52 protein-coding genes (2 of these 52 only partly in view) are annotated in these 56710 nt (G+C 65.3%); 19 read left to right on the forward strand and 33 right to left on the reverse strand.

Translation table 11 applies throughout. From position 1 onward, the window contains the following. Positions 1-1527 carry the 3' portion of a phosphocholine-specific phospholipase C gene (locus tag CAL22_RS10220; RefSeq protein WP_094812783.1) on the forward strand. Its footprint begins 645 nt before the window's first position, so 1527 of the gene's 2172 nt are visible here — the last part of the coding sequence; the start codon falls outside the window, past its left edge; it ends in the stop codon at positions 1525-1527. 49 nt (positions 1528-1576) lie between these two features. Here the strand turns inward: CAL22_RS10220 and CAL22_RS10225 are convergent, their stop codons facing one another. After that, entirely contained in the window at positions 1577-2953 is a 1377-nt protein-coding gene (locus tag CAL22_RS10225; protein WP_094812785.1) for a DHA2 family efflux MFS transporter permease subunit, read from the reverse strand. Between the two features lie 157 nt (positions 2954-3110). Between CAL22_RS10225 and CAL22_RS10230 the strand changes: the two genes are divergently transcribed. Further along, positions 3111-3971 carry a LysR family transcriptional regulator gene (locus tag CAL22_RS10230; protein WP_094812787.1) on the forward strand — a complete coding sequence of 287 codons (861 nt, stop codon included), beginning with the start codon at positions 3111-3113 and terminating at the stop codon, positions 3969-3971. On the opposite strand, the gene CAL22_RS10235 is transcribed toward CAL22_RS10230, so the two are convergent. After that, positions 3968-5191 (reverse strand): MFS transporter, encoded by a 1224-nt coding sequence (locus CAL22_RS10235; RefSeq protein WP_094812789.1) that lies wholly within the window; start codon positions 5189-5191, stop codon positions 3968-3970. The genes CAL22_RS10230 and CAL22_RS10235 overlap by 4 nt on opposite strands. A gap of 353 nt (positions 5192-5544) precedes the next feature. On the opposite strand from CAL22_RS10235, the gene CAL22_RS10240 reads away from it, so the two are divergent. After that, the gene (locus CAL22_RS10240) at positions 5545-6036 is read left to right on the forward strand and encodes a BON domain-containing protein (protein WP_094812791.1); all 492 of its coding nucleotides are present in this window, start codon (positions 5545-5547) and stop codon (positions 6034-6036) included. Positions 6037-6072: 36 nt separating this feature from the next. Here the strand turns inward: CAL22_RS10240 and CAL22_RS10245 are convergent, their stop codons facing one another. Both CAL22_RS10245 and CAL22_RS10250 read right to left on the reverse strand, forming a co-directional pair. Further along, complete coding sequence (locus CAL22_RS10245) at positions 6073-6855, reverse strand: deaminated glutathione amidase (protein ID WP_094812793.1); 783 nt, start codon at positions 6853-6855, stop codon at positions 6073-6075. Between the two features lie 26 nt (positions 6856-6881). Beyond that, positions 6882-7100 carry a SlyX family protein gene (locus tag CAL22_RS10250; protein ID WP_094812795.1) on the reverse strand — a complete coding sequence of 73 codons (219 nt, stop codon included), beginning with the start codon at positions 7098-7100 and terminating at the stop codon, positions 6882-6884. A 74-nt stretch (positions 7101-7174) separates the two neighbouring features. Between CAL22_RS10250 and CAL22_RS10255 the strand changes: the two genes are divergently transcribed. Next, positions 7175-7444, forward strand: coding sequence for a YunC family protein (locus CAL22_RS10255; protein ID WP_094812797.1), 270 nt, complete (start codon positions 7175-7177; stop codon positions 7442-7444). Between the two features lie 218 nt (positions 7445-7662). Next, positions 7663-8127 carry a GNAT family N-acetyltransferase gene (locus CAL22_RS10260; RefSeq protein ID WP_094812798.1) on the forward strand — a complete coding sequence of 155 codons (465 nt, stop codon included), beginning with the start codon at positions 7663-7665 and terminating at the stop codon, positions 8125-8127. Positions 8128-8205: 78 nt separating this feature from the next. On the opposite strand, the gene CAL22_RS10265 is transcribed toward CAL22_RS10260, so the two are convergent. Both CAL22_RS10265 and CAL22_RS10270 read right to left on the reverse strand, forming a co-directional pair. Next, a complete protein-coding gene (locus tag CAL22_RS10265; RefSeq protein WP_094812800.1) occupies positions 8206-8487 on the reverse strand; it encodes a peptidylprolyl isomerase in 282 nt (93 codons plus the stop codon). A 113-nt stretch (positions 8488-8600) separates the two neighbouring features. Then, positions 8601-9584 carry a site-specific integrase gene (locus tag CAL22_RS10270; protein WP_094813591.1) on the reverse strand — a complete coding sequence of 328 codons (984 nt, stop codon included), beginning with the start codon at positions 9582-9584 and terminating at the stop codon, positions 8601-8603. 246 nt (positions 9585-9830) lie between these two features. On the opposite strand from CAL22_RS10270, the gene CAL22_RS10275 reads away from it, so the two are divergent. From CAL22_RS10275 to CAL22_RS10290, 4 genes are all read left to right on the forward strand, one after another. Beyond that, positions 9831-10829: a DNA-binding protein gene (locus tag CAL22_RS10275; RefSeq protein WP_094812802.1), complete on the forward strand. Its 999-nt coding sequence runs from the start codon at positions 9831-9833 to the stop codon at positions 10827-10829. A 60-nt stretch (positions 10830-10889) separates the two neighbouring features. Beyond that, entirely contained in the window at positions 10890-11315 is a 426-nt protein-coding gene (locus CAL22_RS10280; RefSeq protein ID WP_094812804.1) for an energy transducer TonB, read from the forward strand. Between the two features lie 59 nt (positions 11316-11374). Beyond that, positions 11375-12286, forward strand: coding sequence for an NAD(P)-dependent oxidoreductase (locus tag CAL22_RS10285; RefSeq protein WP_094812806.1), 912 nt, complete (start codon positions 11375-11377; stop codon positions 12284-12286). A 132-nt stretch (positions 12287-12418) separates the two neighbouring features. Next, positions 12419-14473, forward strand: coding sequence for a putative bifunctional diguanylate cyclase/phosphodiesterase (locus CAL22_RS10290; RefSeq protein ID WP_094812808.1), 2055 nt, complete (start codon positions 12419-12421; stop codon positions 14471-14473). Positions 14474-14496: 23 nt separating this feature from the next. Here CAL22_RS10290 and CAL22_RS10295 read toward each other — a convergent pair whose 3' ends face one another. The 6 genes from CAL22_RS10295 to CAL22_RS10320 all read right to left on the reverse strand — a co-directional run bounded on the left by CAL22_RS10295 (position 14497) and on the right by CAL22_RS10320 (position 19251). Continuing rightward, on the reverse strand, positions 14497-15201 hold the full coding sequence (locus tag CAL22_RS10295) for a fumarylacetoacetate hydrolase family protein (RefSeq protein WP_094812810.1): 705 nt from the start codon (positions 15199-15201) through the stop codon (positions 14497-14499). A gap of 94 nt (positions 15202-15295) precedes the next feature. Then, positions 15296-16180: a helix-turn-helix transcriptional regulator gene (locus CAL22_RS10300; protein WP_094812812.1), complete on the reverse strand. Its 885-nt coding sequence runs from the start codon at positions 16178-16180 to the stop codon at positions 15296-15298. Between the two features lie 64 nt (positions 16181-16244). Beyond that, complete coding sequence (locus CAL22_RS10305; RefSeq protein ID WP_094812814.1) at positions 16245-16643, reverse strand: DUF2809 domain-containing protein; 399 nt, start codon at positions 16641-16643, stop codon at positions 16245-16247. An 86-nt stretch (positions 16644-16729) separates the two neighbouring features. After that, the gene (gene ykgO / locus CAL22_RS10310) at positions 16730-16876 is read right to left on the reverse strand and encodes a type B 50S ribosomal protein L36 (RefSeq protein ID WP_094812816.1); all 147 of its coding nucleotides are present in this window, start codon (positions 16874-16876) and stop codon (positions 16730-16732) included. Positions 16877-17003: 127 nt separating this feature from the next. Then, complete coding sequence (locus tag CAL22_RS10315; protein ID WP_094812818.1) at positions 17004-18305, reverse strand: MFS transporter; 1302 nt, start codon at positions 18303-18305, stop codon at positions 17004-17006. A 244-nt stretch (positions 18306-18549) separates the two neighbouring features. Continuing rightward, complete coding sequence (locus CAL22_RS10320; protein ID WP_094812820.1) at positions 18550-19251, reverse strand: TetR/AcrR family transcriptional regulator; 702 nt, start codon at positions 19249-19251, stop codon at positions 18550-18552. Between the two features lie 189 nt (positions 19252-19440). Between CAL22_RS10320 and CAL22_RS10325 the strand changes: the two genes are divergently transcribed. Genes CAL22_RS10325 through CAL22_RS10335 form a run of 3 tightly spaced genes read left to right on the forward strand, consistent with a single transcriptional unit; the run spans position 19441 to position 23787 of the window. Further along, positions 19441-21582 (forward strand): TonB-dependent siderophore receptor, encoded by a 2142-nt coding sequence (locus CAL22_RS10325; RefSeq protein ID WP_094812822.1) that lies wholly within the window; start codon positions 19441-19443, stop codon positions 21580-21582. 5 nt (positions 21583-21587) lie between these two features. Next, the gene (locus CAL22_RS10330; protein ID WP_094812824.1) at positions 21588-22685 is read left to right on the forward strand and encodes an ABC transporter substrate-binding protein; all 1098 of its coding nucleotides are present in this window, start codon (positions 21588-21590) and stop codon (positions 22683-22685) included. A gap of 4 nt (positions 22686-22689) precedes the next feature. After that, on the forward strand, positions 22690-23787 hold the full coding sequence (locus tag CAL22_RS10335; RefSeq protein WP_094812826.1) for a siderophore-interacting protein: 1098 nt from the start codon (positions 22690-22692) through the stop codon (positions 23785-23787). Positions 23788-23816: 29 nt separating this feature from the next. Here CAL22_RS10335 and CAL22_RS10340 read toward each other — a convergent pair whose 3' ends face one another. Further along, positions 23817-24854, reverse strand: coding sequence for a LacI family DNA-binding transcriptional regulator (locus tag CAL22_RS10340; RefSeq protein WP_094812828.1), 1038 nt, complete (start codon positions 24852-24854; stop codon positions 23817-23819). Between the two features lie 177 nt (positions 24855-25031). Here CAL22_RS10340 and CAL22_RS10345 point away from each other — a divergent pair, with 177 nt between their 5' ends. Continuing rightward, on the forward strand, positions 25032-26204 hold the full coding sequence (locus CAL22_RS10345; RefSeq protein ID WP_094812830.1) for an enolase C-terminal domain-like protein: 1173 nt from the start codon (positions 25032-25034) through the stop codon (positions 26202-26204). A 126-nt stretch (positions 26205-26330) separates the two neighbouring features. Here the strand turns inward: CAL22_RS10345 and CAL22_RS10350 are convergent, their stop codons facing one another. Genes CAL22_RS10350 through prpB form a run of 3 tightly spaced genes read right to left on the reverse strand, consistent with a single transcriptional unit; the run spans position 26331 to position 30915 of the window. Then, a complete protein-coding gene (locus CAL22_RS10350) occupies positions 26331-27308 on the reverse strand; it encodes a tripartite tricarboxylate transporter substrate binding protein (protein ID WP_167383589.1) in 978 nt (325 codons plus the stop codon). Between the two features lie 37 nt (positions 27309-27345). Further along, positions 27346-30009: an aconitate hydratase AcnA gene (gene acnA / locus CAL22_RS10355; RefSeq protein WP_094812833.1), complete on the reverse strand. Its 2664-nt coding sequence runs from the start codon at positions 30007-30009 to the stop codon at positions 27346-27348. A 27-nt stretch (positions 30010-30036) separates the two neighbouring features. Further along, positions 30037-30915, reverse strand: coding sequence for a methylisocitrate lyase (gene prpB, locus CAL22_RS10360; protein WP_094812835.1), 879 nt, complete (start codon positions 30913-30915; stop codon positions 30037-30039). Positions 30916-30998: 83 nt separating this feature from the next. Here prpB and CAL22_RS10365 point away from each other — a divergent pair, with 83 nt between their 5' ends. The 3 genes from CAL22_RS10365 to CAL22_RS10375 all read left to right on the forward strand — a co-directional run bounded on the left by CAL22_RS10365 (position 30999) and on the right by CAL22_RS10375 (position 37788). Next, positions 30999-36359 carry a YadA-like family protein gene (locus tag CAL22_RS10365; protein ID WP_094812837.1) on the forward strand — a complete coding sequence of 1787 codons (5361 nt, stop codon included), beginning with the start codon at positions 30999-31001 and terminating at the stop codon, positions 36357-36359. Positions 36360-36388: 29 nt separating this feature from the next. Then, complete coding sequence (locus tag CAL22_RS10370) at positions 36389-37168, forward strand: OmpA family protein (protein ID WP_244193830.1); 780 nt, start codon at positions 36389-36391, stop codon at positions 37166-37168. 65 nt (positions 37169-37233) lie between these two features. After that, positions 37234-37788, forward strand: a complete 555-nt coding sequence (locus tag CAL22_RS10375) for a SecDF P1 head subdomain-containing protein (protein ID WP_094812841.1) — start codon at positions 37234-37236, stop codon at positions 37786-37788. A 14-nt stretch (positions 37789-37802) separates the two neighbouring features. On the opposite strand, the gene CAL22_RS10380 is transcribed toward CAL22_RS10375, so the two are convergent. The 7 genes from CAL22_RS10380 to hutG form a co-directional block, all read right to left on the reverse strand. After that, positions 37803-38660, reverse strand: coding sequence for a nickel/cobalt efflux transporter (locus CAL22_RS10380; protein WP_094812842.1), 858 nt, complete (start codon positions 38658-38660; stop codon positions 37803-37805). Between the two features lie 12 nt (positions 38661-38672). Next, positions 38673-38951, reverse strand: coding sequence for a metal-sensing transcriptional repressor (locus tag CAL22_RS10385; RefSeq protein WP_094812844.1), 279 nt, complete (start codon positions 38949-38951; stop codon positions 38673-38675). A gap of 389 nt (positions 38952-39340) precedes the next feature. After that, complete coding sequence (locus tag CAL22_RS10390) at positions 39341-40138, reverse strand: ABC transporter ATP-binding protein (protein WP_094812846.1); 798 nt, start codon at positions 40136-40138, stop codon at positions 39341-39343. Next, positions 40126-40896, reverse strand: coding sequence for an ABC transporter permease (locus CAL22_RS10395; protein ID WP_094812847.1), 771 nt, complete (start codon positions 40894-40896; stop codon positions 40126-40128). The genes CAL22_RS10390 and CAL22_RS10395 overlap by 13 nt, the downstream gene beginning before the upstream one ends. A 15-nt stretch (positions 40897-40911) precedes the next feature. Further along, positions 40912-41889 carry an aliphatic sulfonate ABC transporter substrate-binding protein gene (locus CAL22_RS10400; protein WP_094813593.1) on the reverse strand — a complete coding sequence of 326 codons (978 nt, stop codon included), beginning with the start codon at positions 41887-41889 and terminating at the stop codon, positions 40912-40914. Positions 41890-42061: 172 nt separating this feature from the next. Continuing rightward, a complete protein-coding gene (locus tag CAL22_RS10405; protein WP_094812849.1) occupies positions 42062-43066 on the reverse strand; it encodes a LysR family transcriptional regulator in 1005 nt (334 codons plus the stop codon). A 2-nt stretch (positions 43067-43068) separates the two neighbouring features. Continuing rightward, on the reverse strand, positions 43069-43860 hold the full coding sequence (gene hutG, locus CAL22_RS10410) for an N-formylglutamate deformylase (protein ID WP_094812851.1): 792 nt from the start codon (positions 43858-43860) through the stop codon (positions 43069-43071). 208 nt (positions 43861-44068) lie between these two features. On the opposite strand from hutG, the gene CAL22_RS10415 reads away from it, so the two are divergent. Further along, positions 44069-45067, forward strand: coding sequence for a LysR family transcriptional regulator (locus CAL22_RS10415; protein WP_094812853.1), 999 nt, complete (start codon positions 44069-44071; stop codon positions 45065-45067). Between the two features lie 38 nt (positions 45068-45105). Here the strand turns inward: CAL22_RS10415 and CAL22_RS10420 are convergent, their stop codons facing one another. From CAL22_RS10420 to CAL22_RS10435, 4 genes are read right to left on the reverse strand one after another with little or no spacing between them, the layout of a single operon-like run. Then, positions 45106-46035 (reverse strand): electron transfer flavoprotein subunit alpha/FixB family protein, encoded by a 930-nt coding sequence (locus CAL22_RS10420; RefSeq protein ID WP_094812855.1) that lies wholly within the window; start codon positions 46033-46035, stop codon positions 45106-45108. Further along, a complete protein-coding gene (locus tag CAL22_RS10425; protein ID WP_094812857.1) occupies positions 46036-46785 on the reverse strand; it encodes an electron transfer flavoprotein subunit beta/FixA family protein in 750 nt (249 codons plus the stop codon). A 10-nt stretch (positions 46786-46795) separates the two neighbouring features. Next, entirely contained in the window at positions 46796-47353 is a 558-nt protein-coding gene (locus CAL22_RS10430; protein WP_094812859.1) for a HutD/Ves family protein, read from the reverse strand. 1 nt (position 47354) lies between these two features. After that, positions 47355-48542: an NAD(P)/FAD-dependent oxidoreductase gene (locus CAL22_RS10435; RefSeq protein ID WP_094812861.1), complete on the reverse strand. Its 1188-nt coding sequence runs from the start codon at positions 48540-48542 to the stop codon at positions 47355-47357. Between the two features lie 256 nt (positions 48543-48798). On the opposite strand from CAL22_RS10435, the gene CAL22_RS10440 reads away from it, so the two are divergent. After that, positions 48799-50472 (forward strand): electron transfer flavoprotein-ubiquinone oxidoreductase, encoded by a 1674-nt coding sequence (locus CAL22_RS10440; RefSeq protein ID WP_094812863.1) that lies wholly within the window; start codon positions 48799-48801, stop codon positions 50470-50472. Between the two features lie 50 nt (positions 50473-50522). Here CAL22_RS10440 and CAL22_RS10445 read toward each other — a convergent pair whose 3' ends face one another. Genes CAL22_RS10445 through CAL22_RS10465 form a run of 5 tightly spaced genes read right to left on the reverse strand, consistent with a single transcriptional unit; the run spans position 50523 to position 55134 of the window. Continuing rightward, a complete protein-coding gene (locus tag CAL22_RS10445; protein ID WP_094812865.1) occupies positions 50523-51263 on the reverse strand; it encodes an ABC transporter substrate-binding protein in 741 nt (246 codons plus the stop codon). 18 nt (positions 51264-51281) lie between these two features. Continuing rightward, positions 51282-52052, reverse strand: a complete 771-nt coding sequence (locus CAL22_RS10450; RefSeq protein WP_094812867.1) for an MBL fold metallo-hydrolase — start codon at positions 52050-52052, stop codon at positions 51282-51284. Positions 52053-52054: 2 nt separating this feature from the next. Beyond that, positions 52055-53038, reverse strand: a complete 984-nt coding sequence (locus CAL22_RS10455) for a Bug family tripartite tricarboxylate transporter substrate binding protein (protein WP_094812869.1) — start codon at positions 53036-53038, stop codon at positions 52055-52057. A gap of 19 nt (positions 53039-53057) precedes the next feature. Continuing rightward, positions 53058-54095, reverse strand: a complete 1038-nt coding sequence (locus tag CAL22_RS10460; RefSeq protein ID WP_094812871.1) for an Ldh family oxidoreductase — start codon at positions 54093-54095, stop codon at positions 53058-53060. Positions 54096-54126: 31 nt separating this feature from the next. Beyond that, complete coding sequence (locus CAL22_RS10465; RefSeq protein ID WP_244193831.1) at positions 54127-55134, reverse strand: Bug family tripartite tricarboxylate transporter substrate binding protein; 1008 nt, start codon at positions 55132-55134, stop codon at positions 54127-54129. 95 nt (positions 55135-55229) lie between these two features. Here CAL22_RS10465 and CAL22_RS10470 point away from each other — a divergent pair, with 95 nt between their 5' ends. Beyond that, positions 55230-56129 (forward strand): LysR family transcriptional regulator, encoded by a 900-nt coding sequence (locus CAL22_RS10470; protein ID WP_094812874.1) that lies wholly within the window; start codon positions 55230-55232, stop codon positions 56127-56129. Between the two features lie 27 nt (positions 56130-56156). Here the strand turns inward: CAL22_RS10470 and CAL22_RS10475 are convergent, their stop codons facing one another. Continuing rightward, positions 56157-56710, reverse strand: the 3' portion of a protein-coding gene (locus tag CAL22_RS10475) for a LysR substrate-binding domain-containing protein (protein WP_094812876.1). Its footprint extends 388 nt past the window's final position; only the last 554 of its 942 coding nucleotides appear in the window; its start codon lies beyond the right edge, outside the window; the stop codon is at positions 56157-56159.

The following is a 56710-nucleotide window of genomic DNA, read 5'->3' on the forward strand; positions in this document are numbered from 1 at the left end:
TCGACCGGCTGGACGTGGAAGACCTACCCCGAGCGGCTGCAAAGCGCTGGCGTGTCCTGGAAGGTCTATCAGAATCTGCCCGATAACTACACCGACAACCCGCTGGCCGGCTTCCAGCAGTTCCGCCGTGCCAATGAGCTGGCGGGCAATGCCAGCAGCGGCTCGCCGTACACGCCGTGGACCTCCAGCATGGATGCCGGAAATCCGTTGTATCGGGGCGTGGCCAACACCATGCCCGACGGCGGTTTCCTGCAGGCCCTGCGCGACGATGTCCAGAACGGCACCTTGCCGCAAGTGTCCTGGATCGTGGCACCAGCCAACTATTCGGAGCACCCGGGTCCGTCCAGCCCGGTGCAGGGCGCCTGGTACATCCAGGAGGCGCTCGACGCCTTGACCTCCAATCCGGACGTCTGGAGCAAGACCGTCTTTCTCATCAACTTCGACGAGAACGATGGCTACTTCGACCATGTGCCGTCGCCGGCCGCGCCGTCCTTGAACACGGATGGCTCGATGGCGGGCGCATCGACCGTCAATACCGATATGGAGCGCCACACGCACGCGTCGGCGCAGGATGCCGCCGACAACCGCGTCTACGGACCCGGCCCGCGCGTACCCATGTACGTGGTGTCGCCCTGGAGCCGTGGCGGCTGGATCAATTCGCAGGCCTTTGACCACACTTCCGTGCTGCGTTTCCTGGAAGCGCGCTTCGGCGTGGCCGAAGAAAACATCAGCCCGTGGCGGCGCGCCGTGCTGGGCGATATGACCTCGGCCTTCAATTTCGCTACGCCCAACGATGAGGTGCTGCCCGATCTCAATCTGCTGACCCGCGCGGGTTCGGATCAGGAGCGCAGCGCGCAGCAGGCTTTGCCCGCCGTGCCCTTGCCCGACGCCACCAGCCAGGCGCGGCCAGTGCAGGAGCCGGGTGTTCGCCCTTCGCGAGCCTTGCCTTATGAACTGCACACCAGCGGCCGCAGTCAGCCAGGCAACGGCCTGATGTGGCTCGTGTTCGCCAACACGGGCAAGGCGGCGGCCGTGTTCCATGTCTACGACCGGCTGCATCTGGATCGTGTGCCGCGCCGCTATACCGTCGAAGCGGGCAAGCAGCTCGAAGGCAGTTGGGACGTGGCGGGCGACGGCGGCAAGTACGATCTGTGGGTGCTGGGCCCCAATGGCTATCACCGCCATTTTGCCGGCGATCTGGCGCTGGCCAGAACGTCGCAGCTCGATGCCGAGATCCGCGTCTGCTATGACGTCGCCAACGGAGATGTGTACGCGAGCTTCATCAATAGCGGTAAGGTCGCCTGCAATTTCTCGGTCACGCCCAATGCGTACTACGCCAGCGAGGCGAGCCGGACCTTCAGTGTCGCACCCGGGGCGCAGGCCGAAGCGCATTGGCCGCTGGCCGACAGTGGCAGTTGGTACGACTTCACGGTGCGTCTGGCCGAGGATCCCGCCTATGAGCGCCGGTTCGCCGGGCGGGTGGAAACCGGCAAAGCCTCGGTGACCGATCCGGCCATGGGGCAGTAGGTCAAGGCGCCGGCCTGCCCAGCGTGTGCTGCGCAGGCCGGCGGCGCCCTCAGGCCGCTTGCGGCCGCAGGGCGACGGGCGCGTCTATGCGGCGAAAAACGAGCGCCGAGGCCAGGGTCACCAGGCCAGTGACCGCGAAGGCAATGCGAAACGCACTGGCCGCATCGCCGGTGCTGCCGGCAAAGAGCGAAACCAGACCGCCGCCAATGGTCACGCCCAGGCCTATGGCCAGCATCTGTACCATGGAGAACAGGCTGTTGCCGCTGCCGGCCTCGCGCGCAGGCAGGCCTTTGAGCGTCACGCCATTCATGGCCGCGAATTGCATGGAGTTGCTCGCGCCAAAGACGCACAGCACGGCGATCTCCAGCCACAGCGGCGTGCCGCGCGCAAAGGTCGCGAAAGCGGCAATGGACGCGCCCACGATGACGGTGTTCCAGATGAGGAACTGGGTATAGCCGAAGCGCTTGAGCAGCGGCGCGATCCAGCTTTTGGCGATCGCGCCGGCGACCGCGGCCGGCAGCAGCATCAGCCCGGAATGCAGCGGGCTATAGCCCAACTGCAGTTGCAACAGCAGCGGCAGCAAAAAGGGCACCGCGCTGGAGCCGATGCGGCAGACGAGATTGCCGGCCAGGCCCACGCTGAAGTTCGGCGCTTTGAACAGGCCGAGCCGGAACAGCGGGTTGGCGTGGCGCCGCGCATGCCAGATGTAGGCAGCGACAGACAACACGCTCACGCACAGCAGCAGGCTGGAGATCAGCATGCGGTGGGTGTGGGCCGGGCCTTCGAGCGCCAGCGAGAAGCTGACCATGCACAGCGACAGCAAGGCGCCGCCGAGCCAGTCGAAACGCGGTGCGTCGGGCAGGCTGTCATCGGGCAAAAATTTCCAGACCGCCACCAGCCCTACGGCGCCCACCGGAACGTTGATGAGAAAGATGGTGTGCCAGCTCATGGATTGCACGAACCAGCCGCCCAAGGTGGGGCCGACGATGGGGCCGACCTGGCCGGCGATCGAAATCATGGCCAGCGCCGCCACATAGGCCTCGCCGCGGATCGCGCGCAACACGGCCAGCCGGCCGACAGGCAGCAGCATCGCGCCGCCCACGCCCTGCACCACGCGCGCGGCGGTCAGTTGCGGCAAGGACTGCGACAGGGCACAGAACACCGAGCCTAGTACGAAAAGCAGGATGGAAACGAAATACACCCGGCGTGAACCAAACCGGTCGGACAGCCAGCCCGAGGCCGGGGTGAGCAGGGCCATGGTCAAGGTGTAGGCGACCACCACCGGTTGCATTTGCAGCGCCGAAACGCCGAGGCTGTCGGCCATGGACGGCAAGGCGGTATTGATGATGGTGGTATCGAGCGCCTGCATGAAAAAACCGCCTGCTACGGTCCATAGCATGGCGGTATGAGCGGAAGACTTGGGCATGAACGGCGGGGGTCCTGAAAGCGGGCCCGAAGCGCGTAGGCTTCAGGCCGGGGGGCAATGCAGTCATTCTAGTGATCGTGACCCTATCGATATATCCGTTAGGTACACTAACTGCTATCGAAATTGTCGATGAGTAGTATTTGATCAGGCGCAGCCCATGCTCAATCCTGTCTGGTTACGCACCTTCGCCACGGTGGCGACCTCGCACAGTTTCTCGGCGGCCGGCCGTGAGCTGGGCCTGACGCAGTCCACGGTCAGCGAACACATCCGCCGCCTGGAAAGCGCCGTGGGCCGGCGGCTGCTGACTCGCGACACCCATACGGTCGCGCTTACGCCGGACGGTGAAGCCATGCTGGTGCACGCCCGGGTGATTCTCGAGGCCATGGCGCATGCACAATCGCAGTTTCTCTCGCCGCGCCTGCGGGGCCGGGTGCGGCTGGGCTGCTCCGACGATATTGCGCTGGGCCCGCTGCCCAGCATTCTGGCGGCCTTTCGTAATGCGCACCCCGATGTGGAGCTGCAACTGACGATTGCCATGACCGGCAAGCTCTATGAATTGCTCGATGCCGGCGCGATCGATCTGCTGGTGGGCAAGCGCCGGCCGGGAGATTCGCGTGGCGCCCGCCTGTTTACCAGCCATATGCTGTGGATCGCGCGCAGCGGGACCGAGGTGGATCTCACGCAACCGCTGCCGCTGGTGCTGGCGGCCGAACCCAGTGTGTCACGCACCGTCGTGCTGGATACCCTGGCGCAGGCCGGCGCGAGCTGGCGCATCGTATGCACGAGCAGTTCGCTGGCGGGCAGCAGTGCAGCCGCCCGGGGCGGCCTGGGCTTGACCGTGCGCCCGGAATTCATGAGCGGCAGAGGGCTTGCCCCGCCGGTCAACGCCGCCAGGCTGCCGCCCTTGCCGGACGCGGAGTTCGTCACGCTGGGGGCCGCCCATCTGAGCCGGCCGGCGGAAACCTTGCTGCAGATCCTGCACGACAGCGAGTTGCGCGGCACCTGGACGACGGTTTAGGCCGCGGGCGAGGGCAAAGGGCGGCGCGGGCCGGCCAGGTATGCGACCATCATCTGCACAATGCCTGCCGTGATGCCCAGCCCCGCGCCGATCTGCCAGGCCAGGGTATAGCTGTGGAGCAGGTCGTAAGCCAGCCCGCCGCCGATGGCGCCCGTGAAGCTGCCCAACTGGTGGCCGCAAAAAGCGACCCCCGTGAGCATGGCCTGCCAGCGCAGGCCGAAGGTCTGGGCGATCCAGCCAGTGACCAGCGGCGCCACGCCCAGCCAGAGAAACCCGATCACCGCCGCGAAGATCAAGGTGCTCTCGGGCGTCGGCAAGGTATGGAAGTATCCAATGAACGTCACCGAGCGCAGGATATAGATCAGGCCCAGCAGCATCTGTTTGTTCCAGCGGCCGCCCGCCCAGCCGAAAAAGAGACTGCCCAGGGCGTTAAAGCCGCCGATGGTGGCCAGCGCCTTGGCTGACAGCATGGGGTCCAGGCCGCAGAGCGCAAGATAGGCCGGCAGGTGCGTGGTCAGAAACACCAACTGCATGCCGCAGACGAAGTAGGCCGTGGCCATCACCACGAAGGGCAGATTTTTCATCGCCATCGACAAGGCCTGGCGCGCATTTTGTTCGCCGGCGGCGGCGGGCGCCAGGCGGGGCAACGCGTCGACCTTGCCGGCATACCAGGCGGCCGGCAGCATGAAGACGGCCAACACCACGAATGACAGGCCGCCCATGCGCCAATCCCAATGCTGCGCGACGGCCTGACCCAGCGGCGCGGCCAGCATGGCGCCCAGCGATCCGGCGGCGGACACGATGCCCAGCACCAGGCTGCGCAGTGCGGGCGATACCGGCCGCACGGAAGCCGCCATGGCCACCGCACTGCCGGTCGCGGCCAAGGCCGCGCCCACGGCAAAGCCCGCGCCCAGCAATACGCCCAGCATGCCATGCGCGGTGGTCAGCAGCACCATGCCCAGGATATAGAGCAATGCGCCGCCCACCATCAGGGGCCGAAAACCCCAGCGCACCACGAGCGCGCCGGCAAAGGGCTGTAAAACGCCCCAGACGAGATTCTGTACCGAAATGGCGATGGTGAAATCGCTGACCGATATCCCCAGATCCTGGGTCAGCGGCGGCAGAAAAATGCCCAGGCTTTGCCGCAACCCCATCGCCAGACTGAGCATGATCGAGGCACCGATCAGAATGGGCAATGCAGGGCGCAGAGAGGCGGACATTGTTGCGATCAGCTTGTCAGGGGTTGCACGGCCGGGCGGCCGCGCCTGGGGCAGTGTATCCCTTTGTGTGCGTGCCAAGCATAAAGATAGATGTTTTTCGTATAAGCCTTGTCCCGCCTGCGTGGCGGCCCGCCTGACCCCGGCGCAAGCGGGCCGCCGCGTCCCGCGGGGCCGGGTTTTCGTCAGGAGGGGTTACGGAGCAGGCGTGCGCCGGGCGGCGGCGGATTCAGCGTGCCGTAATCTTGCGCACCTGGTTTCCTTCGCTTACATCGGTGCGGGGCGCAGTTCCTACCATGGGGTCGTGGGCTTCAAAGACGGCGCCGCCAGGCGCCGCGACATCAAAGGAGGCAAGCATGCATAAGCATTCCGCAGCGCAGCGTGACCCCGGAATTGGTGAGCAGGCGCGAGATCAGGGCAAGGCCAAGAGCGGCCGCGTCGGCGCGCAGGAGCCGGGCTACGGAAAACCGTCGGGTCAGAAACCCGCGGGCAAGGGCCAGCAAAAGCCCAACCCCAACGGCCCGCAATACGAAGAGGGCGGCCAGTATCCTGGCCCGCGCCCGGGGAGCAGCCGCCAGGCCAGCGCGCAGCCTGAACGACGTGAGGTCATCAGCGGCGACCTGCGGGTGGGCGAAATTGTGCGCGAGCAACTGCGCCACAGTGGTTACGACGTCAGCGCCGTGACCGTCGATGTGCACCAGGGCTGTGTCCGGCTTGATGGCATGGTGCCCGACGGGCGCACCCGCCATGGTGTGCAGAGCTGCGCCGATAGTTGCGTGGGCGTGCGGGGCGTGGAGAACCACACCCGCGTCAGCGAGGCGTCCCGCACCGGCGCCGCGCGCCACTGATTCGCCCGCGAGCCGGCCCCGGGGCGGCGCTGCACTTCAGGCCAATTCTGGACGGCCGAAGCGGCGATTCTGCAGCACCGGCAAGGCCTGCCGGGCTTGCGCAATCCGCGCCGTATCGATGTCCGCGAAGACCAGCGCATCGGTTTCCGCGGCGCGGGCGACGATGACGCCCAGCGGGTCGATGGTCATGCTCGCGCCAATGTTGCGCGGCCCGCATTCGCCGACGGCAACCACATAGCAGGTGTTCTCCAGGGCGCGGGCTTGCGAGAGCACCTGCCAGTGCATTTCTTTCATGGGGCCCTTCACCCAGGCCGATGGCGCGACCAGCACATCGGCGCCATCGAGCGCCAGGCGCCGCGGCAACTCGGGAAAGCGCAGGTCATAACATGTGAGCATGCCGATCTTCAGGCCGCCCACCTCGACCAGGGGCGGGATGTCCGCGCCCGCCAGCACATTGACCGACTCCTGCATATTGAACGCATCGTACAGATGCAGCTTGCGGTATTGCGCAATGACCTGGCCATCGCGCAGCGCGACTTGCGTGTTCCAGACCTTGCCGTTGTCGGCCGGCACGTGCACACAGAAAAACACGGTCAGGCCCTGCGTGGCCGGCAGCAGCGCGGAGAGAAAAGGGCCGTCCAGCGGCTGGGCCGAGCGCTTGACGATATCGGGGTCGGTAATGTCGCGGGCCAGCACCCCTTCGGGCAGGACCAGGGCCTGGGCGCCGCCGGCGCGGGCGCGCTCCATCAGCTCGCGGCAGATGGCGGCGTTTTCTTCCCAGACGGGGCGGACGGCGAATTGCCCCATGGCAATCTTCATGGTGTTCTCCAGACAGGATGCGAGATTCAATAGTGCGGCGGACGTTCGTCCAGCAAGCTGCGCCAGGGGCCATTGGCGCCGTCGGATTGCTGATGGCGCAACTGGCCGATATGAGCGGCCATCGCTTCGATCTGTTTTTGCTGCTCGAATACCAGCAGATTGAGGCGGTCCAGCAGGTCTTCGGCGAAGCCCAGCTTGACCTCCAGCTCCGTGACGCGGGCAGCAAGTTCGTGTTCGTGTTCCATGGCCTTATTAAACCGCAGACTCGGCCGGCTGTGACACAATGGTCCTTTCTTCAGCGCCTGGGGGCCCGTCGATCATGGATATCAACCTCAACGATTTCGAACAGATCCGCCACGAACTGGCGCGCCCTTTGTTGTTGCTCAAAGGCGGGCATGGCGTGTTGGCCTGCGGCTATCTCAATATCGCGACCTTCGACAAGACCGGCGAGGCGGCCGCCATCGTCACCGGGGTTTCCGATCATGCGCAAATGTTGGCCGCGCCGCTTGTCGCGGTCAGTCAGGCCGCGCGTGCGCTGGGCGTGCAGGAAGGCATGACCGGCGCGCAGGCATTGGCCCATTTCAAGTAAGGTGATGCGCGCCGCCCGTTTGACAACGTGCCGGCCGCGGCACACACTTATATCCATGTCGTATTTTCTGGTTCTCGCCATTCGATGCTGCCCAACGGTAATCACCCCGGGGACGCGCGCGCGCTGAACGCAATCCGCACACGCAAGGCCTGCCCCGGTTGACGGAGCAGGCCTTTTTTATTTGTGATGAGCGGCGCGGTGCGCCGCGAAGGTAGGCCATGTTTCAGATCCAAGGCGCCCGGTTTCCCCAGGATCGCGATGCTTTGATCGCCATCATCCGCGAATACATCAGCAGTACCCGCGTCAGTCTGGAGTATCAGCATTACGAAGAGGAACGCGATGGCCTGCCGGGCAAGTACGCTGCGCCGCGCGGCTTGATGCTGCTGGCCTGGAATGCGGGCGTGGTGGTGGGCTGTGGCGGCTTTCGCGAAGTCGATGCCACGACCTGTGAGATGAAACGGGTCTATGTCAGGCCCGAGGCGCGCGGGCGGCAATTGGGCCGGCAGCTGATGGAGCGCCTTTTGCAGGAGGCGCGCGCCGCGGGCTATCGCCGTATCTGTCTGGACGTGTTGCCGGAGTTTCTGGCGGCGCAGTATCTCTATGAATCGCTCGGTTTTCGCGAGACCAAGCCGGTGACGCAAAATCCGGTGCCGGGCTCGCGCTTTCTGGGCCGTGATCTCTAGGCTTGCCGATCGCGCGAGCGCGGGGTTCGCCCAGCCCGGGCAGGCACCCGGGGCCGGAGGGCGAACCCGCTTTCGCGATTAGTCGCGGCGGCTGGTGACTTCGACCAGGTGGTAGCCGAATTGCGTCTTGACCGGGCCCTGGACCTGGTTGACCGGGGCGCTGAACACGACCTGATCGAACTCGCGCACCATTTCGCCGGGGCCGAACGTGCCCAGGTCGCCGCCTTGGCGGGCCGACGGGCAGCTGGAGTTTTCGCGCGCGACGTCGGCGAAATCGGCGCCGTTTTCGATGGCGGTCTTCAGTTCCTGGGCTTTGGCTTCGGTCGAGACGAGGATGTGACGGGCAGAGGCTTGTGCCATGTGAGGCTCCAGTAAGGGCTGGCCGGGAAACGGCCAGCGCCGGATGAATGTTGCGGGCAGTGCCCGCCTGACCCGCTAGTGTAGCGCGGGGCTGCGTTGCCCGAGGCCGATCTTCAATCCTCATCGAGCAGGCGGGCCGCCTTGGACGAGGCCGCCGCGCCGGCACGGTGGTAATGCATGACGGTCGCGACGCTGGCGTGACCGCTCATCGCCATGACCTCGGCCAAAGGCAAGCCCTGCCGGCCGGCTTCGGTGATGAAACCCGCCCGCAGGCTGTGCGCGGCAAAATCGCCCTGCAGACCCGCCTGGCGGGCCCGCGCCTGCACCATGCGGCGCAGGGCCTCGGCGCCCAAGGCTTCCCCCACGATGCCGCCGCGCCGCACACGACGAAACAACGCACCCTCGGTGATACCGGCGGCCTCCAGCCAGGCGGACAAGGCCTGCGCGGCCCGGCCGGCCACCGGTTTGTGGATGTCGGGACGGGCGCGGCCTTCCTGATTCGTTTTCGAATGCGCCAGCGTATAGAGATAGCCGTCCGGGGTGCGCCGCGTGTTCTCCAATGTGGCGGCCACGACTTCCGAGCGGCGGCGTCCGCCGCTGGCCCAGGCGAACAACAGCATGGCGCGGTCGCGCAACCCGATCAGACTGTCGTCGCAGGTCGCCAGCAATTGCTCGAGCGGCTCGCGGGTGAGGGCGTCTTTACCCTGAGGCAGATCGCCGCGCCGGGCATAAGCCGCGCGGCTGCGTTTCATGAGCGCGCGCACGGCGCGATCGCGGCAGGGGTTGGGCAGCCCTTGGGTTTCATGGGCCTCGGACAACACGGCCAGCCGATGACGCACCGTGGACAGTTTCAATGGGCCAGGCGTTCGCTTCATGCCCGTGGCAAGCAGCTGCTCATCGACCGCCGCGGGCAAATCGTGCGTCAGCCCGTGAGGGCCATGGTGTTGCAGGTGGTCCGCGATGAACTGCAGGACCGTGGCGACGGGCAAGGGCAGGGCCATGGGGCGCGCGAGCCGCAGCGCGTGCCACGCGGCCCAATAGCGGATGGCCGAGCGATATGCCGCGCGGGTATTGGGCGAACTGCCTTCGCGCAGCAGCGCACGCAGCGACTCGGCGCTCGCGCCCAGCATGTCCAGGTGCTGTCCCAACGACGTTTGAAGCGGCACATCCCCCGCTGCCGCGGCCGGATCAGCACGCTGAGGCTTGGAAATGTTATAAATCATATGTAGTATGTATGAATAAATACTTTGTTGATTATTTTAGCGCGGATAAACATCTATTATCCGCGCTAATTCGGCGCGGCGGCCAAGATGCCGCGTTTTGGTTGAGGCAAGAGGCGAAAAATGGCTATCGGAATTCAGCAGCAGGATGTTTGGGCGGCGGCGGATGCCTTGCTGCGCGCGGGGGAGCAACCCACGATAGAAAGGGTGCGCTCGCACCTGGGCCGGGGGTCGCCCAACACCGTGGGGCCGCACCTGAAAGCCTGGTTGCGCGAGCTGGGCGGGCGCTTGGATCAGGGCGAGCCGCCCGATGCGGTGATGTCGGCGGCCCAGGCTCTTTGGCAGGAGGCGGTGTCGCAGGCTCAGGGCGAGGCGGCCGCGCAGATGGCACAAACCCGGCAAGCCCTGCAGGCCGAGCAGGAGGCCCTGGACGCGGAGCGCCAGGCGCTTGCCCAGGCGCAGGCGCGCCTGCAGCAACGGGAGGCGGATCTGGAGGCTGCCGTGAAGGCGGCGCAGGCGCTGGCCGACGCCGCGCAGGCACGGGCGCAGTCCCTGCAAGGGCGGCTCGACGCGGCGCTGGGTGAGCGGGACGCGCTGCGTCAGGCGCTGGAGCAGGCGCGCCAACAGGCGCAACAGGCCGAGCGGCAGGGCAGGGACGCGCTGGCCGAGGCTCAGCAGGCGCACCAGGCGGCCCTGGCGCAGGCCGAGGCTCGCCATGCCAGCCACGAACGGCGTTGGCTGATGGATATCGACGCCCAGCGTCAGGTGGCGCGGCGCTTGCAAGAAGAGCGGGACGCCGGCGCGCGCCAACTCGCGGCGCGCGAGCAGGCGCATGCGCAAGTCCTGCTCTCGCGGGATGAGGAGGCCCGCGCCGAGGCCGAACGGCTGGCGGCCGCCACGGCGGCGGCGCGCGAGGCGCAGGCGGCCCAGGCGCAGTGGCAGGCCATGGCCGAGGCCGGGCAGCGCGCCCTGGCCATGCGTGAAGAGGCCCTGGCTCAGCGTCACGCCGATATCGAAGCGCATGCGGCGCAGTTGCGCGCGCAGCTTGCCGTCAAGGATGAGCAGATCGCCGGCCTGCTAGCGGCCACGCGCACCAAGGGCAGGGCTGCCCGGCCGGCCTGAGGCGATGTAGGTATAGTGTGCGCCGCCGCAGGCCATGGCCTGTCTACCGCCGGAGTACACATGTCCTTACCTGCCCTGGGTGTCTGTTTCGTTCTGTGCCTGTCCTTCCTGAGCGCCGCGGCCGTGGCACAGACGCCGGTGCCCGATACGCCCGCGGCTGTCCCGCGAGTGCGCCAGCAAATGCACCTGACCTTCGCCGAAGAGGGCACGGGCGTGCAACGGACCATCGGATGGTATCGGCCGGCCTATCCGGCCAAGGCGCGCCGTTTGCTGCAAGAAGGCACGGTCACGCTCAGGATCGAAATGGATCCCGCCGGTGAGCATCGCGTGGAGATCGCGCAGTCTTCAGGGTGGCCCATGCTCGATCAGTCGGCGCTGGAAGCCATGAGCGGGCTGGCGATCGATGACGGTCCGCCGCTGCTGCGCCGCACGCGCTTCAGGCTGCCGGTACGGTTTGTCCTGGCACCGCCGCCGCCCGCGCCTTGAGGGCGGGCACGGGCCTGCTATCCTTTCGGCGTCATCCCATCTCAAAACAGGAAGCCCGCATGCACGCTGTTTTCATCGACGCCAATCCCACCCTGGCCGCGGTCGCCGAGCGGCTGCACCGCCAGAGCGATCCGGATCTGAAAATCAACCAGCAGCCGGATATCCGGCCGGACCAGATCCCGGCGGTACTGGGCGGCGCGGCCATTGCCATCATCGACCACACGCATCTTCCCACCGACGTGGCGCGGGACTGCAAGGGTTTGAAGCACGTCGTGTTTCTGGGAACCGGTGCGCGCTCCTATATGAACCCGGAGGAGCTTGCCGGCCTCGGCATCGAGGTGCATATCATCAAGGGCTACGGCGACACGGCGGTGGCCGAATGCGCGTTTGCCTTGATGTGGGCCGCGGCGCGCGGCTTTTGCAAAATGGATCGCGGGATGCGCGCCGGCCAATGGCTGCGCACCGATGCGGTGCAACTGACGGGCAAGACCCTGGGCCTGCTGGGTTTTGGCGGCATCGCCGCCGAGATGGCGCGGCTGGCGCAAGGCGTGGGCATGAAGGTGCTGGCCTGGAATCGCAGCCCCAAGTCTCACCCTGGCGTGACGTTCGTGCCAGCGGATGTGTTGCTGGCGCAAAGCGACGTGGTGTCGCTGCACCTGCTGCTCAATGACGAAACCCGCGGCTGGCTGTCGGCGCAGCGCATCGCCGGCATGCGCGACGGCGCCATTCTGGTCAATACCGCCCGTGGCGCCCTGGTCGACGAGGCCGCCATGATCGCCGCGCTGCAAAGCGGCAAGCTGCGCCACGCGGCGCTGGACGTCTTCGACGTCGAACCCATGCCGGCCGCGCATCCCCTGTATGCGCTGGATAACGTCACCTTGTCGGCGCACTCGGCATTTCGTACGCCAGAGGCGAGCGACAACCTGATCGAGGCGGCGCTGGCGCATTGCCGGCGGGTCGCGGCCGCGTGATGCTCGCAGGGCTGCGAATCTCGTAAATAACCAAAATTCGCAGCCTATTGTTGCCATCATCGTTCTTCTTGCGCTCATTGCATCCGCGGTCTAATCTGAGCGCACTTTCATCCCCGGCTGGCGCGTCCCGTTATGGCCCAGGCAGCTTATAGCCCCGCACTCATTCTGCTGTCCATCGCGCTGGCCGTGCTGGCTTCTTACACGGCGCTTTCCATTGCCGCCCGCATCGTGGTCGAACGCCAAGGGGTCAGTTCCGCCTGGCTCTGGGTGGGGGCCTGCATCACCGGCTTTGGCCTGTGGGGCATGCATTTCGTGGGCATGCTGGCTTTCGGCCTGCCTCTGCCCTGGGGTTATGGCCGGCTGGCCACCCTCATCGCACTGTTGATCGCCATCGCCTTCGCGGCGCTGGCGCTGTGGCTCATGACCCAACCGGGCCTGGCGCGCTGGGAGCGGGCGCTGGGCGCGGTGATCGTGGGCACCGGGATTGCCGGCATGCATTACACCGGCATGGAAGCGGTGCGAATTTCGTCGAGTTTTTCATGGCCGCTCGTGCTGTTGTGCTTTGCCGCGGCCATTTTCGCGGCGGGGCTGGGCATTTGGCGCGGCTGCCGCCAGCGGGCGCAACCGGAACGCCCTTCGTTGCGGGTCTGGGAGGCGGCGGCCATGGGCTTGGGCCTGTCGGCGATGTATTACAGCGGCATGGCTTCGGCCGTTCAGGGCGCAGACGCAGGAACGCCCTCGCTGGCCGTGAGCGCCGAAGGGTTGGCAGCGACCATTCTGGGCCTGTCGGTCGTGTTGTCGCTGGCGGCGATAAAACTGTCTGCCAGCTACGCACAGACCTCGGCCAAGAGCGCGCAGTTGGCCAGTTCGCTGCAAGAGGCGCGCCATCGGCTTTCCTATCTGAATTCGCACGACAGCGTCACCGGCGCGGTGAATCGGCGCATGTTCGACAAACGCCTTGCGGCGGCCATCGATGGCAGCCGCGCCGAGGGCGGGCAGCTCGCCCTCATGGTGATCGACGTGGACAGCTTTCGGTCCATCAACGACGCCTATGGCTATCCGGTGGGCGACGAAGTGCTCATGCAGGCCGCGCAGCGCCTGTCTCAGGCGGCCGGCCCGGCCGACAGCTTCGCGCGCCTCGGTGGCGACGAGTTCGTCGCGGCGGCCGTCTTGCCGCATCCGAGCTATGCCAGCCATGCGGCGGAAAACTATCTGGCCAGTCTGCGGCAGCCTTTCCTGGTGGCCGGGCAGGAGATCCGGATTTCGGCCAGTGTCGGCATCGCGGTCTATCCCCATGATGGCGTCGATCCGCATGCCTTGATGGCCAAAGCCGAGGCCGCCAAGACCTATGCCAAGAATCTCGGCCGCGATCGCCACGCCTTTTTCGAGCCGTCCATGAATGCCGGCAGCGAGCGGCATTTGCAGGTGCTCGAGCAATTGCGTCTGGCCGTCGAGCGCGGCGAGTTGCGCCTGTTCTATCAGCCCAAGGTCAAGGCGCAGACCGGCGAGCGGGTGGGGGTCGAGGCCTTGCTGCGCTGGCACAACAAGACGCTGGGGGATGTGAGCCCGGGCGAATTCATCCCGCTGGCCGAGCAGGCCGGCCTCATTCTCGCTTTGCAGGCCTGGGTGCTGGACGAGGCCTGCCGCCAGCTGGCGGCCTGGGACAGGCAGGCGGCCGACATCCCCACCGTGGCCATCAATATTTCTGCCTTGCAGTTCCAGCAGCCTGATTTCGTGGACAGCATCGCCGCGGCTCTCAAGCGCCATGGCCTGGCGGCCAAACGCGTGGTGCTGGAAATCACCGAAACCACGGCCATGAAGCAGGCCGCGCAAAGTGTGAAAATCATGCGCCGGCTTTATGCCATGGGCGTCGGGCTGTCGATCGACGACTTCGGGACTGGCTATTCCAGCCTGTCTTACCTGAAACGCTTCCCGGCGCGCGAGCTGAAGATAGACCGCGAGTTCGTCATGGAACTGGCGCAAGACAGTGAAGACGTCTCCATCGTGGCCGCGATCGTCGCCCTGGCGCATGCCTTGCGTCTGTCGGTCGTTGCCGAAGGCGTCGAAACCGAAGCACAGCGGCAGTTGCTCGTCAGCCTGGGGTGTGACGTGCTGCAGGGCTATCTGACCGGCCGGCCCGCGCCGGCCTGGACCTTCGATCCCGAGGCGCCCGGCCTGCCGGCCTGAGACGGCCGGCCGGGGCCTTGGCGTCAAGCCTGCGGCTTGGGTCCGATGGTCAGCTCGAACTCGCCGATGCCATCCGCGCCGCCATGGGCCACATCGCCCGGCTGCAGTGCCGCCACACCGGCCGGCGTGCCGGTGAAGATGAGGTCGCCCGGCTGCAGCGCGACCGAGCGGGAGATGGCCGCGATGACTTCCGGCACCGACCAGATGAGTTCGGCCAGGTCGCCTTGCTGGCGAACGGCGCCGTTGACTTCCAGCCAGATGCGGCCTTTCTGCGGATGGCCGATGTCGCTGGCCGCACGCAAAGGCGTGATCGGGCCGGAGGCATCGAAGGCCTTGCTCCAGTCCCACGGGCGGCCCAGCTTCTTGGCCTGTGCCTGCAGATCCCGGCGGGTGAGATCCAGCCCCACCGCGTAACCCCAGACATGGGTCAGGGCGTCGTCCACCGCGATGTTGACGCCGCCCTTGCCTATGGCCACCACCATTTCGATCTCATGGTGCAAATCTTCGGTCAGCGGCGGGTAGGGCAGCGTGCCCTGGGCAGGCACGACTGCGTCGGCCGGCTTCGTGAAGAAAAACGGCGGTTCGCGGTCCGGGTCGTGGCCCATTTCGCGGGCGTGTTCGGCGTAGTTGCGGCCCACGCAGAAGACCCGGCGGATGGGAAACCGCTGGCTGCTGCCGGCCACGGCGGCCGATGCTCGTTCAGGGGCGGCAATCACATAGTTGGACATGAGGACTCTCTTGTTGCTGTCAGGAGGCCCTAGTCTAGAGCCGCGCGGCAGCCCAGACTTGGACAAAGCTGCCAAGGACTTGGACGCGGCGAGCTTACTGCTGGCGAAACTGGCGCGGCGACATACCGACGGCCTGACGGAAGCGGCGCGAAAAATAGGCTTCGTCGGCAAACCCGCAGGCGTGGGCGACCTCTCCGATGCGCTTATCCGAGGTCAGCAACAGCGATTTTGCGCGTGTCATGCGCCGCTCCAGCACCCACTCGGTGAAGCTGCGGTCCAGCGTCTTGCGCAGCAGGTGCGCCAGATGGCTGGGCGACAGAAACGCCGCGGCCGCCGCGCTGTTGAGCGACAGGTCGGCCTGATCCAGGCGGGCGTCGATATGGGCACTGACCCGCGCCAAGGCCTGGCGCCGGCCATGGCGCGGCAGGCCGGCCTGCAAGGCCTCGGCCTGCCGCATGCAGGCCTGCCCGATCAGCTGCAGCAGACAGCCGCGCAGCACCGCCGCTGAACCAAAGCCGCGCTCGCGATCGACCTGCAGCATGCGCGCCAGCAGCGCCTCCAGGGCCGGGAGCTCTTCGGCGGGCACCTGAAAATCCAGGTTTTCCTGAAAGCGGAACGGCGCCAGCTCCGGCGCTTGCGACAAGGGCACATCCTCCAGGTCCAGCGGATCGCACTGCAGGCCAGGCAAGAGGAAGTCCTGCGACACATTGATGACCATGAACCGGCCATCCGGCGGATGCGGAATGCGATGCAGGCGGTGGGGCAGAATGAAGGCTATCGTACCCGTCGGGAAAGGACGCGTCGCCCCGCCGATCTGTTGCACCGTGTCGCCGCCCAGATTGATCTGGATCTGAAAGTAGTCATGCCGGTGCATCTCTTCCAGCGGCGGACGCGCGTCTTGCGTGCGGATATAGAAATCCAGGCGGTCGCTGCGCTCGCGCATGCCATAGGTGCGGACGGACTTGGAACGGGATTTCATGCGCGGATTTTATCCGCCCGCGCGGCGCGCAAGGAGGCGCGGGCCTCGAGGCGTGGCGCGCATGTCATGCGGCGGGAGGGGTCGCGCTGATCCGGCCGTGGCGTGGCAATTCAAGCGCGACCACCGCGATCCAGCCCAGTGCGTACGCCAGGATATCCCACCAGTCGGCGGTGCTGCCGAGCACGATGCGCAGCACGGGGTTGGGCAGGCGCCAGCCGAGATAGGAGGCCAGGTATTGCCCCATTTCGATGAAGACGCCCATGCCAAAGGCCAGGCCCGCCAGCGTCAGCACATGGGCGCCCAGAAAAGTCTTGAACAGGTAGTAAATCCAGATGACGGCCAGGGTGTCGCCCAGAAAGCTGCGCACCCACCCCCACCGTGCGCCGAAGGTGGCCAGCGCCACCATGGCCACAAACAGCAGGATGGCAATGACCAGAGAGCGGAAATGGAAGCGGATCGTCATGCGCGTGATCGTAACCCGCGGCGCGGCGCGCAGCAGCCGATGCGCGCGACGACGTTGGGGCGCGAGCGCCGGCCGCGCCCGGCGCTTTAGCTATTGCGGTTGCGCGCGCCGCCCTGACGCGCCTTGAAACGCGGGTTGGACTTGCAGATCACGTAAATGCGGCCGCGGCGGCGCACGACCTGGCAATCGCGGTGACGGGTCTTGGCGTCTTTGAGTGAGGCGAGGACTTTCATGGGGCTCCTTCGGGGCAGAATTCAACAGGACCCGCGCATGGGGCGCATCTCCAAAATATAAAACGTTATAACATATCAATAATAGCGGAAAAAAGAGCGCCGGGCGATCGGACCGGCGCCTTTTTTCTTACTTATTGACGAGGTGTTTGGGCTGAGCGAGCACGATCAAGGCGCCGATCAGCAGGCAGGCGGCCAGGACATAAAGCCCGGTATTGGTCGTGCCGGTCAGGTCTTTGAGCCAGCCGACGAGATAGGGGCTGGCAAAGCCCGCCAGATTGCCCACCGAATTGATGAGGGCAATGCCTGCCGCGGCGGCCGTGCCGCCGAGCAAGGCGGTCGGCAAGCTCCAGAACAGGGGTAAAACGGTGCAGATGCCGATGTTGGCGATGGTGAGCGCGAGCATGGCCAAAGCGGTGTTGGTGCCCCAGAGCGCCGAGAACACCAGTCCCACCGCGCCCAGGGCCGCCGGGATGGCCAGATGCCAGCGGCGTTCACGCCTGCGATCCGAGCTGCGGGCGATCCATATCATGCCGATGACGGCGAAAAGATTGGGAATCGCCGTCAGCAGACCGATGACGAGCGCGCTTTGCACGCCGGTGCCCTTGATCAGCGTGGGCATCCAGAATCCCACGCCATACAGACCCATCACGAAAGAAAAGTAGATCACGGCCATGGCCCAGACACGCGGGTGCGCCAGTGCCGCGCGGATCGGAGGATCGTGCTTGTCGGTATCCTCGGCCGCGATGTTGCGGATGAGGATGGCTTTCTCGCTGTCATCCAGCCATTTGGCGCGGTCGATGCGGTCGTCGAGCAGTTTGAGCACCAGCAGGCCGATGACGACCGAGGGAATGCCTTCGATCACGAACAACCATTGCCAGCCGCTCCAGCCATGGTTGCCGTGAAAGGTTTCGACGATCCAGCCCGACAGCGGGCCGCCGACCAGGCCCGATAGGGGCACGGCCGTCATGAAGAAGGTGGTGATGCGCCCACGGCGGGCGTTGGGAAACCAGTACGTCAGGTAGAGGATGATGCCGGGGAAAAAGCCGGCCTCGGCCGCGCCGAGCAGAAAGCGCAGGAAGTAAAACATGCCCGGCGTGGTGACGAAGGCCATCGCCGCCGAGATCAGCCCCCAGGTGATCATGATGCGGGCAATCCAGATTTTGGCGCCCACCTTATGGAGGATGATGTTGCTCGGGACCTCGAAAATGAAATACCCGATGAAAAATATCCCCGCGCCCAGGCCATACACGGTGTCGCTGAAGCCTAACTCCTGGAGCATTTGCAGTTTGGCAAAGCCGACATTGACGCGGTCGAGATACGCGACCACATAGCAAAGCACCAGAAAGGGCACCAGGCGCGCCGCGACTTTGCGGTAAAGCCGGTCTTGCGTGCTGTCCGGCGCACGGGTCGCCGCTATCGTATTGTCCATCTTGTCTCCTCCGGCATGGGTCGGCGAATACGCCGCCCTGTCGATGCTGTTGTGGGCTTGCCCGGGCTCGTGGCGCGAGCAAGTGGCCAAGCCTAGAGCGCGCGCTTTGACGTTTTCCTGAATTCGGCGTCAACGGCGGGGAGGACTTACCCTGTATGGACGAGAGCAGGCCGGCGCCGAGGGCGCCGTGGCCGGTAGACGGGCTGGCAGAAGGCGGCCGCCGCGACGCGCGGCGGCATGCGGGTCAGGCTTGGGCCGTGGCGGGCAGGGTGCCGGCGGCGCCTTGCAGAAAGAGCGCCCAGGCCTGATCGAAGTAGGCTTGGCGGTCTTCGGGCCGCTCATAACGTGCACCGCCCAGCATGGTGCTGAGCAGCGGCTGGATGGACGTGGCGTAGAGCAATTGCCCGGCGATGAAGGCCGGGTCTCCCGCGGCGAGCTTGCCCTGGGCCTGCGCCTGTTGCACCCATCCAGCCAGGCCCTGCATAAAGGGGTCTTCGGCGGCGGGCGGCGGCTCCACGCCTTTGGCCGAGACCGCTTCGCCCAAGGCCACGCGGTGCAGGGCGAGCAGGTCGGCACGCAGGTTGATGTCCAGCAGCGCCCGGGCATAGGCCTGCAACTGCCGCAGAGGATCGGTGTGCCGGGGCATACAGGCGAGTAACTCCGCATGGGTCTGCGTGCGCAGGCGATCCAGCAAGGCGGAGAACAGCGCGCTTTTGGACGGATAGCGGCGGTAAATGGTGTCTTTGCCTGCTTGGCAGTGCTCGGCGACTTGCTCCATGGAGGTCGCAGCATAGCCCTGGGCGGCGAACAGACTGGCCGCGACGTCGAGAATGCGGCGCTCCAGTTGCGCGGCGGCCTCCCGGGTCGGGCGGCCGCCCGCCGAGGGGCGCCGGCTCGCGCCCGGCGCCGGGGCGGTGGAGGAGGTGCGGGCCGTGCCTGAGGTCATCCGTGGTCCTTGTGAAAGCGGCCGTGCCAGCATCGGCGCGGATAATAATCATACGACATATTCCCGTTACCACTGAGCGAAGGCGGCCGTCAAGACGAATATTTTCGCTTGATAACTGGACGTAAGCGTCCCGTTTGTGTGAAGATTATTGCAATTGAGATTCCTTTTCGTTTGCAATAGGTGAGTGTGATGGCGATAGATGCGCGGCTGGTCCTTGGGGCGGGCTTGCTGGTGGTTGGCGGTGCGGCACAGGCGCAGAGCCTTGCGCCGCAACTGGCTCCCGTTTATGTGCAGGGAGAGGCCGACGAACCTTTGGACACCAGCGATCGCGTTTATCAGCCGGGGACGTACGCGGCGACCAAAACCGTGACGCCGGTGCTGGAGACGGCACAGTCCATCACCACGATCACCCGCCGGCAGATGGACGAACAGGCGCCGAGGACGGTCAGCGAGGCACTGCGCTATACGGCGGGCGTGCTGTCGGACCGCGACACCAACTCGCGCTATGACTCCATCTTTCTGCGCGGTTTTGGGGCGTTTGGCACGGCGACCAACTACGTCAGTTATCTCGATGGCCTGAAGCTGCCGCGCGGGCAGGCCTTCGCACAGGCGGCCATCGATCCCTATCTCCTGGATCGCCTCGATGTGCTCAAGGGCCCGTCGGCCCTGCTTTACGGGCAGGTGAGCCCCGGCGGCCTGGTCAATATGGCCAGCCGTATGCCGACGGCGCAGTCGTCGAATGAAGTCTTCGTCGAAGGCGGAACCCACAACCTGGCGCAGGCGGGTTTGAACACGCGCGGCTCGTTCAACGAGGATGGCACCTTGCTCTATGGGCTGACCGTCGTTGGCCGCCATTCGGATACGCGTTATAGCGGTGTGGAAGAGGGGCGGGTGGGCGTGGCGCCTTCCCTGACCTGGAAACCCAGCGCGGACACGACGCTCACCCTGACGGCCTACTATCAAAAAGACCCTGAGGGCGGCTACTTCAATTCGCTCTATCCGACCTTCCTCGCACCCTCCCAGTACAAGTCCGATCTGGGCCGCCGGCTGAACATCGGTGACCCGGATTTCGACAACTTCAAGCGGGAGCAACACGGGGTGGGCTATCAGCTGGAGCATCGCGTCAACGCGGCGGTGACGCTGCGTTCCCGGTTGCGCTATGCCGATGTGGATGTGGACTTCAGTTCCTTGCAGATGGCGGGCCCGCTGGACGCGGCCGGCTATATCCCGCGCCAGGCGTTGCGCTCCATCGAGCACGTCAAAGGGGTGTCCACCGACAACCAGGCGCAAATCGACTTCACCACCGGCGCCTTGGCCCACACGGTGCTCACCGGGCTCGACTATCAATACACCAAGAGTGACTGGCGCTACAACTGGGCGCCCGCCTCAGCGCTGAATGTCGCCAACCCGCAATACGGCCAGCCGGTGGGGCCTCTGACCACCATCATCGACAGCGCGCAGACCTTGCGCCAGACCGGCGCTTATCTGCAGGATCAGCTGCGTTACGGCAATTGGCGCGCCTTGCTGGGCGTGCGGCATGACTGGACCACGCAAGACAGCGACAATCGCCTGGCGGGCTCGTCTACCGATCAGTCCAGCGAACAGACCAGCTACCGGGCCGGTCTGCTCTATATGTTCGATAACGGCCTGGCCCCCTATGCGAGCTATTCCACGTCTTTCGAGCCGAACATTGGCGTGGATGCCAGTGGCAATCCCTTCGTGCCGAGCAAGGCCAGGCAGTATGAAATCGGCTTGAAGTACCAACCCACGGGCGTCGATGCGCTCTTTACCGTGGCGGCGTTCGATATTCAGCAGCGCGACGCACTGGTGCCGGATGTGATCGGATTCAATACGCAGGAAGGCCGCATCCGGTCCCGCGGGCTGGAGTTCGAGGCACGCGGGCAGGTCAGTAAAACCCTGGAACTCATTGCCGCGGTTACGTTGCTGGATATCAAGGTGACCCAGGCAGCCGTGGCGGCCAACGAGGGCAAACGGCCCCAGGCGGTGCCTAAGTACTTCGGTTCCTTGTGGGCGAATTATCGCTTCACCCCGGGAGCGCTCGAGGGGGTGAAAGTGGGGGCCGGGGTCCGCGTCGTGGGCTCGAGTTACGCCGACAACGCCAACGAGATCAAGGCATCGGGCTACACGCTGATGGACGCCGCATTGCGCTACGACTTCGGCGCCAAGTTCCCCAGTCTCAAGGGGCTCGAAGGACGGATCAACGTCAACAACCTCTTTGACAAGACCTATTACTCCAGCTGCAGTTCCAACTATTACTGCCAGTATGGCAATGGCCGTCAGGTGATTGCCGGGCTGAGCTACCGTTGGTAAAGGCCATGGATAGACGCCGCTTTTGTGCCGGGCTATTGCTGGCCAGCCTCGGCGGTCCGGTCTGCCGGGCGGCGGGCACGATCACCGATCTGGCCGGCCGGCAGCAGCCGCTCGCGGCGCTGCCGCGCCGCATCGTTCTGCTGGAAGCGCGCGACATCCTCACCATGGCGTTGCTGCACCCGGACCCGGCCAGGCTGGTCGTGGGATGGGCGGCTGCCGATCGCATCGACAGCGCCGAGTTGCAGGCGCGCTATGAGCGGCAAGGCCGTATTCCTGCCGTGGGCAAGCAGACGGCGGCCACGGTCTCCCTGGAAGGCATTCTGGCGCTGGCGCCCGATCTGGTCGTCGCCAGCGCCTTCATGGCGCCCGAGGGCGGTACGCTGCTGCGCGGTTTGCAGCAGGCGGGCATTCCGGTCGTGTTCAGCGACGTGGCCAGCAATGCCGCCGCGCCCCAGGCCAGCCCCATCGACAATCTGCACCGGCAGTTGCGCATGTGGGGGGACATCCTCGGCGAGCCCGAGCGAGCGCAGGCCTACATCGCTTTTGCAGATCAGCATCTGCAGCACGTTCGACAGCGCCTGGCCGGCGTTGAGCCGGTCACGGCCTATCTTGAAGTGCAGTCCACCGTGGATGACTGCTGCTGGGCAGCCGGTACCCAGGTCTGGGGCGAGTTGCTGACCTTGGCGGGCGGCCGGATTCTGCCGGGCATCACGGCACCGTGGTACCAGAAACTGCAGCTCGAGTACCTTCTGAGCGCGCCGCAGGAGGTCTATATCGCGTCGGGCGGCGGTTGGGCGTCGGGCGGGCGGCCTGCCATCGGTCCGGGCATGGATTCGGCCCAGGGGCGGGCCGGCCTGCAAGGCTTGCTCAAGCGCCCCGGTTTTGCGCAGTTGTCCAGCGTGCGGCAGGGCAGGGTGCACGGCATTTGGACCGGCCTCATCACCCTGGCGCCCTTGAATATCCTCTTTGTCGAGGTGGCCGCCAAGTGGCTGCACCCCGATGTGTTCGCAGACCTCGACCCGTCGCAGACGCTGGCCGACATCAACCGGCGCTTTCTTGCCGAGCCGATGCGGGGCCCGTTGTGGCTGTCGTTAAAGGAGTAAATGCATGACGTCCTGTACGGCCACGGCCATCGTGGAGCTTGACGCGCTGGCCGACCATCTGGAGGCCATTCTGGCGTCCATCGCCACCCACGATATGCAGGTGGAACAGGCTGAAGACCACTATCGGATCCGCGCGGCGTTTGGCCAGGCTCGCCTGACCGTGCGCGGGGCGGGCTTGCATATCGAGATAGCGACGCCGGACCGCGCTTCGCTTAACCGGATGAAGCACGGCCTGGCGGGGCCCATCGGCTTTATCGCGGCCAAGGCGCGGCCGCGCATCCGCTGGATGGGCGAGCAGACCGGGCTGGTCGCCCTGGCGGATTTGCGCGTGGTGCATGTCGTGAGCACCCAGGCACTCACACCCATGATGCGGCGCGTCGTGCTCGCGGGCGAGGATCTCGGCCACTTGGCGCGCGCCGATCAAATGCATTGCCGGCTCATCTTTGCGCCGGAAGGCGAGGCGGAGCCGGCCTGGCCTATGCTCGATGACCAAGGCCATATCGTCTGGCCCGCGGGCAAGATGGCCACGCGAGTCTATACCTTGCGCAAGGTGCAGGGTGATCGGATCACCATCGATTTCGCCTTGCATGAGCATGCAGGTCCAGCCACGCGCTGGGCCTTGTCGGCCCGGCCCGGCGCGCGGGTCGGCGTCGTCGGCCCGGCCGCGGGCGGGCCGCGCGCGGCCGACCTGCACGTCATGCTGGGCGATGAAACGGGCTTGCCCGGCATCGCCCGCATGCTGGAGTCCCTGCCTTCGCAGGCTCGCGGCCATGCCTTCATCGAGGTGCGTGACGCGGCCTGCGAGGTGGCGTTGCAGGCGCCGGCGGGCGTCGCCGTGCGCTGGTTGCATCGCGGCGCAGCGCCCGCCGGCACCACCTTGCTCTTGCCCCAAGCCCTGCGCCAGGTGGACTGGCCGCAGGATCTGAGCGGTGTTTTCGTATGGGCAGGCTGCGAGTATCAGGCCTTCCGGCAGATGCATCGTTATCTCAAGCATGAGCTGGGTCTGCCGCGGGCGTGCCAGCTGCTCTACTCGCACTGGCATCGGACCCTGAGCGAAGAGCAGATCATCGAGATCGGCGGCGAAGCCTATCTGCCCGAATAGCGCCCGCGGGCTGCGCTGGCGTCTGCGCTTCAGGCCGGATAAGGCCGGGTGGAGCCGCGGATGGCCAGCGTGGCCGCAAAGCGTGCCGGCAACGCCGGCCCGTTTTGCGCAGCAGCCGACGCGCTTTCTCCATGGATGCGGGCCAACAGCAGATTGATGGTGTAGGTACCGAGCGACTGAACCGGCGGCGCGATCGTCGTCAATCCTTCACCCACCAGTTCGAACCAATCCGGGTCGCCATAGCCCACAACCGATACGTCCTCGGGGCAGGTCAGGCGCAAACTACGCAGCGCTTTCAGGGCGCCGGCTGTCAGACGCGAACTGCCCACGACGAGCGCGCTGGGCGGCGAGGCGGCGCTCATCATGCCGTGGACGATGCGCTGCGCGAACTCCAGCCGGGGCGGGCCGGCTGCGATCAGATCGGCCGGCAGCCCGGCGGCCTGCATCGCATCGCAAAAACCCGCCAGCCTCTCTTGGCCGCAACTGATATCGCTGCGGGTGCCCACGTAGGCAATGCGCCGATGGCCGTAATGGATCAGGTGCTCGGTGGCGGCGCGGATCGCAGCCTGTTCATCGATGGCCACTGCCTCGGCGGGCAAGCCTGTGTGCTGCCGGATGAACTGAATGGCATGCACGTTCTGCAGCAGGTCGACGGTCTGCGGCCGGGGCAGGGGGGTGGGCGTCAGGATCACGCCGGCCGCGCGCGCCACCACAAAAGCGCGCAGATCATTCAGTTCGCGCTCGGGATTGTCTTCCGTGATGCTCAGCGCCAGCTGAAAGCCGCGCGCCGCCGCGGCGTCGGCCACGATCTTGGCCGTGGCCGCATAGAAATCATTCTGGATGTCGGGGACCATCAAGCCGATGAGCCGGCTATGCCCCGCACGCATGGTCTGCGCCGTGCCGTTGGGTACGTAGCCCATGGTGCCGGCGGCTTCGCGCACCTTGGCCTTGGTCGCGGCGCTGATCTTGGGATGGTCGGCCAAGGCACGCGAGACGGTGGCGTGGGACAGCCCTAGCGCTTGCGCGATGTCCTTGATCGTTACGGTGCTGCGGGCATTGAGCGTCATGGCAGGGATAAGGGCTGAGCGTGCACACGATTGAATTATGCCTGCGTACGGCGTTTCCGGGTAAACCAGTGATTACATGTGCTGCAGTTGCAGATTATAGTTTTATTGATGCACACGTGTGCATCAGGTTGCAGTGACGCTGCCTCCGTTTCCTAGATCCTTTTTCCAGAGCCCTCCATGCGCATCACCGCCATCCGGGAAGTCTCCGTGCCCCTGCAGGGCAATCTGTCCAATTCGCTCGTCAGTTTTGCCGAACATACCGTTTCCCTGGTGGCCATCGAGTGCGACGTGCGGCGTCAGGGCAGGCCGCTGGTGGGCTACGCGTTTGACTCCATCGGTCGCTATGCGCAGCCGGGCCTGTTGCGCGAGCGCTTCATTCCCCGGCTGCTGGCGGCCGCGCCCGCGTCGCTCCTGGATGACAGTGGCATGGCCTTCGACCCGGCGCGCGCCTGCGCGGTGATGCTGCGCAATGAGAAGCCGGGTGGCCACGGCGACCGCGCCGCAGCGATCGCGGCCTTGGAGCTTGCCTTCTGGGACCTGAACGCCAAGCTCAACGACGAACCCGCCTTTCACACCATCGCGCGCCGGGCCGGCCGGACGGTGCGGCATGCGCGCGCGCCCGTGTATGCCGCGGGCGGCTACTACTACGGCAGCGGCGACGGGTGCGAGCGCCTGCGCCAGGAGTTTCAGGGCTACCAGGATCGAGGTTTCAGCAAGTTCAAGATGAAGGTGGGCGGCGCGCCGCTGGCGGAAGATCTGGCGCGCATCGAAGCCGCGCTGGAGGTGGCGGGCGAGGGCAGCCGCTTGGCGGTCGACGCCAATGGCCGCTTCGAGACAGCGGCGGCCCTGCGCTATGCGCAGGCCATCGCCCCTTATGCGCTGCGCTGGTTCGAGGAAATCGGCGACCCGCTGGATTACGCCCTGAACCAGCGCGTGGCCCAGGACTATGCCGGCCCGATCGCCACGGGCGAAAACCTTTTTTCGCTAGCCGACGTCAACAATCTGCTGCGCTATGCCGGCTTGCGGCCGGACCGCGACATCCTGCAGATGGATGCGGGGCTGTCGTATGGGCTGAGCGAGTACCTGCGCATGATCCAGGCCGTCGAGGCCGCCGGCTTTGATCGGCGCAGTATGCACCCCCATGGCGGACATCTGATCAATCTGCACATCGCCGTGGGCCTGGGGCTGGGCGGCTGCGAGGCCTATCCGGGCGTGTTTCAACCGTTTGGCGGGTATTCCCCCCAGTGCGCGCTGAGCGGCGGGGAGGTGGGTCCCTCCGACGCGCCGGGTTTCGGCTTGGAGCAAAAGCCCGAACTGGCGGCGGCCATCGAGGCGTTGGATCGGCGTTGACCGCGGTGGCGGGCCGCGTAGCGGCATCGAGCCTTGCCGCGCAAGCGCGCCGGGCATGGCAGCGCTGGCGCCATTGCCATGCCGGCCGTTCGTGCAGGGCTCCGACGGGGTCCGTCCGGGCGGCGTTCACTCGGCCTTCATGTTCGCGCTTTTCACGATGTCGCCCAACCGCTTGTCTTCCGCGGCGATAAAGGCCGTGAATTGCGCAACCGTGTTGGGGATGGCTTCATAGCCGGCATCCTCCAGCTTCTGTTTGACGCCGGGATTGGCCATGACATCGGCGATCGCCCGGTTCATGGCCGTGATGATGGCCTGGGGCGTCGCCTTCGGGGCGTACATGCCCCCCCAATGCGTGATGTTGATCTGCTTGAATCCCTGCTCCGCGGTGGTCGGCGTGTCTGGCAGCAAGGGCGAGCGGTGATCGGCGGTGGCCGCCAGGGCGCGCACGCGGCCGGACTCGACATATTTGCGCACGGAGACCGCGGCTTCCGAGGCCGCATCGACCTGCCCCCCCATCAGGGCCGTCGCGCTTTCCGAACCGCTTTTGTAGGGTACGACCGTGACCGGCACTTTGAGCGCCTGGCCCAGCATTTCGGCGACGAAGTGACCGGTGCTGCCCGTGCCCGCTGTCGCAAACAGGATGGGATGTCGCGTCTGCGCGGCCTGCTGTTGCCAGTCCTTGAGCGTGTGAATCTTGCTGTTTGCGCTGACCACGATGACGGAGGCCGACTCGAACAGCAATCCCACGGGTGCGAGATCGTTGTCCTCATAGGGCATCGTCTTGCGCAGCATCTTGTTGGTAATGGCGCCGTTTCCTGCCACCAGGAAGGTATAGCCATCCGGAGCAGCCTTGGCCACCATGTCCGACCCGATGATGCCTCCGGCGCCGGGGCGGTTATCGATGATGACGGGCTGCTTCAGGTGTTCGGCCAGGCCGGTGGCGAAGATACGGGTCATGTTGTCGAGCTGGCCGCCGGCCGAGAACGGAACGACCAGGCGCACCGCACGATCTGGCCATGGCGCGGCCTGAGATAGCGACGCGGCTGTCAGGCCGGCCGCCAGCGCCAACGCCCGTAAGGGAAACTGGAAGCGGGTGAATGTCATGTTGTCTCCTCGTTGTAAGTATGCGCGGCAAACGTCCTCAGGTCTGGAGTGTTTCGCTCGCGTCCTGCAGGGCCTGGCGCAAAACGGAGGGCAGGATTCCACCCGCGCGCCAGATGTCGATTTCATGCTCGTTGTCCAGGCGACAGCGCAGCAACACAGACCGCGGCGCCGCGGATCCCCGGATGCGGCACGGCACCATCCCTTGCGGCGTCAAATCCGCGGGAATATCGAAGTCGAAGTATTCCGTGCCGTCCAGCCCGAGAGTCGTTCGCGTTTCACCGGGAGGCAGTTCCAGCGGCAAAATGCCCATGTTCACAAGATTCGATCGGTGGATGCGCTCGAAGCTTTCGGCCAGCACGGCCCGCACGCCCAGCAGCCGGGTGCCTTTGGCTGCCCAGTCGCGTGAGGATCCATTGCCATAATCCTTGCCTGCCACGACGATGACGGGCGTGCCCGCTTCGCGGTATCGCATGGCCACATCGTAGATGGGCAGGATCTGGCCGCCGGGCTGTTCACGTGTCGCGCCAGGCGGTCCTTGCGGCAGCAACTCATTGACCAGCGTGGGCTGGGCGAACGTGGCGCGCATCATCACACGATGATTGCCGCGCCGGGCTAGATAGGTATGGAGTTGGTCGGCCGACACGCCGAGCGACAGAAGATAGCGTCCCGCGCTGGAATCGGGCGGGATCTCGTTGGCGGGCGAGATATGGTCGGTCGTGACGGCGTCGCCCAGAATGAGCAGGGCGCGCGCATTCTCGACGTGCACACGGCCCAGTTGCGTGGGCACATCCAGATAGGGCGGGCGGCGCAGGTAAAGACTGTCCGCCTCCCAGGGATAACAGGCCCCGCTGCCGTCAGGCAAGGCCTGCCACGAAGCGTCGCCGTCGAATACGTCGCGATAGCGAGCCACGAACATCTCCGGTCGCACGAAGGCCTCCACCACAGCATCGATCTCTGCATCGCTGGGCCAGAGGTCGGCGAGCCTCACGGGCTGGCCGTCTGCCCGCCAAGCGAGGACGTCCCGCTCCAGATCGTGGGTAACCGTTCCGGCCAGCGCGTAGGCGACCACGAGCGGGGGAGACACGAGATAGTTGGCGCGCGCCTGTGGATGTACGCGGCCCGGGAAATTGCGGTTGCCAGACAGCACGGCCGCCACTCGGCGGCTGCCCGCCTCGATGCCGGCCTGGGTGTCGGCCGACAGCGGTCCGGACAGCCCGGCACAGGTGGCGCAGCCATAGCCGGCGACCTGAAATCCCAATTCGTCCAGGGCCGTCTGCAGGCCGCTGGCCTGCAGATAGTCCGCCACTACCCGCGAGCCCGGTGTAAAGGAGGTTTTGGTCCACGCTGCGGCGCGCAGGCCTTGGGCGCGCGCCTTGCGCGCCAATAGCCCTGCCGCCACGAGCAGGCGCGGGTTGGACGTGTTGGTGCAGCTGGTAATGGCGGCCAGTACGACCGCGCCCTCGGGAAGGGATTCCGCATGGCTTGCGGGCAGGGGCAGCGTTGCGCGGGCAAAGCTGATAGGTACCTCAGACAGCCCCATCCGGTCTTGTGGGCGGCTCGGCCCGGCGGCCACGCGGCCCAGGCTGGCCAGATCCACTTCTATTGTCTTGCGATAAGTGGGTTGCACCGGACCGCGCCACAGACCCGCGGCTTTGGCATAGCGCCGCACATGCTCGATGTGGTCGGCGCCGCGACCCGTGCGCGCCATATAGGAGAGGGTTTCCTCATCGATGGGGAAGTAGGCACAGGTCGACCCATATTCGGGTGCCATGTTTGAAAGTGTGGCCCGGTCTTCCAACGAGAGCGCGCCATCGAGCGCCGGCCCGCTGAACTCGACGAACTGGGCCACCACCTTGGCCTCGCGCAGAATGCGTGTCAGGTTCAAGACCAGGTCTGTTGCGTTGATGCCGGGGTGCGGCTGATTGATCAGCCGCACCCCCACGATCTGGGGCGCACGCTGTACCAGCGCGTCGCCCAGCATGGCGGCCTCGGCTTCTATGCCGCCCACTCCCCAGCCCAGAACGCCCAGTGCGTTGACCATGGTGGTGTGGCTGTCGGTGCCCACGAGGGTGTCCGGGCAGGTATACCACTCGCCATTGCCGCCACATACCGTGGTGGCTACCGCCGCGAGATACTCAAGATTGATCTGATGCAAAATCCCTTTTCCGGGGGGCACCAGCCGAAGATTGTCGAATGCGCCCTGCGCCCATTTGAGAAAGGTATAGCGCTCCTGATTCTGAAGGTGTTCCCGAGCCTCGTTGGCCGCGCGCGCGCCGGCGTGTCCGCCCTCCTCAGCAATCAAGGAGTGGTCGACAATCAGGTCCGTCGGAATCACCGGATTGATGCGACGGGGGTCTCCCCCGCGCTGACGCAGCGCATCGCGCATGGCGGCCAGGTCGATCAGCGCCGGTATGCCGCTGACATCCTGGGCCAGCACGCGCGTGGGATACAGCCAGATGTCTGCGGCCTCGTCGGGGGCAGCCAGGTCGGGATGATACGTGCGCAACAGCGCCAGCGCCTTGGGGCGCTGCCGGTGCGAAGCGCTTTCATGGCGCAGCGCATTTTCGATCAGAATTCGTGCGACATAAGGAAGCGGTTCCAGGAGAACACCGTGGTCGCGCACAAAGCGCGGCACACTGAAATGCTGGCCATGTCCGCGGTCCGCGTCATAGATCTCTACATAGGGGTCGGAAGATTGCACGCTCTGGGTCTCCGTTGTCTGCGCCACTCAGGCTGGCTTGTCGTTCGCGTACAGCGCATCCAGGCGTTGCTCATACGCGAAGTAGCCAATGCTGTCATACAACTCCATGCGGGTCTGCATCTGGTCCAGCATGGCGCGTTGCGTGCCATCGCGGCGGATGGCCTCATACGTGCGTTGTGCCGCGCGATTCATGGCGCGAAAAGCCGACAAGGGGTAGAGCGCCATCGCAATGTGCGCCGATGCCAACTCGTGCAGGGTGAGCATGGGCGTCTGCCCGAATTCCGTGATGTTGGCCAGGATAGGGGCAGGCAGGGCGCGTGCGAAGTCGCGAAAGCCCTCCAGATCGCGGACGGCTTCCGGAAACGCGACGTCGGCCCCCGCTTCGATGCACGCCGCCAGGCGGTCCAGCGCGCTCTGGCGGCCTTCGCTGGCCAGGGCGTCGGTGCGGGCGATGATGACGAAGTTCGGGTCTACGCGAGCATCGACGGCAGCTTTTATCCTGTCGACCATTTCCGGCAGCGTCACGACCTCTTTGTTCGGCCGGTGGCCACAACGTTTGGCGCCAGCTTGATCTTCGATTTGCAGGCCCGCGGCACCGGCGGCGATCAACGATCGGGTGGTTCGGGCGACGTTGAAGGCCGAAGCGCCAAATCCTGTGTCGACATCGACGATCAAGGGCAAGCGGCAAACAGCCGTGATGCGTCGCACATCGGTGAGAACGTCATCCAGGCCCAGAATGCCCAGATCCGGTACGCCCAGCGATCCAGCCGCCACGCCGCCGCCCGACAGATAAATCGCCTTGAAACCGGCTTGCTGGGCCAATAGGGCGTGATTGGCGTTGATGGCGCCCACGACTTGGAGCGGTTGTTCGGAACTTCGCCGGCAACGATATCGTCGGCGATGCAAACATCTCGATTGGCAACCGCGCGAATGCGGCAGGCGGAGACGACAACGATCAGAGGATCGCGATCGGCTCCGACACTTATGTCGTGGGCGACAAAGGCATCGCGATGGGGATGGAGGCCAAAGCGATTGGCGCCAATGCCATGGCGCTGGGTGCTGGGTCGACCGCCTCGTCGGGCAACTCCTTGGCTTTGGGCGCCGGCGCGTACGCCTCGGGCGGCAACGCCGTGGCGCTGGGTGCCGGATCGTACATGGAAGTGCCCATGGGCGCGGCCTATTTGACCGGGCTGGCCGCCCCGGCGGCCAGTGTCTCGGTGGGCAACGCCAACGCGGCGTTCGGACCCACCTTCCAGCGGCGCATTTCTAACGTGTCCGATGGCGCCGATGGCTACGACGCCGTGAACGTTCGTCAATTGAGCCAACTGCAACAGAACGTGGCCACCATGGTCGGCAGCGGCGTCACGGTCAACCCGGATGGCTCTTTTTCGTATGCGCTGACGGCCGGCGCGCCGGGAAGCGAAACGACCTACACGTCGATCAATCAAGCGCTGGCCGTCGCGCTCGGGGATGTGATCCCGCCCGGGAGCGGTACCAGCCTGGCGGTGCAATACAGCAGTACGAATCAAGAAGCGATCAACCTGTCTGGCGCATTGGATGGCTCGCAGATTGGCACCCGCATCACCAACCTGGCTGACCCCACCGCGCCGCGGGACGCCACCAACAAGCAGTATGTGGACACGCTGGTGGACGCCAACAGTGTGCATTACTTCTCGGTGGAGGGTGCCAACATCAATGATGCCAATTACGGCAACGATGGCGCCTTTGGCAACAACTCGATCGCTCTGGGACGCTCCTCGATCGCAATGGGGCAGGATTCTGTCGCCTTTGGGACGGGCACGGCCGCGGGGGCCAATAGCACCCAGTCAGGCGTCGTGGCCTTAGGGTCGGAGGCGGTGGCTTACGGCACGCAGGCGATTTCCGTCGGGCAGGCTGCCGCGACATACTTCGACGGGGCTATTGCCATGGGCGGGCAGTCCGTCAGCTACGGCGAGGATGGCATTGCGATTGGCCGCAATGCCTTGGTCGATCAGAATGTGGTTAACGGCTCGCGTGCTGATTATGGCGTGGCGGTTGGCTCGAATGCTTACGTGGAGCGCCAGCGGGGTGTGGCAGTGGGGCCGGACGCGCAATCGCGCGCCGATGCGGCGATTGCGCTGGGGTCTCTGTCCAACGCGAGCGGCACGCAGGCCATCGCCCTGGGCGTGGCGTCGGCCGGCTCCGGGCAAGATGCCATCGCCGTGGGCTCATCGTCCGTCGGCGCAGGTAAAGAAGCGACGGCCATCGGCATGCGATCAGAAGCCTATGCTGAACAGGGCATCGCGATCGGGATGAGTGCGATAAGCGGTTATAGAAATGCCACGCCCGAGCAAGCGGCGGCTAGCACCGGCGCGGCGGCATTGGGAACGTATGCCACGGCGCAGGGCAGGGAGTCGATCGCGCTGGGCTATAGCACGCAGACGTACGCCGTCCAGGCGACGGCCCTGGGTGCAGGCGCCACCGCGGGCGTGGCGACGCCGGATGACCCGGAGTCTGCGCCCGGGCGAGGCGCCGTGGCGGTCGGTTATGGCGCGGGCGCAAGAGCAGACGAATCAACGGCTTTGGGCAATAACGCGCAGGCTACCGCTGCCCGAACGGTGGTGTTGGGATCTCAGGCCCAGGCATGGGCGGAAAACGCCGTGGCGTTGGGTTCAGGAGCGAGCGCATCGGCCGCGAACTCCATTGCGATAGGCACCGGATCGATCACCGAGTCGGGCTACGGCACCAGTACCGCGGTCTACAGCAACATTCAGAACAACGATGGGGCCAGCGGAGTCGTTTCCCTGGGTGGCGGCGGAATCAGCCGCCGGATCACCAACGTCGCCGGCGGGCAGGATCCCGGTGATGCGGTCAACGTTGCCCAACTGCAAGCGGTCGATGAGCTGCTCACCCAGCGCGGCGTCAGCGTGCGCACGCAAGACAACGTCGTCACGCATCGCGACCTCGGCCAAACCTTTGACATTTCCGGCGGCGGCACCACGGCAGGCACCTATAGCAGCCGCAATACCAAGACCGTCACCTCCGGAGGAACCGTCTTCATTCAACTCGCCGACACGCCCAGCTTCTCGGGGGCCGACATGGGAAATCAGAAAATCACCCGCGTGGCGCCCGGCATTTTGTCGGCGGCATCAACCGATGCGGTCAATGGTTCCCAGCTCTATGCGACCAACACCAGCCTGACCACGCTGACCAACACCTTCAATCAGATCGCCGGCGATACATCGCAGGCCTATACGGATCTCAACGGGATGGGTATCCGGTACGTGCGGACCAATGAAAACGGCTTGTCGCCGCAAGATGCCTATGCAACGGGCCAGGGCTCGACCGCGCTAGGCTATCAGGCGACGGCCGCGGCGGCGAGCGCCTTGGCCGCGGGCCGTGGCAGTCAAGCCAGTGGTGTGAACTCGGTAGCGTTGGGGTCGGGGGCCAAGGTGACGGCAGCCTCCAGCGTGGCCTTGGGTGCGGCAAGCATCGCCGACGGCACCACCTTGGGCGGGCCCGCCTACACGCCGGGCGCGGGGCAGGTGGCCGGGCTGACACCGGTCGGCGAGGTTTCGGTGGGCTCGGCCAACAACGAGCGGCGGATCACCAATGTGGCCGCGGGCTCGAAGGCCACCGACGCCGTCAATGTCAGTCAGCTGCAATCGGTACAGGGCGAGATCACCGACGTGAGCGACCGGGCCGTCAAGTATGACGGTAGCTCGGGCGATCCCAAGACCACCATTACCCTGGAGGGTCCGGTGTCTGCCGACGGTGGCGTGACCGGGGGCACGCGCATGACCAACCTTGCGCAAGGGGATTTGAGCGCTACCAGCACGGATGCCGTCAATGGCGCGCAACTGTACGCCACCAACAATAACGTGACGACGCTGGGCAACACCGTGAATCACATCGCCGGGGATACCTCGGCGGTTTATACCGATGCCAACGGCATGGGTATCCGCTATGTGCGCACCAACGAACAGGGACTGGCCGAGGAGGATGCCTATGCGCAGGGCCAGGGGTCTACCGCATTGGGTTACACGGCCACGGCGAGCGGACAGAACGCCCTGGCGGCAGGGCGGGGGGCCATGGCGACTGCGGCAAACAGTGTCGCGTTGGGCGCCGCCAGCATCGCCTCGGGAGCCAGCCTGGGCAGCGCGGCCTACAATCCGGGCCGGGGCCAACTGGCCGGCCTGGTGCCCGTGGGTGAGGTATCGATCGGCTCGGCCGGCAACGAGCGCCGGATCACCAACGTGGCGGCGGGTTCCCAGGACACCGACGCGGTCAATGTCAGCCAATTGCGGTCGGTGCAGGGCGAGATCGTGGACGTGACCGACCGGGCGGTGAAGTATGACGGCGCGTCCGGGGACCCGAAAACCTCGATCACGCTGGAAGGCCCGGCCTCGCCCGACGGCGGCGTGACAGGCGGCACGCGTATCACCAACGTGGCGCAAGGCGACCTGAGCGCAACCAGTACGGACGCGGTCAACGGCGCGCAACTCTACGCGACGAACACCAACCTGACGACACTGGGCGACACGGTCTATCACATCACCGGCGACACCTCGCTCGCCTTCACTAATACCAATGGCATCGGTATTCGATACGCGCGCACCAACGAGAGCGGCCTGCCCGAAGAGGATGCCTATGCGCAAGGGCAGGGCTCGACCGCCTTGGGATACCAGGCCACCGCGGCAGGCCAGAACGCGCTGGCGGCAGGCCGGGACGCGTCCGCCAGCGCCACCGACGCCGTGGCGTTGGGGCAGGGCGCCAATGCCAGCATGGCAAACAGTGTCGCGCTCGGCGCGGGCAGCATCGCCGATGGCGCGACCTTGGGCAATCCCGCCTACCAGCCCGGCATCGGCGTCGTGGCAGGACTGGTTCCCTTTGGCGAGGTTTCGGTTGGCGCGGCGGGCCGCGAGCGCAGAATTACCAACGTCGCGGCGGGCGCCGAAGATACCGATGCGGTCAACGTGAGCCAGTTGCGCAACGTGCAGAACCAGGTCGATGTCAATACGGGCGACATTGTGGGGCTGGACGGCCGGGTCACGAATATCGAAGGTGATATCGGTGACATCAACACCGGCGCGGCAGGCATGTTCCGGGTCAGCCAGGATAACAATGCCCCCCCGCCGACACCCACGGGTTTGAATTCAGCGGCAGGGGGGACCGGTGCGGTCGCCAGCGGCGCCAATGCCCTGGCAGTAGGCAACGGCAGCCAGGCGACGGCCGACAATGCCACGGCCATCGGCACCGGCGCGCAGGCCAACCAGGCCGGCGATGTGGCGCTCGGCGCGGGCGCGGTGGCCGACCGTGGCAGCGAGTCATACGTGGGTTTGTATTCCGGGGCCAACAACGTCACCTCCGGCACCGTGTCGGTGGGTAACGCCGCAACGGGCGAAACCCGCACGATCAGCAACGTCGCCGACGGCAGGCTGGCAACGGATGCCGTCAACGTCCGGCAGCTCGAGGGCGCGGTACAGGCCGCAAACAACTATACCGACCAGCAGATCAACAACGCCTTGCAGGATATCGACACTGGCAGCGTGGGCATGTTCCAGGTCAGCCAGGACAACAATGCGCCCATGCCTTCTCCCACCGGCCAGGACTCGGCGGCAGGCGGGGCCGGCGCCGTGGCTTCCGGCAACCATTCCACGGCCATCGGCAATGGCAGCCGTGCCTCCGCAGAAGGGGCCACCTCACTGGGCAACGGCGCGCAAGCGACAGCAGCCAACAGTGTGGCCATCGGCCAGGGATCGGTTGCAGACCAGGCCAACACGGTGTCCGTCGGCAGTGCCGGCGCCGAAAGGCGCATCACCAATGTGGCTGCAGGGGTGGTTTCTGCGACCAGCACGGATGCGGTCAACGGCTCGCAACTGCATGGCACGAATGAGCTGATCAATACCGTCATCGAAGGCAAGGCGGGTCTGGTGCAGCAACAGACGTCGGACGGCGATGTCACCGTCGCCAAAAACTCGGGCGGCACGACGGTCAACGTCAGCGGCACCAGCGGCGATCGCCGTCTCAGCGGCGTGGCCGATGGGCGGGCGCCCAACGATGCCGCCACGGTCAATCAGTTGGCCGGGCTGAGCAACCAGGTCGGAAATCTGGATGGCCGCATCAACCGGGTCGAAAACCGCGCCAACGCGGGCGTGGCGTCCGCGCTGGCCGCGGCCGGTTTGCCGCAAGCCTATCTGCCGGGCAAGAGCATGCTCAGCATGGCCGGCGGCAGCTGGAACGGCGAGACGGGCCTGGCGCTGGGCCTGTCCGCGGTCTCCGACAACGGCAGTTGGGTCGTCAAGGGCAATGCCACCACCTCGTCACGCGGCGACTTCGGGGGTTCGGTCGGGGTGGGCTACCAATGGTGAGGCGCATCAGGAACAAAGGGAGCATGGGTATGACACGACGGCTGAATCGAAGCCTGATGGCAGGCGGGGCAGGGTTGTTGGCAGTGATGCTGGCCGGCTGCGGCACGCCCAGCACGGTCAACCCCGACGGCACCGCAGCGCAACTGGTATGGCCGGATCCGGCTTCGGCCGTTTTCCGGCAGGGCAGTTATCCCAATGTCCAGGACTTGAGGTTGATCGGCCCGGGCATGACGCGCGACGAGATCTATAACCTCATCGGCAGGCCCCACTTCCGTGAGGGGTTCCGGGTGCGCGAGTGGAATTATCTATTCCACTTCCGCACGCCGGCTGGCGAGCAGGTGTGCCAGTACAAGGTCGTGTTCGACACCGACCGGATCGTGCGCAGCATGTACTGGCAGCCCGAAGCCTGCGCCGGCGTACTGGACATGCAGGCGCCGGCCGTGCAGCGCCTATCGCTGTCCAGCGACGTGCTGTTTGCCTTCGATAGCGCCAACTTGACTGCTTCCGGGCGGGAGCGCCTGCAGGGGCTGGCCCAGCGGTTCAACGCGCAGCCCGAGTCGCGGATAACCGTTATTGGCCACACGGACCGGCTCGGGCCGGCGGCCTATAACCAGGATCTCTCCGAGCGCCGGGCGGCACAGGTGCGCGACGCCCTGGTCAGCGCCGGCGTTGCGGCCGAGCATATTCGATCGCGAGGCGCGGGCAGCAGCGAGCCGCAGGCCGAATGCGCCGCCCAACCCCGGGAGGGGCTCATCGCCTGCCTGGCGCCGGACAGGCGGGTGGACATCGAGGTGAAACCGGGACGCTGACGGCTCCCCGCCACGCATTTGCACGACATCCATCACGCACCCACGCATCTCGATAGGAGAACATCATGTTCAAAGCCAACCTGGTTCCGGCGATGATCGCCTTGCTCATACTCGGGGGCTGCCAGAATGTGCCGTCTGGCAAAGCCGCTACGGCAGCGAGCCCGGCAAGCCAAGCCGCCGCGGCGCCGGCTGCCGGCAGCGCGCCGGCGGCCAGCCAACGCTCGCCGGCCGTCGACTTCAGGCTGGCCCAAACCAAAGCCGGCCCCAATCTGACCGAAGTCAAGCTTGCCAACGGTTCGGTGTGGGTCACCCCGCAGCCCGTGCTCACGCGTGCGGATCTGACCGCCGTTGCCCCGGTACGTGATGACAAGGGCAACACCTATGTGCGCTTCGACTTCACCCCGCAAGGCGCTCAGCGGCTGGCCGAGGTGACGCGCAAAAATGTCGGGCGCCTGCTGTTTCTGACGGTCAACAATGACATCGCGGCCATTCCGCAGATCTCCGACCCGGCGTTGAAAGGCACGTTACTGGTCCGGACCGTCGACGAAAACCAGGCCTTGCAACTCGCCAAAGCGGTGGCCGGGCCCAAGGCGGGCATCGTGCCCGGCACGCCGCAATAAATGGGGCAGGGGCCTTAGGGCAGGCCCCGCCAACCATTGAGCCCCACCCAAACCCCTACCGCGATGATCAGGGCGCTGGACAAATAGGGGGCTCGCCGCGCGATACCGTTGAACCATGGCGCATGGCGGCTCACATGCCGCACACTCAGCGCCGCGGCCGCGCCCACGGTGATGAGCGTGATCGCCAGGCCGATGGAAAAGCACAGCACCAACACGGCGCCCAGCGTGAACTCCTTGAGCTGCAGACACAGCAGCAGCACCGTGATGGCCGCAGGGCAGGGGATGAGCCCGCCCGTCAGCCCGAACAGCGCGATCTGCCAATTGTTGACCTTGCGTTGAGCGAAACGGCGGCGAATGTCCTTGGCGTGGGCCAATTGGTGGGCATCCTCATCGCCGGTCAGCGCAAAGGGATCCGCGTCGTGCTGCGGGTGCCCATGATCGTGGTCATGTCCCTGGCCATCCGGATGGCCTGTGTGCTCTGGTGCGGGATGATGGTGGTCATGGTGATGGTGATGGTGGTCATGGTGCTGGTCGCGCCAGGTGCGCCAGAACATCCACATCGCAATCAACACTATGATCACACCGGAAGCAAGCTGGAAGTAGGGCTCCAGCGTTTCGGCGGCCATCCCTTGCCACAAATACATACCGCCCAGGCCGATCCCCCAGACAATCAGCGTGTGCGAGATCGTCGCGGTAATCCCCAACAGCACGGCTTGCCAGACGGAGCCCCGGATCGCCACGATGAACGCAGCCATCATGGTCTTGGAGTGGCCCGGCTCCAGGCCGTGCAGGGCGCCCAGCAAAATGGCGCTCGGAATGAAAAGCCAGGCGTGCGCGGCGCCCTGAGCAATGAGGTCGGAAAAAGACAGCATGAAAGTCTTGCCTTAGAGATACTTGGTGATGGCCTTGAATTCCTCGATCGCGCGCTGCCGGTCCGCATCCAGCTCGCCGACGGATGCCTCAAGGCAATGATCGATGTGATCCTGGATCAGGACCTTCTTGGCCTGGGAGATCGCTTTTTCCACGGCGTGGAGCTGTTGGGCCAGCTCCAGGCAGGAACGATGGTCGGCCATCATCTGCAGAATGCTGCGCAAATGGCCTTCGGCGCGTTTCAGGCGCTTGGCGACGACGTCGTGGTGGTGGTGGGGGTCGGGAGAATTCATGCCCGGATAATATCCCCCCGGGGAGGATATGGCGCGATAGACCCTGGCGAGCGCAAGGGTTTGATGTACATACGATACTTTACATAATATACATTATGCGTATTTCGTATGGAAGGGGTTCGGGATTGGGCTTTCTACGGCTTGATGCACCCACGGCAACCGGATTTGGGCCCCGGGATGCATGGCCGATGGGTTCGGTTTGCGGCCGCGGATCACCTCCAGATCTCCACGCGGTGATCGCCGGCATGCCGCGCCCGAACCGGAATGCCGCGCGCTGCGCGCGAGTATCCCGGCCGGTCTGACGTCAAGCGTGGCCGCGCTGCCGGCTTGCCGTGCACAGGACGAGGCGAGCGGCGGCTGGCTCGCCGCTCATCTGCCCTGCTCTGCCTTTACGCCGTGAGTTCCATGCTGCGCGTGACTTCCTCCTGCACGCGCTCCCAGATGGCGCGCTTGAGCTGGACGAACTGTTCCGAGAGCTGGACGTCGGCGCTGCGCGGGTGCGGCAGGTCGTTCTGGATGTCCTGCACGATGCGCCCTGGTTTGGAACCCATGACCGCCATCCGCGTCGACAGCGTCAAGGCCTCGTCGATCGAGTGCGTGATGAAGACGATGGTTTTGCCGCTTTCTTCGTAGATCTTGAGCAGCTGATCCTGCAAAACCTGGCGCGTCATGGCGTCCAGGGCGGCGAACGGTTCGTCGAACAGCATGACGTCGGGGTCGTTGGCCAGAACCCGCGCAATCGAGACGCGCTGTTTCATGCCGCCAGACAGCGCATGGGGGTACTTATCCGCGGCGTGCTTCAGGCCCACCATCTCGATGTACTTGCGGGCGATCGGCGCGCGCTCCGATTTGGGCATGCCGCGCATCTTGAGCCCGAATTCGACGTTCTCCTGCACGGTGCGCCAGGGAAAGAGCGCGTACTGCTGAAAAACCATGCCGCAGGCAGCGGTGACATCGGTGATCTGCCGGCCATTGACTTCGACCGAACCGGTGTTGGGCGTGATGAAGCCCGCGATCAGGTTGATCAAGGTGGATTTGCCGCAGCCCGAGGCGCCCAGCAGGACGAGAAATTCGCCCCGTTTGACCTCCAGGTTGACGTTGTCCAGCACTTTGACGTCGCCATAGGATTTGGATACGTCGCGCATGCGGATCATGGGGGTGGTGTCAGGAGTGTTCAACGTTGCCATGCGAGTATCCAGCGCTCAAGTAGGCGCAAGCAGAGGTCCGTCACCAGGACCGTGAAACTGATCAAAACCATGCCCAGCACGACCGTATCCGTCTGGAAGAACTCCTTGCCGTTCATGATCATGAAGCCCAGCCCCTCCTTGGATGCCACCAGTTCCGCGGAAATGACGCAGGTCCAGGACAGGCCGAGGATGATCTTCATGCCGGACAGGATCTGCGGCAGACAGCCCGGAAACAGCACTTCGCGCATGATTTGCCAGCGGTTGGCGCCCAGGTTGCGCGCCGCGCGCACCAGCAGCGGATCGATGCTGCGCGTGGCTTCCATCACATAGAGCAGCGCCGGCACGAAAGAGCCCATGAAGACGATGCTGTACTTCTGGGTTTCCGTGATGCCAAACCACAGCAGCGACAGCGGAATCCAGCTCATCGACGGCAAAGGCCGCAGAAAGGAGATGATGGGATCGAACACCGAGCGCGCCACCCGCGAGGTGCCCAGCAGGATACCCAGGGGGATGGCCACGACGATGGCGGCCAGAAAGCCCACCATCACCCGGCGTGCCGACGCCAGTACGTTGTAGAACAAGGCGCCTTGGTCGGACATCGACATGGCCCGGGCCAACACCTGTGACGGCGCCGGCAGGAAGATGGGGTCAACGGCGCCGCCGCGGCACAGCGCCTCCCACACCAGGAGAAAACCAAGCAGAGACAGTACGCTGACCAGGATCAGCGAACGGCCTCCTTTGTTCGATTGCGTGGACATGCTTTGACTTCCGTTTTACAGGTACTTGGTCTGGACCCAGTCTTTGACCACGGGCGCCTTGTCGATCTGTTTGAGCGAGACCAGCATGCCGGCCAGCTGCTGCATGCCGTTGACGAAGTTGCCGGGGTCCACCATGAGCGCGTGCTGCTCTTTCTCGGTGTACCAGGTCGTTTGCTTGATGACGGCTTCCTGCTCCTGCTGCGTCAGGCCGGTCAGTTCCAGAAGAACCTTGGCGGCCTCGGCGGGCGACTCGGTCATCATGGTGTTGGCCTGGAAGACGGCGGTCAGGAATTTGTGCACGGCCTCGGGGTTCTCCTTGCCGACGCTGGCGCGCGTGAGCAGGACGTCCGGCCCCGGCGTGATGCCGAATTGCTTGTACAGCGAGAAGGCGGTGTCATCGAGCAGCACACGGGTGCCGGGAATCGCCTTGATACGGTCGAAGGCCGGCGTCCAGGCAACGGCGGCCTCGATCTGCTTGCCCTGGAATGCTGCCAGCAGATTGGTCGCCGGCAGGTTGATGATGGTCACGTCCTTCTCAGGATCCAGGCCCGCCTGTTGCAGGACGTCGAGCAGCAGCACGTGCGCGCTGGAGGCGTAGGTCACGCCGATCTTCTTGCCCTTGAGGCCGGCGACGTCCTTGACGTCTTCCCGCACCAGCACGCCTTCGGCGCGGCCGAAATTGTTAGGCGTGGCGATGACCTGGAACTGGCGCGCGCCCGCGGCCATCAGCGCCAGTGAAGACACCACGCCGGTGCCGGCCAGATCGATATTGCCCGCCATGACCGCGCCCATGCGGTCCGAGGACGTGGCGAAGCTTTGCCAGGCGATGTCCAGGCCCTGCTTGTCGAACAGTCCGGTCTTCAGCGCAATATAGGCAGAATAATGGCCGAGCCATCCCGACCCGCCATAGGTCAGGCGTGTCTTGGCTGCGCGGGCAATCATAGGAAAGCCCATGGTGCTGGCTGCGGCAAGCGCGGTGGCGCGTTTCAACATGTCGCGACGATTCATGCTGTATTCCCCTTGGTCTATGCGCCTCGATGGCGCGGATGGTGAACCCGAACTGTCTCCCGACCCGAGGGGTGCCCGCCGATATATAAGCGGCGTCGATATAAAACATCGATTTCTCCGATCATGCGTTCGGGCTAACCCTAGGAAGGAAGCCGCCTCAACGGCGCAGGCTGCGCCACAGGGTGGCGCTGGGCAACTGCAGTCCCGGGACGATTTCTTTTTCGTAAAGCGATTCGACCGCCACGAGAATGGCCTCGCGGGCTTCATAAGGCAGCCGCCCTGCTTCGCTGGCGCGCGCGGCCAGATAGAAGCTGCGGCTGTTGGGTATTTCGGCGCTGGTGGTGGGCAGATTCAAGGGCAGCACTTTCAGGGTCGGCAGAAAATGCCGGCTTTGCCACAGGCATAGCGGCGTGCTGACGGCAAAGCCCAGCCCGGCGCTGACCAGGCTGAGCAAGGGATCCGTGTTGTCGAATTCGAAGGTGCGTTCGATGAAGATGCCGCGCGACTCTAGCAGGCGGTCGATCTCGGCGCCCATGAAGGAACGCGCGCTGTAGCGGATGAATTGCGATCGCCGGGCCAGCTCGGTCAAGCTGGTGCTGGCGGTATATGGCATGTCCTGGGGCAGCACCAGCAGATAGGGCTCGCTAAACAGCGGATACTTGCGGATCACGCTGCGGGCGGCCGTGGGGCTGGTCGTGACGGAGATATCCAGCTGCCGGTCTTCGAGCTGTTTGTCCAGCACCGGCGTGATGCCCGACCACAAGCGAATCTGCCGCGAGGCACCGCTCAAGCCGCGGATCAGCGTCGGGCCCAAGGTCCCGGCAAAGGAATCCACGCAACCGAAGCGCACGATGTTGCGCTTGGCGCGGCTCAGATTGCGTACGCTCTCGCTCAGATTACCGGCCTGCTCCAGCAAACGGGCGGCATGATCGAAGAGCAGATCGCCCGCGGAAGTCGGCCGCGCCGGCCGCGTGCTGCGGTCCAGCAGTTCGACCGAGAGGTCCGTCTCCAGTTGCTTGATGCGCTGGGAGACGGCCGCCTGCGAGATACCGAGCAGCCGGGCGGCGCCGGACACCGAGGCCGCTTCCACCGTGGCGACCCAGGTAAGCAGCAGAATCCATTCCGGATAATTGGCCGGCGCATCGTAGCTGAAGCGGTTCATGGTCAAGGCAAGGCGCGATACGCCGCATTCACCAGTTGCTGCACGACCGCCGTGACGCGGCGCGCCTCGGTATCGTGCCAGGCATAGGGAAACTGCTCATCCATGTAGGTGGACTGACACATCTCCAGCTGCACGGCGTGGATGTGCTTGGCCGGGTTGCCGTAGTGGCGGGTGATGTAGCCCCCCTTGAAGCGTCCGTTGATTGCGTAGCTATAGGGCGAACCTGCCAGTTCGGCAGCGATGGCCTGTTCGATGGCCGCCGATGCACTCGCGCCACCCGCCGTGCCGATGTTCAGGTCAGGCAACTTGCCGTCGAACAGGCGCGGGATCACGCTGGCAATCGAGTGGGCCTCCCACAGCAGCACGCGGCCGTGCACGGCTTGCAGCCGGTCGAGCTCGGCCTGCAGTTGATCGTGGTAAGGCTGCCAGTAGCGATCACGGCGCGCCGCCCGCTCCGCGGCGGTGATGTCTTGCCGCCCGTCCCGGTACAGCGCCTGTCCGTCGAAGGTGTGGGTCGGGCACAGCCCCGTCTTGGCCTGGCCGGGGTACAGGTTCTCGTCATTGGGCGGCCGGTTCAGGTCCACGACATAGCGCGAGTAGCGCGCGGCCAGTACCGAGGCGCCCATGGCCTGGGCGAAGGCGTAGAGGCGGTCCAGATGCCAATCCGTATCGCCGGAGCGGCACCCCAGCTCGGTCATCAACGGCTGTTGGCTATCCGGGATCCGATGGCCCAGATGCGGGATGGAGATCAGCAGCGGCGCCGTGCCGGTTTGAAAGTCAAAAATGTCGCTCATATCAACTCGTTCCGGGCCCACTGCCCTCGCCTGTCGCATGCTAGGCAGCCCGCGAGTCGGCCCCGTTAATATTTGCCAGGCTGATGCTCAACTTTATTCAGCGCTTATAAAATCCCCGGCATCATCCGGGTAAACCTGGATAGCCACGGCTGCGCTTGCATAAGCGGCCGTGATACAGTTTCTTCCGTTTTTGAGGCGGAATCATTCCATGCACGGCGAAGGTATCGCTCGCTATCCCGATTGGGAGTTGCTGGCCAGTTGGGTAGCCGTTGTCGAGGCCGGCTCGATCTCCGAGGCTGCCAAGCGGTTGAGGATTTCGCAGGCGGGCGTGTCGCAGCGGGTCAAGGCCATCGAGGCCTTGCTGGATACCGAGCTGCTGGACCGCTCCACCCGCCCTGCCCGGCCCACCTCCGCCGGCCAGCGGCTTTTCGAGCACGCGACGGCCATTCTGCAAAGCGCCGATCAGATGATAGAGGGCGTGCGCAATGTCAGCCGCGCCAAGCGTGTGGTGGTGCGGCTGGGCTGCGTCGATTCATTCGCGGCGACGGTGGGGCCTATCATCATTCGTGCGCTCAGCGGCACCTCGCAGCAGGTCCGCCTGTGGTCGGGGATCACCCCCACGCTGGATGCCCAGCTCGAAGCGCGCCAGCTGGATATGGCGGTGACGACGTCGGGCGTCGGTCTGGCGCCTGGCGTTCGCCGCCAGAAGCTGTTCTCCGAACCTTATTTCGCCGTCCTGCCCAAGGCTTTCCCCGTGGAGCGGCTGGGCTCGCTGACGGACTTGAGCCATCAACTACGCTTTATCCGCTATAGCGCGCGCTCGGTGATCGGCCAGCATGTCGATACCTATTTGATGGGCCATACCGATACCATCGAACGCACGTGCGAGTTCGACGCCACAGATCCGATGCTCAGTCTGGTCGCGGCGGGCCTGGGGTTTGCCATCACCACGCCCTTGTGCTTATGGCAATCGCGGCATTTCGTGCCCGATATCCGGGTGGTGCCGCTCAGCAGCTTCTCGCGCCACCGGCGCCCTTACGAAGTCCTGAGCCGCAGCTTCTACCTGAGCTCGCGCGAAAATGAACTGGGTAACCTTCCCAACGACATGCATGACCTGCTTTGCCAGGCTTACGAAAAGCAGATCTCGCGCGACATCGCCAAGGCGCTTGGCCTGCAGCCGCACGAGGTCTACTCCTTCACGCAGTAGGCGGGCATGGCGGGGATGAACGACCTCCCCGCCTTGCCTCAAAGGGCGGCGGTCACCGCCGGCACGATGTCGAAGAGATCGCCCACCACGCCATAGTCGGACACCCCAAAGATGGGCGCGTCGCCGTCTTTGTTGATGGCCACGATGACCTTGGAGTCCTTCATGCCGGCCAGATGCTGGATCGCTCCGGAGATACCGACGGCGATGTAGAGCTCCGGCGCCACGATCTTGCCGGTTTGGCCGACCTGATAGTCATTGGGCGCATAGCCGGAGTCCACCGCGGCGCGCGAGGCGCCGATGGCTGCACCCAGTTTCTCGGCCAGGGGGTCGAGCAAGGCGAAATTCTCGGCGCTGCCCATGCCTCTGCCGCCCGCGACCACGACGCGCGCGGCCGTGAGGTCCGGGCGTTCGCTTTTGACGACTTCACGACGCAGAAATTCGGCCAGGCCTGTGGCGGGCGCGGCGGCGACGGCCTCAACGTGCGCGCTTGCGCCTTCGGCCGGGACGGCGTCAAAGGCCGTCGCGCGCACCGTGATCACCTTGACCGCATCGGCCGACCGGACCGTGGCGATGGCGTTGCCCGCATAGATGGGGCGTTTAAAAGTGTCCGGGTCGACCACGGCAATGATGTCGGAGATCTGGGCGACATCCAGTTCGGCCGCGACGCGGGGCGCCACGTTCTTGCCCGCCGCCGAGGCGGTGAACAGGAGATGACGGTACGGCCCGGAAACGGCCACCGTCTGCGCCGCGACGTCTTCGGCCAGCTGGTGGGCAAGATGGGCGGCGTCCGCCACCAGAACTTTCTCCACGCCGGCAATGCGGCTGACGCAGGCGGCCAGGGCCTGGACGTCGTGTCCGGCGAGCAGGACATGCACTGGCGCACCGATGGCCTGCGCGGCGGCCAGTGTGTTGAGCGTGGCGGGTTTGAGTTGACCGTTGTCGTGGTCGGCGATAACGAGCGTCGTCATTCAGATTACCTTTGCTTCCTGCTTGAGTTTGCCAACCAGCGTCGCCACGTCCGGCACCACGATGCCCGGCTTGCGCGCGGCGGGCTCTTCGACGCGCAGGGTCTGCAGGCGCGGGCTGGGATCCACGCCCAGTTCGGCGGCGGCGACCACGTCCAAGGGCTTTTTCTTGGCTTTCATGATGTTGGGCAGCGTGACGTAGCGCGGCTCATTGAGGCGCAGATCGGTGGTGATGACCGCCGGCAAGGCCAACGACAGCACTTCGGATCCGCCATCGATCTCGCGCGTCACGATGGCGCGCCCTTCGGCGATCTCAATCGCGCTGGCATAGGTGGCTTGAGGCCACTTGAGCAAGGCCGCCAGCATCTGGCCGGTCTGCCCGGCGTCATCATCGATGGCCTGCTTGCCCAGAATGACCAGTTGAGCCTGTTCTTTGTCGACCACGGCCTTGAGCAGCTTGGCGACAGCCAGCGACTGCAGCTCGGCGTCGGTCTGCACCAGTATGGCGCGGTCGGCGCCGATGGCCAGCGCCGTGCGCAGGGTCTCCTGGCTTTGCGCCGTGCCGCAGGACACCGCGAGCACTTCGCTGGCCTGACCCGCTTCCTTCAGGCGCGTGGCGGCCTCGACCGCGATTTCATCGAAGGGATTCATCGACATCTTCACATTGCCGACGTCGATCCCGCTGTTGTCAGACTTGACGCGTACCTTGACGTTGTAGTCAACGACGCGCTTGACTGCTGCGATCACTTTCATCACATCTACCTCAAACGAATGCTGCAATAGGAGCCAGGGGCTCGATCAAAACGAAGAACGCTGCGGTCCCGCCGAGGGGGTGCAGCGTGCGGGCGGCGCTGCCGGGTTCCAGCAAGGCGAAGGCCTGCGCGGGGAGGTCCAGGCCGAGAGACAGTCGCGCGGGGCCATCCCACGCCAGGACCAGAGCATGCGCGTGGGCCGGCACTTCGGCGCTGCCGTCCAGCCGCCTCGCGGACAAGTGGTATTGGCCCGCGCGCGCCATGACATTGAGCGCCACGCAGGCCCCCTGCCGGAGGCTGGCCTGCCAGGCAGGGGCACCGTCGTACACGGCGGCCACGCCTGGCATCAAGGTCACACTGCGCGGCCCGTCTTGCAAAACGAGCCCGGCGCCGGCCACGATCACGGACAAACGCGTCAGCCCTGCAAAGCTTGAGTAGGCGCCATCGCGGCCGATGTCGGCCAGGCTGATGCGCCACTGCTCGCCCTGGCGCGCCAGCGTACGGGTCACCCCGCCGCCGTTGCGCCAGGGTTCCGCGGCCAGGGCGCTCAGGGGTTGCACGCCGCTCATGTCAGGACACAGCGCCCAATCCGTACTTGCCGGTCAGCAGTGCGCCGGTCTCAAAACGCTGGATGGAGTACGGCTCCAGCGAGACGGCGGTGGGCAGGCCCAAAGCTGCTTGCGCCAGAATCAGGCCCACGGTGGGCGAGAGCTTGAAACCATGCCCCGAGAAACCGTAGCCCACCACCAGCCCTTCGAGGCCAGGCAGCTTGCCCAGAACGGGATTCCAGTCCGGGGTCACGTCATAAACGCCGGTCCAGGACGAGGCAATGCCGGCGGCTTCATAGGCGGGGAAACGTTCGGCGACCTGCGCACCCACTTCCACCACATAGTCCATGGGGATGTCGCCCTGCTCCACTTCGGCGGCCTTGAGCTTCTCGCCGACGATGCCCTCGCTGACCAGCATCTGGTTGCCGCCATAGCTGCGGCAATACAGCATGCCGGGCGATGCCAGGTCCTTGAAGACCGGCATCGAAAAGGTGTATTTGGCCGGATCGCACTCCAGGGCCAGGACGGCGTGGCGCTCGGGCACGACCGGCAGGCTGCGGCCCGTCCAACCCGCCAGCTCCGGCGTCCAGATATTCTGGGTGCTGACCACCGTCTTGGCGTGGAAGTCGCCCGCCGTGGTCGATACCCCCACCACCTTGCCGTTCTCGATCAGCAGGCGCTTGACCTCGACGTTTTCGCGCACCGTCACGCCACGGCGGCGCGCGGCACGGGCAAAACTCGTTGCCACCAGATAGGCGTCGGCAAAACCGGCCTCCGGCTCATAGCCGATCAAGGCCGCATCGTCAAAGCGCGCGATGGGCAAGAGCTCGGCGGCCTGCTGCTGGCTCAGCAGCTCGAGCGGGATACCCTGCTCTTGCTGTTGTTGCAGGGAGGCACGCAGGGGCTCGAGTTTGTCGCCTTCTGGCGCGACAATCATGTAGCCGCATTTGACCAGGCCGCAGGAGGCTTCGTCATCTTCCAGGTATTGAGAAAAATTATTGAACACGGCCCAGGATTGGCGTGCCAGTTCCACATTTTCCTTGACCGAATAGTGCGTGCGGAGAATGCCGGACGACTGCGAAGTCGTCCCGGCGCCTATCGTGCCCCGGTCCAGAACGAGTACGTTCTTGGTGCCGAGCTTGGCCAGATGAAATGCAACCGAGCTGCCGATGACGCCGGCGCCGATGACCACTACGTCGTATGTATTCACTGCGTTCAACCTTCCGAATCTGGGGAGTGCTGAAAAGTGTCATACATCCGGTTCGCGGCGCGATAAATATAAGTGATGGCGATTCTTAGCTAAACCAATGGCAAAGCTAGAGGCCCCCGGGGCTCCGGGAGCGGCCTTTGCATCAGCCCGACTTATCTTCAGTTCCGTTGGCGCTGAAGCTCGGGCGGGCGGGCGACCCGCCTGATTAAGCTTGCCCCGTCCGCCCTACCCTGGGCCCAATGGCGCGCCAAGAGAGATGAATCATCACGATCTGATTGCGGAATATGGTCCGCGTGAAACCATGGAATACGACGTCGTCATCGTCGGCGGCGGGCCGGCCGGCCTGTCGGCAGCGATACGTCTGAAGCAACTGAGCCAGCAGGCTGGCGCCGAACTGAGCGTCTGTGTCCTGGAGAAAGGCTCCGAGGTCGGCGCCCATATCCTGTCGGGCGCAGTCATGGACCCGCGCGCCTTGACCGAATTGTTGCCGGACTGGCGTGCGCAGGGGGCGCCGCTGCAGGTGGAGGTCAGCGCCGACCGGTTTCTGTTTCTGGGCAAAAACTCGTCCGTGCAGGTTCCCAATGCCTTGTTGCCCGAGAGCTTCAAGAACCATGGCAACTACGTCGTCAGCCTGGCCAACGTGGCGCGCTGGCTCGGCCAGCAGGCCGAGGCGCTGGGCGTGGACGTCTTCGCCGGTTTCGCGGCCACCGAAGTCCTGTACACCCCTGCCGGCGCGGTCATGGGTGTGGCGACGGGGAATGTGGGCGTCAACAAACAGGGCCAGCCCGGCCCGGAGTTCCAGCTGGGCATGGCGCTGCATGCGAAATACACCCTGTTTGCCGAGGGCGCGCGCGGCCACTTGGGCAGACAACTCATGCAGCGCTATGACCTGCAACGCGACGCCGCGCCCCAGGTTTACGGCCTGGGCATCAAAGAGGTCTGGCGCATCGACCCGGCGCGGCACCAGCCCGGGCTGGTGGTTCATACCGCGGGATGGCCGCTGGACAACTCCACCTACGGCGGGTCGTTTCTGTATCACCTGGACGACCACCAGGTCGTCGTGGGTTTTGTCGTCGGCCTGGGCTACGCCAACCCTTATCTCTCCCCTTTTGAAGAGTTTCAGCGCTACAAAACCCACCCCGCCATTCGCCACTATCTGGACGGCGGCAAGCGGCTCGCCTATGGCGCACGGGCTATCGCCGCAGGGGGGCTGACCTCTCTGCCGCAGCTGGTGTTTCCGGGCGGTGCGCTGATTGGTTGCGAAGCCGGCTTTCTCAATGCGTCACGCATCAAGGGCAGTCATGCCGCGATCAAATCCGGCAGCCTGGCCGCCGAAGCGGCCTTTGCCGCACTGGCGCAATCGCGCCAGCATGACGTCCTGGCGGATTATCCGCGGGCGTTTAAGGCATCCTGGCTTTGGCAGGAGCTGCATCGCGCGCGCAACTTCAAACAGTGGATGAGCAAGGGCTTGTATCTCGGCTCGGCCATGGTCGGTCTGGAGCAACTGGTGCTGCGCGGCAAAATGCCCTGGACCTTGCGCCACCGCAAGGCCGACCACGAAGCGCTGCGGCCCGCCGAAGCGTTCGCGCCCATCGACTATCCCAAGCCCGATGGCACGTTGACATTCGACCGTCTGTCCTCCGTGTTTCTGTCCAATACCAACCACGCAGAGAACCAGCCGCCTCACCTGACGCTCAAGGACGCCAGTGTTCCGGTGGCCGTCAACCTGCGCACCTACGCCGGGGTGGAAACCCGGTTCTGCCCCGCGGGGGTGTACGAGTTCGGGCAGACAGAAACGGGCGCCGACCAGCTCATCATCAATGCCCAGAATTGTGTCCACTGCAAGACCTGCGACATCAAGGACCCGACCCAGAACATCGTCTGGGTCGCGCCCGAAGGCGGCGGCGGCCCGAACTACAGCAATATGTGAGGCGCCGCCCGTCCAACGCTTCAGGCGTAGCCGGGCTTAGATAGCCGGGCTTAATTGGCCGCGTGAGCCGGGGCCACGGCCGCGCCTTCGATACCGTGCCGCGCGAGCGCGTCGGCCACAAAGCCGGTGCGTTTCATGTCCTCGACGAATGCAGCCAGCAGCGCGGCGGCCTTCTCGCCCCGGCTGCTGGGCACCCCCATCGCCTGGCGTATGGTCATAAAGCTGCCCGGCAGCAGCCGCAATCCGGGATACTGGCGCGCATCCTTTTCGAGCTGCTGCCGCACGCCCGCGGCGATGTCGTCGCCTTGCTCTAGAAAGGTCTGCACCACCGTTGGCGAGGTCGCCGCGCGCGTGATGCGGGCGCGCTTTAACTCGCGGGTCAGGAACAGGTCATAAGCACTGCCCTTGCCTACCGTGACACGGTGGCCTGGCCGGTCGACCTCGTCCATGGCTCGCAGCTCGGCGTCTTCCCGCACCAGATAGGCGCCTTCGATCAGCACGTAGGCATCGGTGAACGTGATCGCCGCTGCGCGCTTGGGGTCGATCGCGAAAAAGCCGATATCGGCCTTTTCCTGGGTCACCGTGTCCACGGCGAGCCCGGCGCTTTCGAGCACGACGAGCTCGAGCTCCACACCCAGCCGCTGGGCGAACGCCCTGGCAAGGTCGACCGACACGCCGGCGGGCCCGCCGTCAGGTTCGCGGCGGGCCAGGATGGGGTTGCCGAGATTGATGGTGGCGCGCATCGCCCCGGTTGGGATGAAGGCGGCAATGAGGTCGGGGCTAAGTGGCATCGAAAGGCTCTTTTTTCATCAAAGGCGAATGCGTTGTGTCGCGGGTGCGCAGCACAAATCCAGGCGTTGGGGGGTCAGGTCGTCGCCGAACCAGGCATTAATGGCTGCCTGCCGCTCGCCGACGTACTGCGGCTGTCCGTGCGGATCGAGCTTCATGCCAATGTCGTGCCCAGGCACGAGCAAGGTGTCAGGCTTGCGTTGCCACCACGCCCAGATTTGCGCCAGGCTGGCATGGCTGTCATCCCGATCCGCCGTATCGGCCACGGTGCGCGAGACCAGCTCGGCCCGGTTCTTGGCCGCATCTCCGGTAAACAAAATCGTCTGCGGGCCCGCATCCACATAGAACAGTAAGTGGCCCGGCGTATGGCCCGGCGCGGCAATGGCGGTCATGGCGGGCAGAAATGCCTGGCCGTCGTCCAATAGGTGCACGGCGGGCCGCTGCGTCAACTCCCGGACATAGAGTTCGGGCAAGGGATTGAAGCCCGGCGGCTGGGCTGCGGCCCATTCCAGCTCTCGCCGGCCTATCCAGACGGTGGCGTTCGGAAAGAGCGTGAAGTTGACCGCGTGGTCGTAGTGCGCGTGCGTCAGGACCACGTCGGTGATGGCGTCGGGGGCCACGCCGCAAGCCTGCAATTGCTGGTGCAGGAGATGCCTTACGCCAAAAGCGCCCACGTCGACCAGAATATTGCGCCCTTCATGGCGCAGCAAAGTGGTCGTGCTCCAGCCCAGGCCGCCATGGCAGACGGCCCGGCCAGGAAATCCCTGGATGAGAATGTCGATCTGATACATGGTCAGTCTGCCTTGACGTTGGCGTCCTTGATCAGCTTGCGGTAGCGTGCCAGATCCTCATCGATCTGGACCGCAAAGGCCTCGGGCGTGCCTGCCACCATCTCATTGCCGCCTTCGGTCGCCAGTTTGAACACGACCTCAGGGTCGTGCGCGGCCTTTTGCACCGCCTTGTGCAGCCTGGCGATGATGGCCGGATCGGTTCCGGCCGGCGCCAGCAGCCCCTGAAACTGCGTCACCTCGAAATCCTTGTATCCCAGCTCCTGCAAGGTGGGGATGTCGGGCAGGCCGGGCGCCCGGCGCGGGCCGGACACGGCGTAACCGCGCAGCTTGCCAGAGCGGATATGCGGCGTGGCGGTGACGACGGTATCGAACGTGAAGGTGAGCTGCCCGCCCAGCACGTCAGTCAGCGCCTGGGCATTGCCTTTATAGGGAATGTGCGAGAGCTGCGTACCCGTCTGCACGGCAAACAGCTCTCCCGCGAGATGGCCGCCGGCGCCGATGCCGGCCGAACCGTAGGTGACGGCGCCGGGCGCTTGCTTTGCGGCGGCGATCAGATCGGGCAAGCCCTGAATCTTGGAAGCTTCAGGCACCACCAGCACGTATTGGTAGCTGGTGATCTGGCTGATGGGGGCGAAATCCTTGACCGGGTCGTATGGCGTCTTGGCATACAAGGAAGGGTTGACGACCAAGGGCCCGCTGGCGTCGAGCAAGAGCGTGTAGCCATCCGGGGCGGACTTGGCCACCAGATCCGTGCCTATCATGCCATTGGCCCCGGGCTTGTTCTCGACCACGACGGTCGCGCCCAGGTCCTTGGTCATGTGCGCGGCCATGACCCGCGCCGTAATGTCGGCGGCCCCGCCGGCCACATAAGGCACGATCAGGCGGATGGGCTTCTCGGGATACGTGCCCGCCTGCGCGGCGCCGCCCGCCACGGTCAGGGCGACGCAGCTCGCAAGGACGCACGCCAGCTGGATGGTTGTTCTCATCGTTGTCTCCTCGGCGGGATCAGCCCGCGTGGCGTTGCAGCAAGGCAAGCACATCCGCGTCCAGCGTGACGCCGTTCGCGCGTTGAGCGGCCATTCTGCCAAGCTCGATCTCACCGGGCTGAATGACGGGGCGGTCGGCGGCCGCTGGCGGGCTGTCATGCAGGATGGCGGCAAAGTCGTTCATGCGCTCGGCCAGCCAGGCGGTCGAGCCCAGAAAACGGGTGTTGATCAGCAGGAAGAAATGGCCCAGATTCTGGGGTTGATCCGGAGCATCGACCCAGGACTTCACGTGGGTCAGGTAGGCCGCGTTGGACAGCAGGCCGGCAAACAAATCGACCATCAACGCCAGGCCATAACCCTTGTGCCCGCCGATGGGTTGCAGAAAGCCGTCGAGCGCCTGTTTGGGGTCGGTGGTCGGCAACCCTTGCGCATCGGTCGCCCAGGTGTCCGGGATGCGCGTGCCCGCTTTCAGGGCGTTGCGGATCTTGGCCCGGGCCACCACGCTCATCGCCATGTCCAGCAGAAAATGCTTGCCCGCAGGATTGGGTACGCCAAAACCGATGGGGCTGTTGCCGACGCGGGCATCCGTGCCGCCCCAGGGAGCGATCGTGGTGGTGGCGTTGCTGCCGATGATGCTGGCGAAACCCGCCTCGGCCGCCAACAGGCCATAGGGGGAAATCGGGCCGAAATGGTTGCTGTTGCGTGCGAAAGCGATTCCTACGCCGTTATCGCGCGCGGCATCCATGGCCGCGCGCAGGGCATGCATGCCGACCAAGGGGCCGACCCCATTGTCACCGTCGATGAGGCGGATCGCCGGCGCGGGGCTGGCGACCTGGATGTGCGCCCGGGCGTTGATGCCCTGCACCTCCAGCCGCTCTCCATACGACTCCAGCCGGGACAGTCCATGCGTGGACAGGCCGAACAAATCGGCCAGCACCAGGACCTCGACGACGTCCGCCGCGTCGGCGGGCGGCAGGCCCAGATTCTCAAATGCCTTGGTACCCAGCGCTTTGAGCTGGTGTTCGGGGACGACAACGGTGTTACGAGCGTTGGACATACAGAGACTTCCAATGAGCAAAATGGTTGAACTATTCGATCGACAGGCGGGCGTCCTGGACGACCTTGCCCCAGCGCTTTTCTTCGGCGTCGATAAAGGCGGCGAACTCGGCCGGACCGGCTCCCGAGGGTTCGCTGGCGTCGTGTGCCAGACGGGTTTGCACGCTTTGCGAGCGCAGGGCTTTGTTTGCCGACGCATGCAGTCTGTCCACGACGGACTGGGGCGTTCCGGCAGGGGCGAGCAGCCCGAACCACTGCGAGCTCTCGAAACCGGGATAGCCTTGCTCGGCCACCGTGGGCACGTCTGGCAGCACCGGCAGGCGCTTGGCCGAGCCCACGGCCACGATGCGGATGCTCCCGGCTTGGGCATGCGGCAATAGCCCCGGGGTTCCGGCAGCAGCGGCGTCGATGTTGCCGGCCAGCAGATCATTGACCTGAGCGCCGGTTCCCTTGTAAGGGACGTGCACCACGTCGATGCCCGCGGCGGACTTGAGCATTTCGAAAGCCAGGTGGCCGGCGCTGCCGTTGCCCGCCGAACCGTAGTTCAAGGCGCCGGGCTTGGCCTTGGCCAGCGCGACAAAGGCTGGCAGCGTGCGGGCATCGACTTTGCCGCCCACGGCAAAGACCATGGGTAGCTTGGCCAGCAGGACAATGGGCGCGAAATCACGGCGCGGGTCGTAGTTCAGCTTGGGCATCATCGTGGGATTGACCGCCAGGGTGCCCACATGGCCCAGCAAAAGCGTGTAGCCATCCGGGTTGGCGCGCGCCACTTCGGTGGTGGCGATGACGCCCTGCCCGCCTCCCTTGTTCTCGACGACGATTTGCTGGCCGAGATCACGCGACATCTCGGCGGCGACCGCCCGCGCCACGACATCCGAGCTTCCGCCCGGGCCGTAGGGGACCAGCAGGCGTATGGGGCGTTCCGGCCACGCTGCGTGCGCCAGGGTCGATACGGCGGCCAGCACGCCCAGCGCCAGGGAGCGCGCCGCCAGGCGCCGCGAAAACAAACCGCTATACAAGGCCATCAGTCCAGTCTCCATATGAACACCGTTTCTCGGAACGGCTGATGGCTATCGTGCGCTCCAGAGGTAATGGAGTAAAGTGCAAAAATTCGGTCTATTCTTGTTAAAAACGCATGAAATTCGATCTTGCCGACTTGCGCGCTTTTCTGGCCGTGGCGGACCTGGGAAGCTTTCGGGCCGCCTCGGAGGCCCTGCATCTGTCGCAATCCGCTTTGTCGCGCCGCGCCGACAAGCTCGAAGCGGCCCTGGGTGTGCAGTTGTTCACACGAACCACCCGGCGCGTCGAACTCACAACGCTGGGCCGAGGTTTCGTGCCGCGGGCGCGCAATGTGCTCAATGAGCTGGAGAGCGCGCTGGTGGGGATTCAAGACGTGGCCGTGCGCCTATCCGGGCTGGTGACGGTGGCTTGCGTGCCGTCGGCGGTGGCCTACTTTCTGCCGGCGGTCATCCGCGACTACCACGCCAAGTATCCGCGCATCCGTATTCGCATCATCGACGAGTCTTCCTCGCAGGTGCTGACGGCAGTGGCACGGGGTGACGCGGATTTCGGGCTCACGTATATCGGCACCAACGACGCCGAAATCGAGTTCAAGCCCCTCCTGGAAGAACCCTTCGTGGCGGCCGTCAATCGTTCCCATCGGTTGGCGAGGCGTACATCCGTGCGCTGGGCGGAGTTGTCCGAGCACCCCTATATTTCCCTGGCGCAAGGCAGCGGCAATCGCTTCCTCATCGACCAGGCTCTGGCGTTGAGCGTGCAACAGCCCCGCCACTTTTGCGAGGTCCAGCACGTGCCGGCCTTGGTGAGCATGGTGGAGGCCGGCCTGGGCATCGGGGTCGTGCCCAGCCTGGCGATGCCTCCCGATGATCACGGAACCCTGGTCAGCATCCCGCTGACAGAGCCCGCCGTGAGCCGCACGATCGGCTTGATACACCCCCGGGGCAAAGCGCTGAATCCGGTGGCCAAGCTCTTCTACGAACTGCTGGCCGAGCAGGTCGAATCCCGTAAACCCTGAGACCGTAGGGGCCGAGCCAGGGGTAGGTCAGACGCCGCGGTCGGCCGCAGCGATTCGTTGTGCCGGCCATATCCCCTGATCGACCAGCAGCCCGATCTGCTCCGTGATGACATCGCGCACGGCGGCGCTGGCGGGCGTGGAGGGGCGGGTCATGGATGTCGTGCACGACACCTTGCGGGAAATATGCGGCCGAATCAGCGGGGCCATGCGCAACAGGCCTGCCGCCACCTCGTCGGCCACGGCGCCGGGCGAAAGAATCGTCAGGGCCACCCCGGCCTGAACGGCTTTCTTGATGTTGGGCAGGGAATCGATTTCGGCCACGACCTGCAAGCTCACCCCGGCCTGCCGGCAGGCCGCATCGACGATCCGCCGCAGCCCATGTTCCTGCGAGGGCAGCAGCAAAGGCCGGGCGGCCAGCGCTTTGAGTGTCAGGCCGGCTCGGGGCAGCGCGCTGGTCGGCGCGCTGATGACCGCCAGGCGTTCTTCGAGCAAGGGGAGCTGCAGCAAGGACGCGTCGTTTTCCGTCAGAAAGGTCACGGAGATATCCAGCCTGCCCGCGCGTAGCCACTCGATGAGGTAGC

It is taken from the genome of Bordetella genomosp. 12 (genome assembly GCF_002261355.1).
In the GTDB taxonomy this organism is placed as follows: Bacteria; Pseudomonadota; Gammaproteobacteria; order Burkholderiales; family Burkholderiaceae_B; genus Bordetella.

Bases quoted from the DNA above. Each gene is read 5' to 3' on its own strand.
- CAL22_RS10225 (WP_094812785.1), bottom strand. From the start codon at position 2,953: ATGCCCAAGTCTTCCGCTCATACCGCCATGCTATGGACCGTAGCAGGC.
- CAL22_RS10230 (WP_094812787.1), top strand. From the start codon at position 3,111: ATGCTCAATCCTGTCTGGTTACGCACCTTCGCCACGGTGGCGACCTCG.
- CAL22_RS10235 (WP_094812789.1), bottom strand. From the start codon at position 5,191: ATGTCCGCCTCTCTGCGCCCTGCATTGCCCATTCTGATCGGTGCCTCG.
- CAL22_RS10240 (WP_094812791.1), top strand. From the start codon at position 5,545: ATGCATAAGCATTCCGCAGCGCAGCGTGACCCCGGAATTGGTGAGCAG.
- CAL22_RS10245 (WP_094812793.1), bottom strand. From the start codon at position 6,855: ATGAAGATTGCCATGGGGCAATTCGCCGTCCGCCCCGTCTGGGAAGAA.
- CAL22_RS10250 (WP_094812795.1), bottom strand. From the start codon at position 7,100: ATGGAACACGAACACGAACTTGCTGCCCGCGTCACGGAGCTGGAGGTC.
- CAL22_RS10255 (WP_094812797.1), top strand. From the start codon at position 7,175: ATGGATATCAACCTCAACGATTTCGAACAGATCCGCCACGAACTGGCG.
- CAL22_RS10260 (WP_094812798.1), top strand. From the start codon at position 7,663: ATGTTTCAGATCCAAGGCGCCCGGTTTCCCCAGGATCGCGATGCTTTG.
- CAL22_RS10265 (WP_094812800.1), bottom strand. From the start codon at position 8,487: ATGGCACAAGCCTCTGCCCGTCACATCCTCGTCTCGACCGAAGCCAAA.
- CAL22_RS10275 (WP_094812802.1), top strand. From the start codon at position 9,831: ATGGCTATCGGAATTCAGCAGCAGGATGTTTGGGCGGCGGCGGATGCC.
- CAL22_RS10280 (WP_094812804.1), top strand. From the start codon at position 10,890: ATGTCCTTACCTGCCCTGGGTGTCTGTTTCGTTCTGTGCCTGTCCTTC.
- CAL22_RS10285 (WP_094812806.1), top strand. From the start codon at position 11,375: ATGCACGCTGTTTTCATCGACGCCAATCCCACCCTGGCCGCGGTCGCC.
- CAL22_RS10290 (WP_094812808.1), top strand. From the start codon at position 12,419: ATGGCCCAGGCAGCTTATAGCCCCGCACTCATTCTGCTGTCCATCGCG.
- CAL22_RS10295 (WP_094812810.1), bottom strand. From the start codon at position 15,201: ATGTCCAACTATGTGATTGCCGCCCCTGAACGAGCATCGGCCGCCGTG.
- CAL22_RS10300 (WP_094812812.1), bottom strand. From the start codon at position 16,180: ATGAAATCCCGTTCCAAGTCCGTCCGCACCTATGGCATGCGCGAGCGC.
- CAL22_RS10305 (WP_094812814.1), bottom strand. From the start codon at position 16,643: ATGACGATCCGCTTCCATTTCCGCTCTCTGGTCATTGCCATCCTGCTG.
- ykgO (WP_094812816.1), bottom strand. From the start codon at position 16,876: ATGAAAGTCCTCGCCTCACTCAAAGACGCCAAGACCCGTCACCGCGAT.
- CAL22_RS10315 (WP_094812818.1), bottom strand. From the start codon at position 18,305: ATGGACAATACGATAGCGGCGACCCGTGCGCCGGACAGCACGCAAGAC.
- CAL22_RS10320 (WP_094812820.1), bottom strand. From the start codon at position 19,251: ATGACCTCAGGCACGGCCCGCACCTCCTCCACCGCCCCGGCGCCGGGC.
- CAL22_RS10325 (WP_094812822.1), top strand. From the start codon at position 19,441: ATGGCGATAGATGCGCGGCTGGTCCTTGGGGCGGGCTTGCTGGTGGTT.
- CAL22_RS10330 (WP_094812824.1), top strand. From the start codon at position 21,588: ATGGATAGACGCCGCTTTTGTGCCGGGCTATTGCTGGCCAGCCTCGGC.
- CAL22_RS10335 (WP_094812826.1), top strand. From the start codon at position 22,690: ATGACGTCCTGTACGGCCACGGCCATCGTGGAGCTTGACGCGCTGGCC.
- CAL22_RS10340 (WP_094812828.1), bottom strand. From the start codon at position 24,854: ATGACGCTCAATGCCCGCAGCACCGTAACGATCAAGGACATCGCGCAA.
- CAL22_RS10345 (WP_094812830.1), top strand. From the start codon at position 25,032: ATGCGCATCACCGCCATCCGGGAAGTCTCCGTGCCCCTGCAGGGCAAT.
- CAL22_RS10350 (WP_167383589.1), bottom strand. From the start codon at position 27,308: ATGACATTCACCCGCTTCCAGTTTCCCTTACGGGCGTTGGCGCTGGCG.
- CAL22_RS10370 (WP_244193830.1), top strand. From the start codon at position 36,389: ATGACACGACGGCTGAATCGAAGCCTGATGGCAGGCGGGGCAGGGTTG.
- CAL22_RS10375 (WP_094812841.1), top strand. From the start codon at position 37,234: ATGTTCAAAGCCAACCTGGTTCCGGCGATGATCGCCTTGCTCATACTC.
- CAL22_RS10380 (WP_094812842.1), bottom strand. From the start codon at position 38,660: ATGCTGTCTTTTTCCGACCTCATTGCTCAGGGCGCCGCGCACGCCTGG.
- CAL22_RS10385 (WP_094812844.1), bottom strand. From the start codon at position 38,951: ATGAATTCTCCCGACCCCCACCACCACCACGACGTCGTCGCCAAGCGC.
- CAL22_RS10390 (WP_094812846.1), bottom strand. From the start codon at position 40,138: ATGGCAACGTTGAACACTCCTGACACCACCCCCATGATCCGCATGCGC.
- CAL22_RS10395 (WP_094812847.1), bottom strand. From the start codon at position 40,896: ATGTCCACGCAATCGAACAAAGGAGGCCGTTCGCTGATCCTGGTCAGC.
- CAL22_RS10400 (WP_094813593.1), bottom strand. From the start codon at position 41,889: ATGTTGAAACGCGCCACCGCGCTTGCCGCAGCCAGCACCATGGGCTTT.
- CAL22_RS10405 (WP_094812849.1), bottom strand. From the start codon at position 43,066: ATGAACCGCTTCAGCTACGATGCGCCGGCCAATTATCCGGAATGGATT.
- hutG (WP_094812851.1), bottom strand. From the start codon at position 43,860: ATGAGCGACATTTTTGACTTTCAAACCGGCACGGCGCCGCTGCTGATC.
- CAL22_RS10415 (WP_094812853.1), top strand. From the start codon at position 44,069: ATGCACGGCGAAGGTATCGCTCGCTATCCCGATTGGGAGTTGCTGGCC.
- CAL22_RS10420 (WP_094812855.1), bottom strand. From the start codon at position 46,035: ATGACGACGCTCGTTATCGCCGACCACGACAACGGTCAACTCAAACCC.
- CAL22_RS10425 (WP_094812857.1), bottom strand. From the start codon at position 46,785: ATGAAAGTGATCGCAGCAGTCAAGCGCGTCGTTGACTACAACGTCAAG.
- CAL22_RS10430 (WP_094812859.1), bottom strand. From the start codon at position 47,353: ATGAGCGGCGTGCAACCCCTGAGCGCCCTGGCCGCGGAACCCTGGCGC.
- CAL22_RS10440 (WP_094812863.1), top strand. From the start codon at position 48,799: ATGAATCATCACGATCTGATTGCGGAATATGGTCCGCGTGAAACCATG.
- CAL22_RS10445 (WP_094812865.1), bottom strand. From the start codon at position 51,263: ATGCCACTTAGCCCCGACCTCATTGCCGCCTTCATCCCAACCGGGGCG.
- CAL22_RS10450 (WP_094812867.1), bottom strand. From the start codon at position 52,052: ATGTATCAGATCGACATTCTCATCCAGGGATTTCCTGGCCGGGCCGTC.
- CAL22_RS10455 (WP_094812869.1), bottom strand. From the start codon at position 53,038: ATGAGAACAACCATCCAGCTGGCGTGCGTCCTTGCGAGCTGCGTCGCC.
- CAL22_RS10460 (WP_094812871.1), bottom strand. From the start codon at position 54,095: ATGTCCAACGCTCGTAACACCGTTGTCGTCCCCGAACACCAGCTCAAA.
- CAL22_RS10465 (WP_244193831.1), bottom strand. From the start codon at position 55,134: ATGGAGACTGGACTGATGGCCTTGTATAGCGGTTTGTTTTCGCGGCGC.
- CAL22_RS10470 (WP_094812874.1), top strand. From the start codon at position 55,230: ATGAAATTCGATCTTGCCGACTTGCGCGCTTTTCTGGCCGTGGCGGAC.